This is a genomic window from Sphingomonas aquatilis (genome assembly GCF_014196115.1).
GTDB lineage: Bacteria > Pseudomonadota > Alphaproteobacteria > Sphingomonadales > Sphingomonadaceae > Sphingomonas > Sphingomonas aquatilis.
In genome coordinates, this window is the sequence record NZ_JACIDB010000001.1 from 1 (window position 1) to 56,228 (window position 56,228).

Sequence of the window (56,228 nt, forward strand, 5' to 3'; positions counted from 1 at the left end):
CTTTCGTGCGTTTGGGCCCGCTCCCAATCCACAGCAACCGCACGACAGAACCGCTCGACATGCGCGGTAATGTCCGCGGGGCGCGCCTGACTTGATAGAGGAAATGGTTACCCACTCGAGGCGCCCAAGAGCGCCACGCCACCGAATGACGGCCACCAGCCTCGCCGAACCTGACGGCTACCGCCCCACTGCCGGTTAGAACTCACAGGTCTGCTGATTTTCGACCGCGTATGGCTGGGCTGCAACGGCCTCGTCCAAGCGTCTCAACCCGTTGGCCGCGACCGAGTCATGCGCCTACCGACTGGCGCCAATCGCGTCGAACGAGGTCTCGGCCCTCATTCGTGCCATTCGGGGCTACGAGGGCGAAAAAGGCCATCACCCGCGCCGTTCTGATAGTTGCGTGCGCTGACCTAGACGAACGCACCGGGGCCGCCGCTGATGGGGGCAGGAGATCGATAGAGCAGAGTCGCTATGGCGCGGGCATGTTGTCCAGGTCAGAACGGAGCTGGAGCGTTTCGTGCCGGTGTTCCCGCCAAGCACCCTAGCGTCGCAGAGGGGGGCGAGTGGTAGGCGACGATAATCCCGCCGATCGAGCCGGGCGATGGAACGCAGCCACAAGCATCGGCGCTGTAGCATGCGCTGAGAGGCGGTACGGCGTCGACACATCCGCATGCACGATCGAAGCTCCCTGCGCGCTGGCGGCCGCCCTAGGTGCCGTTCAAGGCGGCACGCCGTTGTGTCCGAAGGTCTATCCCGAAGTCTGGCGTCACATCCTCGCAAGACCTTCAAACAAGTCCCGGTCGGCTGGCCTCGGGGCCGCCATCGTCTGGCTTCGCCATCGGCGCATCGCTCGATCGCCAGGCGACGCACGTGGTTGCGTGGGTTTGATGGCTGAACGGTCGAGCCGGCGCGCGCGTCGCGATGGAAAGGTCCTGCTGGGACTGGCGGGCTGTCATCCGAACCTGAGCGCGTCTTGATCAATCAATCGCCGTGATTTGGGAAAAGACGACCTCGGACCGTCCGCAGCCGATCGACTGCGGATCGCCGCCGGGTGACACCCGTGTCGGCGTGATAATGCTGTTGCACCTCAGGCGAGCGGATACGCTCAACATCGCTGCAGACCGCAGGAAGTTGAAAAGAACGCGGCCTCGCCAACCAATGTTCAAGGCGTAGTTTGCGCCACATGTGATGAAAACATGCGAGCAGCCCAGCGGCATGCTCTTGATCACATCTCGCTCTCAACTGCATACCGCAGGAGAAAATGGTGCCCAGAAGAGGACTCGAACCTCCACGACCTTGCGATCGCCAGCACCTGAAGCTGGTGCGTCTACCAATTCCGCCATCTGGGCACGGGGTAGGTGGCGGCCTTTAGGGGGCGGCCATGTGCCTTGTCAACACGCCTTTTGGGGGGCAAGGGGGCGATTGTCAGGACAGCGACGAAAAAAAGGCCCGAGGCGCATGCAGGACAAGCTGGTTACGATCTTCGGCGGCGGCGGTTTCGTCGGTCGCTATGTGGTGCAGGCGCTGTTGCGCGGCGGCGCCCGGGTGCGCATCGCCGAGCGGGATCCGCGTCATGCCTGGTTCCTGCGCCCGCTGGGCGGCCTGGGCCAGACGCAGTTCGTCGCGGCGGACGTGACCAAGCCGGAAACGGTCGCGCGCGCCGTCGCGGGCGCGGATGCGGTGATCAATATGGTCGGCATCCTGTCCGGCAATTTCGAAGCGCTGCACGTCGGTGGCGCGCGGAACGTCGCCGAGGCGGCGGCTGCGGCGGGTGTCGAGACGCTCGTCCATATGTCCGCGATCGGCGCCGACCCCGACGCGCCATCGGGCTATGGCAGCAGCAAGGGGCGCGGCGAGGCGGCGGTGCGCGCGGCCTTCCCGGGCGCGGCGATCATCCGCCCCTCGATCGTGTTCGGGCGTGAGGACCAGTTCATCAACCGTTTCGCCGGCATGGTCGCCAAGTCGCCGGTGGTGCCGGTGTTGCGCGCGCCGGTGAAGTTCCAGCCGGTCTTCGCCGCCGACGTCGGCGATGCGATGGCGAACGCGACCGGCGCGGCCTATGCGGGCCGCACGTTCGAACTCGGCGGGCCGGACGTGATGACGATGGGCGAGATCATCCGCTGGATCGCCGCGACGCTCGGCCGCAGCCCGTCCATCGTCGAGCTGCCGGATGCTGCCGGCGCCTTGCTCGCCGCGCTGCCGCTGGCACCGATTACCAAGGATCAGTGGCTCATGCTCCAGCACGACAACGTCGTCGCAACGGGGGCGGAGGGGCTGGCCGCGCTGGGCGTCGACCCGACGCCGCTGCAGGCGGTCGCGCCCGACTGGCTCGTCCGCTTCCGGCGCACCGGTCGCTTTGGTCGCCGCGCAGCCACCCTCGCCGCATAACGCGGACGGCCCGACCGCATCCCCGTTCGCCTCGAGCCGGTCGCCACCCCGCCCACAGGCGCGCGGGTGGCATCGACCGGCCCGGGCGACCGGACATCCCATTACCGCCCCCCGCCTTAAGGACCGTGCATGGACCTCCTCACCGTCATCCTCCTCGGCATCGTCGAGGGGGTCACCGAATTCCTGCCCGTCTCCTCCACCGGGCATCTGATCCTCGCCGGCACGCTGCTCGGCGTCCAGGACAAGGCGACCGCGACCTTTGACATCGTCATCCAGCTCGGCGCGATCCTGGCGGTCGTCGTCCTCTACTGGCGGCGGTTCTGGGATGTCGCGGTCGGCCTGTTCGCTAAAAAGCCCGGCGCCTTCGCCTTCGTGCGCAACATCGTGCTCGGCTTCCTGCCGGCGATGGTCATCGGCCTCGTCGTCTACAAGGCGGTGAAGGCGCTGCTGGAAAGCCCGACGGTCGTCGCGGTCGCGCTGATCGTCGGCGGCATCGCGATCCTCGTCATCGAGCGGCTGGTTAAGCAGGCGCGGATCGAATCGGTCGAGGCGATGCCCTGGTCCACCGCACTGGGCGTCGGGGTCGTCCAGTGTCTGGCGATGATCCCGGGCGTCAGCCGCTCGGGCGCGACGATCATGGGCGCGCTCAGTATGGGGGTCGATCGGCGCGCGGCGGCGGAATTTTCCTTCTTCCTCGCCATTCCGACGATGCTCGCCGCCTCCGCCTATGATCTGCTGAAATCGGGCGCGACGCTGGGGCAGGGCGAGTGGCTGAGCATTGCGATCGGCTTCGTCGTGTCGTTCGTCGTCGCGATCGTGGTGATCCGCTGGTTCGTCGGCATCGTCAGCCGGCACGGCTTCGCCCCCTTCGCTTGGTATCGCATCATCGTCGGCGCGGTGGCGCTCGTCGCGCTCCAGTTGCGTTAGGAGTTAAGTCGGACCTAATTTAACGCATTGGCACATTGATGCGAGTCAATCGCAAAGATAATTGCCGATATTAGGTCAGCAAATAAGCCATATCGGTCATTTTGCGCATGACATGGGCCCCTCCGCTTCCTATTGCGGTCGCGAGGAGGCCTTATGGCGCACGATTCCATGCTGAAGTTCGTAGGAAGGCCGCAGGCCTATCCCGCCAAGCGCGACGCTGCCGCGCGGGCGGAGGATTTCGCCGAAATCGCCGCACGCTACGCGCCTCCGGCGGCGGAGGATCAGGCCGGGCGCTGCTCGCAATGCGGTGTGCCCTATTGCTCGGTCCATTGCCCGCTGCACAACCATATCCCCGACTGGCTGCGCCTGACCGCCGAGGGGCGGCTGCGCGAAGCCTATGAGCTGAGCAACTCCACCTCGACCATGCCCGAAATCTGCGGCCGCATCTGCCCGCAGGATCGGTTGTGCGAGGGCAATTGCGTCGTCGAATTCACCGGCCATGGCGCGGTGACGATCGGATCGGTCGAGAAGTTCATCACCGATACCGCTTGGGAAGAAGGCTGGGTCGAGCCGCTGGTGCCGGGGCCCGCGCGCGGCCAGTCGGTCGCGGTCGTCGGCGCGGGGCCGGCGGGGCTGACGGCAGCCGAATATCTGCGCGGTCATGGTTATGAGGTCCACGTCTACGACCGGCACGACCGCGCCGGCGGGCTGCTGACCTATGGCATCCCCGGCTTCAAGCTCGAAAAGCCCGTCGTCATGCGTCGCGTCGAGCGGCTGAAGGCGGGCGGCATCGTCTTCCACGAAGGCTTCCGCGTCGGCGAGGATGCGAGCCTCGACACATTGCGCCAGCGTCACGACGCGGTGCTGATCGCGACGGGCGTGTACAAGGCGCGCGCGCTCGACGTCGCGGGCGGCGACGACAGCCGCGTCGTCGCGGCGCTCGACTATCTGATCGCATCGAACCGCAAGGGCTTCGGCGATGCGGTGCCGGCGTTCGATGGCGGCGCGCTGAATGCCGAGGGCAAGCATGTCGTCGTGATCGGCGGCGGTGATACCGCGATGGACTGCGTGCGCACCGCGATCCGCCAGGGCGCGGCCAGCGTGAAGTGCCTCTATCGCCGCGACCGCACCAATATGCCCGGCAGCCAGCGCGAGGTCGCCAATGCCGAGGAGGAGGGCGCCGAATTCGTCTGGCTCTCCGCCCCCGCCGCCTTCGACGCCGACGGCACGGTGCGCGCGCGGAAAATGCGGCTGGGCGCCGCCGACGCCAGCGGCCGCCGCGCGCCCGAACCCGATCCCAGCGGCGACTTCACGTTTCAGGCCGATCTGGTCGTGAAGGCGCTGGGCTTCGATGCCGAGGATCTGCCGACGCTGTTCGGCGCGCCCGAACTGGGCGTCAGCCGCTGGGGCACGGTGCTGGTCGACGGCAAGACGCTGATGACCAGCCTCGACGGCGTGTTCGCCGCCGGCGACATCGTCCGCGGTGCGAGCCTGGTCGTCTGGGCCATCCGCGACGGTCGCGACGTCGCCGCGACGATGCACAAGTGGCTGAAGGCCAAGGCGAAGGCCGGGAGGGTCGCGGCGTGAAGACCATGAGGATCGCGGCGGCGCTGTGCGCCCTGATGCCGGGCGTGGCACTGGCACAGACCGCGCCATCGGCGCCGGTCGTCGCCACCGAGACGGCCCCGCCTTCGCAAGAGGCGCTTGTCGAGGCGCGCAAGGTTGCCGCGCGATTGTTGCCACCGGGCGTCTACAAAACCGTCATGTCTGGGTCGATGCAGGCGATCACGGGCAGCATGGGCGACACGCTGAAAGCGATGCCGCTCCGCCAGATCGCGGAACTGGGTGGTCTGACACCGGCAGAGGCCAAGGCGCTCGACAAGGTCAACATCGAAGAGGTGATGGCGATCTACGATCCGTATTGGCAGCGGCGTCAGCAATTGACGATGCAGGCCATGTTCGGCGCGATGGGCGACTTCTTCACGACGATGGAGCCGACGCTGCGGGAGGCGATGGCACACGCCTACGCCGATCACTTCACCGTTGCCGAACTGACCGACCTCGACCGATACTTCTCGACCCCGACCGGCGCCAAATATGCCGCCCGCGCGACGACGATCATGACCGATCCAGCGGTGATGGCGTCGATGAAGGATCTCATGCCCAAGATGATGCAGCAGATGCCGCAGTTCATCGAAGCGGCGCAGAAAGCCACCGCCGGCCTGCCGCCGGTTCGTAAGCTCGACACCATGACCCCCGCCGAACGCGCCAAGCTTGCCAAGGCGCTGGGTGTCGATCCGAGCAAACTCCACGATCCCAAGGTGACGTCATGATGACCGACCCCATGAAGGCCGACCAGCGCGCCTATCTCGCCGAACACGGCATGTACCGCCCCGATAGCGAAGGCGATGCCTGCGGCGTCGGCCTGGTCGCCGCCACTGATGGCCGCGCGTCGCGGCGCGTCGTGCAGTCGGCGGTCGATGCGCTGAAGGCGGTGTGGCACCGCGGCGCCGTGGACGCCGACGGCAAGACCGGCGATGGCGCGGGCATCCATATCGACCTGCCGCATCGCTTCTTCGACGATGCGGTCGTCGCCAGTGGCCACAAGGTGCTGCCCAACCGCCTCGCGGTCGGCATGATCTTCCTGCCGCGCACCGACCTCGGCGCGCAGGAAACCTGTCGTACGATCGTCGAATCCGCGATCATCGAGGCGGGCTATACGATCTACGGCTGGCGCCAGGTGCCCGTCGACGTGTCGGTTATCGGCATGAAGGCGCAGGCGACGCGGCCCGAGATCGAACAGATCATGATCGCCGGCCCGATGCCGGACGACGTCGATGCCGCCGAATTCGAAAAGAACCTGTATCTGGTCCGCCGCCGGATCGAAAAGCGCGTCATCGCCGCGCAGATCCAGGGCTTCTACATCTGTTCGCTGTCGTGCCGCTCGATCGTCTACAAGGGCCTGTTCCTCGCCGAATCGCTGTCGGTCTTCTACCCCGATTTGCAGGACCAGCGGTTCGAATCGCGCGTCGCGATCTTTCACCAGCGCTATTCCACCAACACCTTCCCGCAATGGTGGCTGGCGCAGCCGTTCCGCTGCCTGGCGCACAATGGCGAGATCAACACGGTTCGCGGCAACAAGAACTGGATGCTCAGCCACGAAATCCGCATGGCGAGCCTGGCGTTCGGCGAGCATTCGGAAGACATCAAGCCGGTGATCCCGGCGGGCGCCAGCGACACTGCGGCGCTCGACGCGGTGTTCGAGACGATCTGCCGCTCCGGCCGTGACGCACCGACCGCGAAGATCATGCTGGTGCCCGAAGCGTGGCAGAAGGACACCGACGTCCCCGCCGACCACGCCGCCATGTACCAGTATCTCGCGTCCGTCATGGAGCCGTGGGACGGCCCCGCTGCCCTCGCGATGACCGATGGCCGCTGGGCGGTGGCGGGCGTCGACCGCAACGCGCTGCGCCCGCTGCGGTATACGCGCACGTCGGACGGTCTGCTGATCGTCGGATCGGAAACCGGCATGGTCGTCGTCCCCGAATCGACGATCGTCGCCAAGGGCCGGCTGGGGCCGGGCCAGATGATCGCGGTCGACCTGGACGAAGGCCGGGTGATGAACGACCGCGAGGTGAAGGACCGCATCGCCGGCGAGCATGACTATGCCGCGATGATCGGCGAATTCCACACGCTCGACGATCTGCCCGACGTGCCCGACGCGCTGGTCCGCTACGATCGCGCGGGCCTCACCCGCCGCCAGGTCGCCGCCGGCCAGACGCTGGAGGATATGGAGTTGATCCTGGCGCCGATGGTCGAAACGGGCAAGGAAGCCGTCGGCTCGATGGGCGACGACACGCCGCTTGCCGTCATCAGCGACAAGCCGCGGCTGATCAGCCAGTTCTTCCGCCAGAACTTCAGCCAGGTGACGAACCCGCCGATCGACTCCTTGCGCGAACGCTATGTCATGTCGCTCAAGACGCGCTTCGGCAATCTCGCCAACATCCTCGATACCGAGGATCAGCGCGACCGCGTGCTCGTGCTCGATTCGCCGGTGCTGACCGGCCAGCATTGGGCGCGGCTGCGCGCGCACTTTGCACGCACCGCGACCGAGATCGACTGCACCTTCGACGCCGATGGCGGCCCGGAAAAGCTGCGCGCCGCGATCCAGCGCATCCGCAACGAGGCCGAACAGGCGGTGCGCCAGGGCAAGAGCGAGCTGTTCCTGACCGACGAGCACGTCTCCGAAGACCGGATCGCGATCGCAGGCGTGCTGGCGGCGGCGGCGGTGCATACGCACCTCGTCCGTCGCGGCCTGCGCTCCTACGCCTCGATCAACGTGCGTTCGGCCGAATGCCTCGACACGCATTATTATGCGGTGCTGATCGGCGTCGGCGCGACGACGGTGAACGCCTATCTCGCCGAAGCCGCGATCGTCGACCGCCACACCCGCGGCCTGTTTGGCGACCTGTCCTTGGACGAATGCCTCAAGCGCCATCGCACCGCGATCGAGGAGGGCCTGCTCAAGATCATGAGCAAGATGGGGATCGCGGTGATCTCCTCGTACCGCGGCGGCTACAACTTCGAAGCGGTCGGCCTCAGCCGCAGCCTGGTCAACGACCTGTTCCCCGGCATGCCCGCGAAGATCAGTGGCGAGGGCTATAACTCGCTCCACTACAGCGCGATCGTCCGCCACGAACAGGCGTGGGACGAAGGCGTCGCCAAGCTGCCGATCGGCGGCTTCTACCGCCAGCGCCATACGGGCGAGACGCACGCCTATTCGGCGCAGCTGATGCACCTGTTGCAGACCGCGGTGTCGACCGACAGCTATACGCAATATCTGCAGTTCAGCCGCGGCGTCGCCGATCTGCCGCCGGTGTATCTGCGCGACCTGCTCCAGTTCAACTTCCCTGCCGAAGGCGTGCCGGTCGATCGGGTCGAGGCGATCACGGAAATCCGCAAGCGCTTCGTCACCCCCGGCATGTCGCTGGGCGCGCTGTCGCCGGAGGCGCACGAGACGCTGGCGATCGCGATGAACCGCATCGGCGCCAAGGCGGTGTCGGGCGAGGGCGGCGAGGACGTCAAGCGCTTCAGCCCGTACGAAAATGGCGACAACGCCAATTCGACGATCAAGCAGATCGCGTCGGGCCGCTTCGGCGTGACGGCGGAATATCTCAACGCCTGCGAAGAGATCGAGATCAAGGTCGCGCAGGGGGCCAAGCCCGGTGAGGGCGGGCAGCTGCCCGGCTTCAAGGTGACCGAATTCATCGCCAAGCTGCGCCATGCGACGCCGGGCGTGACACTGATCAGCCCGCCGCCGCACCACGACATCTATTCGATCGAAGACCTCGCGCAGCTCATCTACGACCTCAAGCAGATCAACCCGCGCGCGCGCGTCTGCGTGAAGCTGGTGAGTTCCTCAGGCATCGGCACCGTCGCGGCGGGCGTCGCCAAGGCGCATGCCGACGTCATCCTCGTCGCCGGCCATGTCGGCGGTACGGGCGCGAGCCCGCAGACCAGCGTCAAATACGCCGGCACGCCGTGGGAAATGGGCCTTTCCGAGGTCAACCAGGTCCTCACCCTCAACGGCCTGCGCGGCCGCGTGCGCCTGCGCACCGATGGCGGCCTCAAGACCGGCCGCGACATCGTCATCGCCGCGATCCTCGGCGCGGAGGAGTTCGGCATCGGTACGTTGTCACTGGTGGCGATGGGCTGCATCATGGTGCGCCAGTGCCATTCGAACACCTGCCCGGTCGGCGTCTGCACGCAGGACGAAGCGCTGCGCAGCAAGTTCGTCGGCACGCCCGAAAAGGTCATCAACCTGATGACCTTCATCGCCGAAGAGGTCCGCGACATCCTCGCCCGCCTGGGCGTGCGCAGCCTCGACGAGGTGATCGGCCGCACCGAATTGCTCCGCCAGGTCAGCCGCGGCGCCGAGCATCTCGACGACCTCGATTTGAACCCGATCCTCGCCAAGGTCGACGCGACCGACGCCGAGCGCCGTTTCAGCCTGTCGACCTTCCGCAACGACGTGCCCGACAGCCTGGATGCGCAGATCATCAAGGATGCCGCCGCCGTGTTCAGCCGCGGCGAGAAGATGCAGCTGACCTATTCGGTGCGCAACACGCACCGTGCGGTCGGTACGCGCCTGTCGAGCGAGATCACGCGCCGCTTCGGCATGAGCAAGCTCGCCGACGGCCACGTCACGATCCGGCTGCGCGGCTCCGCCGGCCAGTCGCTCGGCGCCTTCATGTGTAAGGGCATCACGCTGGAGGTGTTCGGCGACGCCAACGATTATGTCGGCAAGGGCCTGTCGGGCGGCACGATCATCCTGCGGCCGGCAGTGTCGTCCCCGCTCGCCAGCCAGGACAATACGATCGCCGGCAATACCTGCCTCTATGGCGCGACGAGCGGTACGTTGCTTGCGGCGGGGCAGGCAGGCGAGCGCTTCGCGGTGCGCAATTCGGGCGCGACCGTGGTGGTCGAGGGCTGCGGCGCCAATGGCTGCGAATATATGACCGGCGGCGTTGCGGTGCTGCTGGGCACGGTCGGCCAGAATTTCGGTGCGGGCATGACCGGCGGCATGGCCTTCGTCTACGATCCGCACGCGACCTTCGAACGCCGCGCCAACCCCGACAGCATCGTCTGGCAGCGTCTTGCCTCGGCGCATTGGGAAGGCGTGCTCAAGGACCTGGTCGAACGCCACGCCAAGGCGACCGACAGCAAATGGTCGAAGAGCCTGCTCGCCGACTGGGACCGGATCGCCGGCGACTTCTGGCAGGTGATCCCGAAGGAAATGCTCTCCCGCCAGACGCACCCGCTCGACGACACGGTCGAGGCGGTGGCGGCGGAATAGGGATAGACAACAGTTCGTCATCCCGGCGCACGCCGGGATCCATGGAAGGCAGTGCGGTCGCTGAAGCCCGCATCATCAGCCGCGCACATCCATGGATTCCGGCGTGCGCCGGAATGACGAATAGGCGGGGAGCGTCCTTATCCCACCACCATCGGCTGGCCCGGCATCTCGAGTCCCTGTTCGGCCAAGGCGTTGCGCAGCACGATCCCCAACGCCTCTTCAACGGTGACCTGCCAACGCGCGGCCAATGCGCGTAGCCCGGCTTCGATCTCCGCATGGTCGATGTGGATCACGCCATCGATGATGCGAACACCGTCATCTAAGGCCATCACTGCTTCCCTCCATCCGCCCATGCTTCTAACACCGCAGGCATGTGGCAGCTCTACCAATTCCCCCTGTGCCCGTTCAGCCGCAAGGTGCGGCTGCTGCTCGGTGAAAAGGGCATCGGCTATCAGCTGGTGCGCGAATCGCCGTGGGAGCGGCGCGACGAGTTCATGGACATGAACCCCGCGGGCGAAACGCCGGTGATGGTCGACGCCAGCCGTCCGGGCGCGCCGCTGATCGATTCGATGGCGATCTGCGAATATTTCGAGGAAACGGTCGACAAGGCGGCGACGATCAACGGCACCGCTGCCAACCGCGCCGAGATCCGCCGGCTGGTGACGTGGTTCGACACGCATTTCTATCGCGACGTCACCGGGCCGCTGTTGCACGAGCGCGTCGTCAAGCGCCTCGCCCACCGCGCCTCGCCCGATGCCAAAGGCCTGCGCGAGGCGATGAAGGCGGCGGTCAGCCACCTCGATTACACCGATTACCTGCTCGATCACCGCAACTGGCTGGGCGGCGCGACGATGAGTCTCGCCGACCTTGCCGCCGCCGCGCAGATTTCGGTGGCGGACTATTTGGGCGGCATCGACTGGAAGGGGCATGACCAGACCGCGCGCTGGTATCGCGGCTTCAAGAGCCGTCCGAGCTTCCGGCCGTTGCTGTCCGAACGGATGGAATTGATCGGCCCGCCGGCGCATTACGACAATGTCGACTTCTGATCCCCTGACGTTCGACGAGTTCGAGCGCGTCGACATCCGCGTCGGCACGATCGTCGCCGCCGAACCCTTTCCCGAAGCGCGCAAGCCGGCGATCAAGCTGCGCATCGATTTCGGCGAGGGCATCGGCGTCAAACGATCGTCGGCGCAGATCACGACGCACTACACGCCCGAAGAGTTGGTCGGGCGCCAGGTCGCCGCGGTGGTCAACTTCCCGCCGCGCCAGATCGGGCCGGTCATGTCCGAAGTGCTGACGCTCGGCTTCCCCGATGCGGACGGCAAGGTGGTACTGATCGCCCCCGACCATCCGGTGCCGAACGGCGGTCGCCTCTTCTAGCGGCGAGCCACCTCAAGTCCTCCCCCGCCAGGGGAAGGTGGCATGCCGCGAGGCATGACGGAGGGGGAGGTCAGCGAAGCGCTTCGTTACTGGGGGGCGTGAATGCCCGCCCCGCCGCCGCGTTAGGCAGCACCACCGTACCGCGTCGCTTCGGCCAAGCCCGCACGCATCCGCCCAAAACCAGCCGTCATGCCAGCGCAGGCCGGGGTCTCCCGGTGAAGGCGTCCGCCAGAAGCCGCCAAAGACCCCAGCCTGCGCCGGGGTGGCACCTACGGGCAGGCCGAGTCGCCCGCCCGTGTTGACAAAGGTGCCGCGGATCAGCTCCGCAGCACCGCACCCTGTTTGGCCGCCGCCGCGACGATCTTGTCGGCGATCGCCTTTAGCGCCTCATCGGTGAAGCTCTTGTCGGCGGGTTGCAGCACCGCCTCCACCGCGACCGACTTGAAGCCATCCTCGACGCCCGCGCCCGTGAACACGTCGAACACGCGCGCACCGGTGATCGCCGCCTTGTCCGCCGATCGCACCGCGCGCACCAGCGCGTCGGCGCTGACGCCCTGCGGCACCAGGAAGGCGAAGTCGCGGCGCACCGATTGCAGCGCCGGCGGCGCGAAGGCCGGGCGCATGAAGCCGCTCACACGCTTGGCGGGCAGCGCATCGAGATACACTTCCACCGCAGCGACCGCGCCATCGAGGTCGAACGCCTTGAGCAGGCTGGGGTGCAGCATGCCGAAGCGCGCCAGCACCGTCTTCGGCCCGAGCCGCAGCGTGCCCGACTGGCCGGGGTGCCACGCGTCGCCGGCCTCGCCCATCACCTGCAGATTGTCGACCGGCGCCCCCGCCGCGGCGAGCAGCGCCAGCGCCTCCGCCTTGGCGTCATAGGCATCGAAGTCCGCCGCCTTTCCGCCACGCCAGCCGCGCTCGCGCGCATGGCCGGCCAGCACGACACCGACGGTCGGATGCTCACCATCGGCCAGATAGCGGCGGCCAATCTCGAACAGCCGCACGGTCGCGATGCCACGCTTCAGGTTGCGCGCGCTCGCCGACAGCAGGCCGGGCAGCAGCGACGGCCGCATGACCTTCAGGTCTTCGCTGATCGGGTTGGCAAGGCTCCACGTGCCCCCGCCGAACGGCGCGGCCTGCGCGTCGGGCAGGAAGCTCCACGTCACCGCCTCATCCAGCCCGCGCGCGGCGGCGGCGCGGCGGACGCGGCGTTCCAGCTTCTGTTCGGGCGTGGCGGTCGGGCGTGCGACGCCGGGCATTCGCGGCAGCGCGACGGGCGCGACCTTGTCGATGCCTTCGATGCGGATCACTTCCTCGACCAGATCGGCAGGGCCGTCGATGTCGCGGCGCCACGTCGGCACGGTGACGGTCCAGTCGCCGTCGACCGTGAAGCCGAGCCGTTCGAGGATGTCGCGCTGCCGTTCCGGCGCCACGGCAAGGCCGCCCAGCGTTTCGGCGCGGGCCGGGTCGTAGCCAATCGTCCGCGGCGCCACCGGCGGTTCGCCCGCGCGCGTGACGCCGCTCGCCGTGCCGCCGCAATAGTGCTGGACGAGGAAGGTCGCGATGGCGAGGCCGTCGTCGAGGAACGCCGGGTCGACGCCGCGTTCGAAGCGCTGGCGCGCATCGCTGGTGAGCGTGAGCGCCTGGCCCGTGCGCGCGATCGCGTCGGGCGCGAAATAGGCGCATTCGATGACGACGTCGGTCGTCTCGGCTGTGACGCTGGAATGCTCGCCGCCCATGATGCCGCCGATGTCGTGGACGCCCGCCTCGTCGGCGATGACGGTCATGCCCTCACGCAACGTATAGGTCTTGCCATTCAGCGCCTCGATCGTCTCACCGTCGCGGGCGGACCGCGCGACGAGGCCGCCGGTCAGCTTCGCACGGTCGTAGACGTGCAGCGGGCGTCCCAGGTCGACGGTCATGTAGTTGGTGATGTCGACCAGGGTCGAGATCGGCTTCTGCCCGATCGCGGTCAGCCGCTGGCGCATCCAGTCCGGCGCCTCGCCATTGGTGAGGCCAGTGACCGCCTGTGCGTAAAAGGCCGGGCAACCGGCGGCGTCCTCGATCGCCACGTCCGGACCGGGGCCTTGCGCATCGATCGCGGGCACGGTCGGCGGCACCAACGTGCCGAGGCCGGCGGCGGCGAGATCGCGCGCGATGCCGTGGACGCCCATGCAATCCTGCCGGTTGGGCGTAATCGACACGTCGATGACCGGATCGTTCAGCCCGGCATAGTCGGGGTAGGGGGTGCCGACCGGCGCGTCCTCGGGCAGTTCGATGATGCCGTCATGGCCCTCGCCGATCTCCAGCTCGCGCGCCGAACACATCATGCCGTTCGATTCGACGCCGCGGATCGCCGCGACCTTCAGCGTTACGTCGAGGCCGGGGACATAGGCACCCGGCGCGCCGAACACGCCGACCAGGCCGGCGCGTGCGTTGGGCGCGCCGCAGACAACCTGCATCGGACCGTCACCGGCATCGACGCTCAGCACCTGCAGCTTGTCGGCCTGCGGGTGACGCTCGGCGGACAGGATGCGCGCGACGCGGAACGCCTGCAGCGCCTCGCCGGGGTTGTGGACGCCCTCCACCTCCAGCCCGATGCGCGTCAGGCCGTCGACGAGATCGTCGAGGCTCGCATCGGTGGTCAGGTGGTCCTTGAGCCAGGAGAGGGTGAATTTCATGTCGCTTTACCTTCGTCATCCCGGCGAAGGCCGGGATCCATGGACCCGAGCGGTGTGAGGCGCGCGGTCCGTGTCCCAATTGTCGTCCCGCTGTCCATGGATCCCGGCTTTCGCCGGGATGACGGACTAATGGGTGTCAGCCTACTGAGCCCCGACGCCGCCCGACAGCGTCGGCACGTCGAGGCTGGAAAAGCCGTAATGCTTCAGCCAGCGGATATCGCCGTCGAAGAAGGGCCTGAGGTCGTCCATGCCGTATTTTAGCATGGCGAGCCGGTCGATGCCGCAGCCGAAGGCGAAGCCCTGCCATTCGTTGGGGTCGAGCCCGCACGCCTCGATGACCTTGGGGTGGACCATGCCGCTGCCCAGCACCTCCATCCAGCCGCCACCCGACCCACCGATCACGCGCTTGCCCTTCTCGATCGTGTAACCGACGTCGACTTCGGCACTCGGTTCGGTGAACGGGAAATAGCTCGGGCGCAGGCGCAGCACGATGTCGTCGCGCTCGAAGAACGCCTTCAGGAACGTCTCCAGCGTCCACTTCAGGTGGCCGAGCGTGATGCCCTTGTCGATCACCAGCCCTTCGACCTGATGGAACATCGGCGTGTGGGTCGCATCCGAATCGGAGCGATAGGTGCGGCCCGGCGCGATGATGCGGATCGGCGGCTGCTGGTTCAGCATCGTGCGGATCTGCACCGGCGACGTATGCGTGCGCAGCAGCGAGAAGGTCGTGCGCTCGTCGAAGCTGCCGTCCGCCTTCGCGTCGATCCCCTGCTGCAGGTAGAAGGTGTCGTGCATCGCGCGCGCCGGATGCGTTTCGGGAATGTTGAGCGCGCTGAAATTGTGCCAGTCCGTCTCGATCTCCGGCCCCGTCGCGACCGCGAATCCCAGGTCGGCGAAGATCTCGGCCAGTTCGTCCATCACCTGGCTGACCGGGTGGACGGTGCCGGCGAGCGGCGCCTCGGCGGGCAGCGTCATGTCGAGCGTTTCGCTCGCCAGCCGCGCATCCAGCGCCGCGCGCTCGAGCGCCTCTTTGCGCGTGGCGATGCCGGTCGCGACCGCCTCGCGCAGGCCGTTGATCCGCGGGCCTTCGACCTGGCGCTCGTCGGGGCTCATCTTGCCCAGCGTCTTCAGCAGCGTGGTGACGCTGCCCTGCTTGCCGAGCGCCTCGACCCGCACCGCCTCGAGCGCATCGAGGCTTGCGGCGGATTCGATCGCGGCGATCAGTTGGCCGCGCAGGGTGTCGAGGTCTTGCGTCACGTCATGCTCTCTTTCGTCGGGACCGGCGGCAGGGGGGCAAGCCCCAATCCGACGCCGAGATCGCCCCAGTCTTCGTTCTGCGCTTCGATCAGCTCGATCTTCCACGCGCGCCGCCATTCTTTCAGCCGCTTCTCGCGCACGATGGCGGCTTCCATCGTGGCGTGTACCTCATACCAGACGAGGACGTGGACGCCGTATGCCTTGGTGAACCCGGGGATCAAGCCCTCGCGATGCTGGATGAGGCGTGCGAGCAGGTTTGAGGTGACGCCGATATAGAGCGTGCCATGTCGACGGCTGGCGAGAATGTAGACGCAAGGCTGGAAGACGTCGCGCATGAATGGGTTGCCCCTTCCCGCCCCCACCTTCGTCATCCCGACGAAAGTCGGGATCCATGGAGGGGGGTGTGGCCGATGGTAGCACGCAAACGCCACTGGCCCGAGTCCATGGATCCCGGCGTGCGCCGGGATGACGACGAAGAGGCCACCCCCAAACCAAGAAAAAGGGCGCCGGTGTTGCCACCGACGCCCCGTCGCATGCCGTCCGTCAGGCGCGTTACGCGGCCTGGGGCAGAGCCGCCTTCGCCTGCGCGACGATCGCGGCAAAGGCCGCCGTCTCGTGCATCGCGATGTCGGCCAGGACCTTCCGGTCCAGGTCGATGTTGGCGAGCTTCAGGCCGTGCATGAACTGCGAATAGGTCAGGCCTTCCGCGCGGACGCCGGCGTTGATGCGCTGGATCCACAGACCACGGAAGGTCCGCTTCTTCACCTTGCGGTCGCGATACGCATACTGACCGGCCTTTTCGACGGCCTGGCGAGCGATACGGATCGTGTTCTTGCGACGGCCATAATAGCCCTTCGCCTGGGACAGGATGTTCTTGTGCTTGGCGCGAGTGGTTACGCCCCGCTTGACGCGTGCCATGTCCTGATCTCCTTACTTGAGGCCGTACGGCGCCCAGGCCTTCACCGTCGCGGTGTCGGCCTTCGACAGCACCTTGGTGCCGCGGTTCTGGCGGATGTACTTGCTGTTGTGCGAAATCAGGCGGTGGCGCTTGCCGGCGACGCCGTGCTTCAGCAGGCCGCTGGCGGTCAGCTTGAAGCGCTTCTTGACGCCGCTCTTGGTCTTGAGCTTGGGCATTTTGGTCCTTTCGCTATGAGCAGGCATGGACAGCCGCGGCAGCCCTTGATGGCCGGGCAGTCCTGTAGCGCCTCGCTCGGGAAGCGGGCCCCTTACCGCCGCCGCGTGCAAAACGCAAGGACGGGCGACCGATGCGGAACCGGAACGAGGGCGCACGCGCTTGGCCACTCGATGGAGACGCCCGCTTCCGCCCCGTCCCAGACGATCCCGCCCGCGCGCCGCCGCCGGGCGTGGCGAATCGCGCGCAACATCGTGCTCGCGGTCATCGCGCCGATCGTCGCGATCTGGCTGGTGCTCTATATCACCAAGGGCCGCTTCCTGCGCGCGCCCTTCGAACGATTCGTCGGCGGCCAGACGCATCGCGCGGTGCGCATCGACGGCGACTTCCAGCTCTATTTCGCGCCGTTCAAGATCAAGTTCGTTGCCGAACGGATGACGATCGCCAACCCCGCCTGGGCCAGCCGCCCCTATCTGTTCGACGCGGCGCGGATCGACACGCGGATCGCGCCGCTGTCGCTCTTATGGGGCAAGCGCCGGCTCTATTGGCTCGATCTCGTCGACGGCAAGGTCGACCTCGAATGGAAGCCCGACCACAGCACCAACACCTGGACGTTCAGCGACAAGAAGGGCGGCAAGCCGCTCGATTTCCCCCGCATCGATGTCGCCAACGTGCGCGGCACGACCGTGCGCTACGTCGACCCGCGCATGCAGGTGACGGCCGACCTCGCCATCGCCGACATCCGATCGACCGATGCGCGCATCGGCAGGTCGGTCGGCGTCACCGGCACCGGCCGTATCCGCACCGCGCCCTTCACACTGACCGCGCGCCTGCTCACCCCCGATGCGACGGTGAACCGCGGCCAGAACCAGCTCGTCGCGCGGATGCGTGCGGCGGGGAACGTGATCGACGTCGCGGGCACCTTGCCATCGCTCGCCGAAATCGAGGGCGTGCCGCTGTCGGTCGCCGCGCGCGGGCGCAACATGGCGGACCTGCTCGGCATCATCGGCGTCGCCATCCCCAACACGCGCACCTATCGCGTTCGCGGCCAAATGGTGAAGGACGGCGCCGACTATCGCTTCACCCGTCTCACCGGTGTCGCGGGTGCGACCGACCTTGCCGGCACGCTCACCGTGACGACGGGCGAGCGGCTCCACCTCGACTCCACGCTAGCGACCAAACGCCTCGACATCATCGATGCCGCGCCCTTCATCGGCTACAATCCCGATATTGTCGCGACCAAGGGCGCGGAGGCCGCGGCGGCGGCGGCCGGGGCGGCGAGCGGCCGGCTGCTGCCCGATGCCGCGCTGCCGATCGCGACGATGCAGCGCTTCGATGCCGACCTGAAGTGGACGGTCGGCGTCGTGCGATCGCGCAACGTGCCGATCAGCAACGTCGACCTCACGCTGGCGCTGAAGGACGGCCGGCTGTCGCTGTCGCCGCTCACCTTCGCAATGGCGCGCGGCAATGTGGCGAGCGACGTGGTGTTCGACACGCGCGCCCGGCCGTCGGCGGTCCGCTACGACATCCGCCTGACGCCGACGCCGCTCGGCCGGCTGCTCAAGGGCTATGGCGTCGCAGAGGCGGGGACGACCGGCACGATCCACGGCCGCATTCGGCTCGACGGGCGCGGCGATACGATACACGATTCGCTCAGCACCGCGCGCGGGCGCATCGCCTTCATCATTCCGCAGGGCGATCTGACGACCGGCAATGCGCAATTGTCCGAACTCGACATCGGCACCTTCGTGCAGAAGATGTTCGAGGACAAATTGAAGGAGCCGGTGCGCATCAACTGCGGGCTGGTCGGCTTCACCGTACGCGGCGGCGTCGCGGCGGCGGACCCGATCCTGATCGATACGTCGAAGAACGTGATCCTCGGCCGCGGCGGCTTCAGCTTCCGCACCGAAGGCGTCGACCTCGCCATCCGGGCGGACGGGAAGAAGTTCAGCCTGTTCTCAGGACAGTCGCCCGTCGGCATCGGCGGCACCTTCGCGCATCCCAAACTCGACGTGATCAGCAACCAGCTGCTCGGCCGCGCCGGCGCCGGCCTGGGGCTGGCGGTGGTCGCGACGCCCGTGGCGGGCATCCTCGCCTTCGTCGACGTCGGCGACGCCAAGGCCGCCGCCTGCGGCCCGGTCCTCGCCGGCGCCACCGCCGCGGCCCAGCGCACCACCAAGGGCGCCCCCCGCGACGACGTCGGCCACGGCACGACCGCCAAAGAGGAAAACGGCAAGGCCTCCGGCGGCGAACGCAAGACCCAGCGCAAGAAGTTCCTGGGGATCTTCTGAGGGGGAGAGGGGGGCTTCTACCAATCCGTCATTCCCGCGAAGGCGGGAATCCAGACACGCTACCGTCACGCATCCAGCGGAAACGTCAGAGGGTATGGATTCCCGCCTGCGCGGGAATGACGGGCCGTGTGGGGCGGGCGTCCCGCACACCGACGGCCAAGGCGCGCTCTCCCACTTCCGTCATCCCGGAGAACGCCGGGATCCATGGACAGCGCGCCATAAGCGTCGGCGCGCAAACGCTGCCGCCACCGCCACCATGGATCCCGGCCTCCGCCGGGATGACGGGTGGGGAGGGCGCGCGCCTCCCCACCCGTCAAACCTCAGTGATCATGCCCATGCGCCGCGCGCAGCGCCTCGAGCACGTCGTCCGTCCGCGCCGGGTCGCCGATCGCCAGCACATGGCCCGCGCTCGTCGCGGTCAGCGGATCGCCGTTCCAGTCGCACATCCGCCCGCCCGCGCCCTCGACCACCGGCACCAGTGCGGCAAAGTCATACAGCTGCAGCCCGGATTCCGCGACCACGTCGAGATGCCCGCTCGCCAGCAGCCCGTAATTATAGCAGTCGCCGCCATAGACCGGCCCCTGCCGCGCATGCCCGCCAGAGGCGGCGGCGACGAGCGCCATGTAATGCGGCACGTCGCCATCCGCGAACAGGTGCGGGCTGGTGGTGGCGACGATCGCGCCCTCCAGCTGCGCGCAGGATCGCGTGCGGGCGGGCGTGCCGTTGAAGGTCGTCGGCCGGCCGGCGACACCCAGCCAGCGTTCGCGCTGCACCGGCTGGTCGATGATGCCGAGCAGCGGCCAGCCATCCTCGACCAGCGCGATCAGCGTCCCGAAGATCGCGCGCCCCACCGTGAAGCTGCGCGTGCCGTCGATGGGGTCGAGCACCCATTGCCGCCCGGTCACACCGTCCTTGGTGCCATATTCCTCGCCGACCACGCCGTCGCCCGGCGCCTCGGCATCCAGCAGCCGCCGCATCGCCGCCTCCGCCTCGCGATCGGCGCGGGTGACGGGGGAGCGGTCGTCCTTCAGCTCGACGCCGTGATCGGCGCGGAAATAGGGACGGATCGCCGCGCCGGCGGCGTCGGCGAGGCGCTGGGCGAGTTGGATATCGGCGGCGGTAATCGGCATGATCGGAGCCCTATCGCGGGGCAGGGCCAGGCGCTAGGGTCCGGTCACGTCTTTGCAAGAGGATCCCTTCCATGCGTCTGTTTTCCGCCGCTATTGCCACGATCGCGCTTGTTGCCACCCCCGCCGTCGCCGGCCTGCCGGTGGGCGCGAAGGCGCCGACCTTCGCCACGCGCGGCGCGGTCGCCGGCCAGGTCGTCGGCATCGATCTAGCCCAGCAGCTCAAGAAGGGCCCGGTCGTCCTCTATTTCTTCCCCGCGGCCTTCACCGGCGGCTGCAACGCCGAAGCGCATGCCTTTGCCGAGGCGATTCCCGAATTCCAGAAGGCCGGTGCGACCGTGATCGGCATGTCGGCCGACGACGTGCCGACGCTGCAGCGCTTCTCGGCGGAAAAGTGCGCGGGCAAGTTCGCGGTGGCGAGCGCGGGGCCCGCGGTGATCAAGAATTACGACGTCGCGCTCAACGCCGGCGGCCGCGCGCTGACCAAGCGGACCAGCTATGTCATCGGCCGCGACGGCAAAATCGCGTTCGTCCACGACGATATGAACCCTGCGCAGCATGTGGCGTTGACGCTCGCCGCGGTTCGTCGCCTCGCAGCGAAGTGAAGCCACGGAAACTTCCTGATAACATTTCGCGGGTACACATCGCGGAACACCGGAAAGGGCGTAGATGAACGGGCCGTTGGCAGCGCGAAAGGACGGCAAGGGTGATCTATTCACCCGAATCGGCGACTTTCTCGCGTCTCAGGGCCTCAGCCCCGAGCCGGCCCATTACACCTTCGCCTATGATGTCATCACCAATCCCGACGGCGCGATCGCCCAGGCGGTGATGCGGCTGACCGATGGCGGCTTTCGCCTCAGCCGCTCCGACATCGAAAAGCTCGGCGGGCGCGTGATGCTGGGGGCCGCGGTCCAGCCCGAAGCGGAGCCGCCGCGCCCCAGCTATCGCGACCACCAGTCGGAGGTCGAGGACGAGGCGGTTCGCCTGGTCGAAGCGACCCAGGCGCAGGTCGACGATTTCGCGACGATGATGCGCGCGATGCAGGACCAGACGCGCGATTTCGGCGCGGACCTCGCCGAAAGCGCGGCGGCGATCGATACGGCGGGGCCGGCCGGCCTCGACGCGATCGCGCGCATCGCCGGCACGATGCTGGCCCGCGTGCGCGATGCCGAGGTGCGGCTCGACCAGGCGACGCGCGAGGCGGAAACGCTCCGCGCCAAGCTCGCCGAAGCGAACGACACCGCGCGCCGCGACGCGCTCACCGGCCTGCCCAACCGCCGCGCGTTCGGCGAGGCGTTCGACCATCGCCGCGAACTCGAAGGGCCCTTCTGCCTCGCAGTCTGCGACATCGATCGGTTCAAGCGGATCAACGACGCGCACGGCCATCAGATCGGCGACCGCGTCCTGTCCGCCGTCGCGCGCACACTCAGCGAGGAATGCCAGAAATATCTCGTCGTCCGCCACGGCGGCGAGGAATTCGCGATCCTGATCCACGGCCTGACCCTCGCCGATGCCGCCGCGCACCTCGATGGGGCGCGCAGTGTCATCGCCGGCAAACGATTCCGCCTGCGCGAAACCGACAAGCCGCTGGGGCAGGTGACGCTGTCGATCGGCGTCACCGCCGTGCAGACCGGCGAGACGATCGATGCCGCGTTCGAACGCGCCGACCGCCTGCTCTATACTGCGAAGAGCGATGGCCGCGACCGGGTGTGTGCCGCCTGATATTGGCGTAAACTGCGCCACCGCCGTGGCGGAAATTCCCAGTTTAATCTGAGCTGCCAAAGAAAACCGCGCAAATCCGCGGTTTTTTGCATTTGGCACGATGGCTGCAAAGTCCCTGGCATGCGGCGACGAACGGTTCGCCCGCCGCACCAAAAGGGAAACAGACCATGTTCATCCGCTTCGATATCGCTCAGCGCGCCGCCGTCTCGGTCGTTGCCGCGCTCGCCTTCGCCGGCCTCGCGATCAGCGCCGCCGTCCCTGTCCTGCCGATCGCCTGATCCCCGCAAGCCCTGAGGAGACGCATCATGTATCGCAGCTTCGCACTCGCGCTGTCCGCCTTCTGCACCACCGTCCTGGTCCTCGCCAGCCAGAGCACCGGCACCATCGGCACGATCGGCTGACGACCTACCCGGCGGTTGCGACCGCCCCGATCGGCCCGACCGGCGCATCCTCGCCCCGGCTATAGGTGCCGATCAACACCCCGGCGGCGAGCACATGCCCCGCCATCGCCTCCAGCATCGCGGCACGGCCGGGCGTCTCGCCCGGATCGCCGACGCCTGCATCAAGCGCGAACAGCTGGAAGGCATAGCGATGGCTGCCATGACCGGTCGGCGGGTCAGGCGGCAGCCAGCCTTCGCGAAGATAGGAATTCCGGCCGACGTCGCGCTCGGGCGTTCCCGCGCCATCGCTCCGGATCGCGCCTTCCTCCAGCCGACCCGTGTCGGCGGGCATGCCCCAGACGACCGCATGGACCAACGGTTGCGGCGCCGGTGCGTCGGCATCCTCGACCAGCAAGGCGAGATGCGCCGTGCCGTCGGGCAGCGGCCCCCAGACCAGCGGCGGCGACACGCCATCGCCGTCCGCGGTGAAGCGTTCGGGCAGCCGCGCGCCATCGGCGAAGGCCGGGCTCATCAGCTCGATCCGCGGGATCGCGGTGCCCAGCGTACCGCGTGCGATCGCCAGCTTTTCGGCGCCCGCGCGCACGTCGGACAGCGCTTTGCCCAGCCAAGCGGGGATATGTTCCAGCATCAGCCTTGCTCCTGCGGGCAATCGCCGGCGCGCATCACCGGCGCTTTGTTTGCAGCGAACCAGCGGCTGCGGTCGCCCATCGTGTCGGCATCGTGGTAACATGCTTCCGCGCGCGATCCGTCGGCGCCCAGCACCAGCGTCCAGTCGTTGTCGCCGCAATCGTGCGGCATACAGCCGTGCGCGGCGATGCGGCCATCGGCGGTGCGGAAGATCGGCACGGTCACCGCATCGCGGTTCACGAATCGCCGGCGGATGCGTTCGTCGCCCACCGCATCGTTCAGCGCGCGCGCCACTTCGGTACGATCATAGAAGCCGACGCCATCGACCGCATCGGTCGGATATTTGCCGATATAGGCGGTCAGCGCATCGGCATGCGCCTGGCCGGGCAGGGGCTTGGGCATCTGCGTCGGCGGCGGGACGAAGCCGGCGGCGGCGGCATTGTCGGGGGCCTCCGCCTTGCGCGCGCCGCCACAGGCCGCGAGGCAGAGGATCGGGGCAAGGCCCATGGCGAGAAGGATCGGACGCATCGTCATGGAACGCAAGACAGGCCCCGGCGGTTGCCTGTCGTATGACCGGGTCCGACGCCACCGATCTCGATCGCTTCGTCCGCGCGCAGGAAGGCGTTTGGAATCAGGCGCTTGCTGAGCTGCACGCCGGCCGCAAGACCGGCCATTGGATGTGGTTCGTCTTCCCGCAGATCGCCGGTCTGGGCAGCAGCGCGATGGCGCAAACCTATGCAATCCGTGATGCCGACGAAGCGCGTGCGTATCTGGCGCACCAATTGCTCGGCGGGCGGCTGATCGCGATGACGCAGGCGGCGATCGCGGCGCCCGGCAGTGCAGAGGCGATGTTCGGCAGCATCGATGCGATGAAGCTGCGGTCGTCGATGACGCTGTTCGCCGCGGTCGCCGACGATCCGACACCCTTCGAAGCGGCGCTGGAGCGCTTCTACGACGGGCAGCGCGATCCCAAGACGCTGGCGCTGCTCAGCGAACGCTGACCAGCGTTACACCTTCGCCGAAAAGATCATCCGGCCCTGGCCCAGTTGCGCGAACACCTGCGACAGGTCGCTTTCGCCGACCGCGAAACAGCCCTGGCTGCGGCCGAGCATGCCGTGCGTGCGCAGCATGTCCTTGTTCGCATACCACGCCGAATGCACCACGATCGCGCGCGCCAGTGCATTGTCGTTGGTGGCGTCGAGGCCGATCAGTCGCTGCGAGCGGCCATGCTTGCCGACATAATAATCGTCGGTCACGAACGCGCCCTGCGAGGTCGCGTTGGAATTGGGCTCGTTCGAAAAGCGCTTCAGATAGCCGGTGTGCGCCGGGTCCGATCCGCTGCCGTGCGCGACCAGGAACGACTGGCTCTTGCCCGACACCAGGTCGACCAGGTGGAAGCGCGGCTCGGACGAAGACGCCGCCATGTCGGCGATCGCGATCCGGTCGCGGCGTGGGATGCGGCGGCCATGCTGGTTCAGCGCGGCCATCGCCTGGCGCATCAGATCGGGGCGCACGACGCGCGGCGAGGTGATGGCTTGCGCGAACACGCGCGGGCGCGGGGCCGGCAACGGCGGTTCGCTGACCGGCCGCAAATCGGCCTGGCTCAAACGGCGGGTCGCGGCGGAGACCGTTCCCGGCATCGCCAGCGTCGTCGCCAGCACCAATCCGTTCTTCAGCAGCGCACGACGATCGCGCGCGCCATCATTCTGATTTTGCATCGAATTTCCGTAATGCCCCGGTTCTTGCCCGCAGGACATCATATAGCAGCTTCGGACTTAATATTCTGCGGGTCCCAGCCCCAAGTCAGCGTTGCGGTTGCACGCTTCGGCGCGGGTTGGGCTCGATTGATCCGATTTGGCCATGGCACCAGCCGCGATATCGCGCGTTGAGACCCGCGAAAGGCAAACGAAAGTCAAGGGCGAATCGATATGGCACAGCGATCGACACGATGGTTTTCGGCGATGACCGCGGCGGCGCTGGTAATGGCGCTTCCGACCCCCGCATTCGCGGCGGCGGCCAGCGATGCCCTGGCCCCGGAAGTCACGTCGCTCGCCCCCAATCGCTTCCTGTGGAACGACAGTGGCAGCAGCGAACCGGTCAGCATCGTCGTCTCGATTCCCGATCAGAAGGCCTATGTCTATCGCGGCACGATGCTGATCGGCGCGTCCACCGTCTCGACGGGCAAGGACGGCAAGGAGACGCCGGTCGGCGTCTTCCCGATCTTGCAGAAGTCGGAAAAGCATAAGAGCAACCTGTACGACAGCGCGCCGATGCCGTTCATGCAGCGCCTGACCTGGGACGGCGTCGCGATCCACGCCGGCATGAACCCGGGCTTCCCCGCCTCGCACGGCTGCATCCGCGTGCCGACCGATTTCGCCAAGAAGCTGTTCGCGATCACCAGTCGCGGCACGCCGGTGCTGGTGACGGACGCGTCGGCCGCAGAGGGCTGGACGCTGCCCACCAACGCCGACGCCGCCGCGATGCAAAGCGAGACGGCGACCGCCAACGAGGCGTGGTTGCAAACCGCGTCGCGGTGAGCAGGAGGGGGCAGCCACCCCTATCCGTCATTGCGAGCGCAGCGAAGCAATCCAGAGCCGGACCAGGACGCCCCGGATTGCGTCGCTGCGCTCGCAATAACGAACGGCCACGCCCCTTGCCGCAGCCCCACACCTGACGCACAGCTGGAGCCCATGACCGACCTCGTCACCATCCGCTCCGGCGCATTGACCGCCGTGATCAACCCCGTCGGCGCCGAGCTGACGCACCTGCGCGACGCCGACGGCCGCGAGTTGATGACCAACGCGGACCCGGCCTTCTGGACCGGCCACGCGCCGATCCTGTTTCCGGTGATCGGCATGACGTACGAAAAGGCGATCCGGCTCGATGGCACATCCTATCCGATGGCCAAGCACGGCTTCGCCCGCCACAGCCTCTTCGACACGGTCGCGCAGTCCGACGCCAGCGTCACCTTCGCACTGACCGACAGTGCCGAGACGCGCGCCGCCTATCCCTTCGCCTTCCGGCTCGAAATCACGTTCACGCTCCGGGATGCGACGCTCCACGTCGAGGCACGCATCCACAACCCCGCGACCGAGCCCATGCCGGCAAGCTTCGGCTTCCACCCCGCCTTCGCCTGGCCGCTGCCATATGGGCAGGACCGCGCCGCCCATCGCATCGTCTTCGATGCCGACGAGCCCGACGCATTGCGCGTCATCGCCGCCGACGGCACGATCGCCGCGGGCACGCGCCCGTCGCCGCTCGACGGCCGCACGCTGACGTTGCGCGACGACCTGTTCACCGACGACGCGCTCGTGTGGGATCACGTCCGCTCCGACGCGGTGACCTATGGCGCTCCGCAAGGCCCGCAATTGCGCATCGCCTTCCCCGACACGCCGATGCTCGGCATCTGGACCAAGCCCGGCGCCGCCTATGTCTGCGTCGAGCCCTGGCACGGCATCGCCGATCCCGAAGGCTTCACCGGCGACTTCCGCGACAAGCCCGGCGTGTTCGACGTGCCGGCCGGCGGTGAGACGCGCATCGCGATGCAGGTGACGCTGCTCGCCTGAGGCGAGTGACGTCGCAGGTCATCGTCGCTCGCACTGACGGACGACGACGGTGTCGGAACGTCCTGCGCCCTTACACCGTCACCTGTTCGCCCAGCTCGAGCACCTTGCCCGGCGGAATCTTCAGGAAGTCGGTCGGGTCGCTCGCGTTGCGCTGCATGAACATGAAGATGCGATCCTGCCACAGCGGCATGCCGACGTCCGCTTCGGGCTTCAGCGTATTGCGGCCGATGAAGAAGCTGGTCTTCATCGCATCCAGGCTGCGCATCTCGGTCTTGCCGCCGACGCCCAGGTCGGCGGGCACGTTCGGCGATTCCATGAAGCCGTAATTGAGAACGACGATTTCGAAATTGTCGTCCAGCCGCTCGACGGTCGCGCGCATCTCCGGCTCCACGACCGGGCGGTCCGTCGTGCGGATGCTGACCACCAGGTTGCGCTCGTGCAGCACCTTGTTGTGCTTGAGATTGTGGAGCAGCGCGCCCGGCGCGGATCGCGGATTGGCAGTGAGGAACACCGCGGTGCCCGGCACGCGTTCGGGCGGGCGCTTGGCGAGCGCGGCGGCTAGGTCGGCGAGCGGGATGCTCTGCCGCGCCTCGAACGCGCGCACGATGCCCTTGCCGCGCACCCAGGTGTAGATCAGCAGGCCGATCGATGCGGCGATGACCAGCGGCACCCAGCCGCCCTCGATCACGCGCAGGATGTTCGCGCCGAAGAAGATGAGGTCCAGGCACAGGAACGGCAGCACCGCCGCCAAGGCCCACACCCGGTTCCAGTGCCACACGTGCCGCGCGACGAGGTAGCCGAGCAGCGTCGTCACCACCATCGTCCCCGTCACCGCGATGCCGTATGCTGCCGCCATCGCCGAGGATGTCTTGAACTGGATGATCAGCACCAGCACGCCGATCATCAGCAGCCAGTTGATCGCGGGGACGTAGATCTGCCCGACGAACGACGCCGACGTCTGCCGCAGCTTCATCCGCGGCAACAGCCCCAGCTGCACCGCCTGCTGCGTCAGCGAAAAGGCGCCGGTGATCACCGCCTGGCTCGCGATCACCGTGGCGAAGCCCGCCAGCACGATCAGCGGCCCGCGCATCGATTCGGGCGCCATCAGGAAGAACCAGTCCTGATTGGTGAACGGCTTGCCCGCAGCGGCGGCGGCCTCGAGGCGGGAAAGCGCAAAGGCGCCTTGCCCCAGATAGTTGAGCGTCAGCGCCGGGAACACGAGCAGCAGCCAGGCGATACGGATCGGCTTCTTGCCGAAATGCCCCATGTCCGCGGTCAGCGCCTCCGCGCCCGTCACCGTCAGGAACACCGCGCCCAGCACGAACAGCCCGACCGTGCCGTGGGTGCTCAGGAACTGGATGCCATAGGTTGGCAGCAGCACGCGAAAGATCGACAGCTCGTCGGCGATATGCCACGCGCCCAAGCCCCCGATCGTCAGGAACCAGACGATGCACACCGGCCCGAACAGCGACGCGACCCGCGCCGTGCCCTTGGATTGCAGGAAGAACAGCGCGATCAGGATCACGATCGTCAGCGCGCGGATCGTGCCTTCGTCGAAGAATGTGGCGGCGCTGGGAATAGTGCGCAGCCCCTCCATCGCCGACAGCACCGACAGCGACGGCGTGATGATCGCATCGCCATAGAACAGCGACGCGCCCGCCGCGCCCAGCACCAGCGCGATGCGGCTGCGCACGCCGATCGACTTGCGCGCCAGCGCCGCCAGCGCCAGCACGCCGCCTTCGCCGTGATTGTCGGCGCGCATCAGAAACAAGACGTATTTGACCGTGACGATCAGCGTCAGCGTCCACAGCGCGAGGCTGAGCACGCCGAGGATTTCGGACGGGTCGATCCCGTCGCCCGCCGATTGCTGTAGCGCCTCGCGAAAGGCGTAGAGCGGACTGGTGCCGATATCGCCGAACACGACGCCCAGCGCGCCGACGGTCAGGCCGATCAGCGCGGGATGGGCCGACGCGGAATGCGCGCCCGTGGATTCGGAAGCGGGTGCTTCGACGGCAGCCGACATGGCGCGCTTTTACCCCTGTTCAATCCCCCGGCGCGGGAGGACGGCGCGCTTTACGCCGATTTGCCTGCCGCGCAAGAGGCTTTGGGTAAGGGCAGGGTAACGGCTTGATCGGGTGGGGGTTTGCAGGCATGGGCGGGCCATGGTTCCCTTTTCGTTCGGCGGTCAGACCCTGTGCGCGTTGCCGGATGGCGCCTTGTGGTGGCCGGCACGTTCTGCGCTGCTGGTTGCGGACCTCCATTTCGAAAAGGCGAGCTGGTTCGCCGCGCGGGGCCAGATGCTGCCGCCCTATGATTCGCTCGCGACGCTGGCCGATCTCGCGCGGATCGTGACGGCGACGGGGGCGAAGGAACTGTGGTGCCTCGGTGACAGCTTCCACGACAGCGACGGCTGCGACCGGCTCCCCGCCGAGGCGCAGTTACGCCTGCGCGCGCTGACCGAGGGGCTGCGCTGGACGTGGATCACCGGCAATCACGATTCCGGACTGAAGGATCGCTGCGGCGGCACGGTGCTGGACGAAGCGACGGTCGACGGCCTGGTCCTGCGCCACGAAGCCGATCCGCACGACAGCCGCCCGGAACTGTCGGGCCATTTCCATCCCAAGCTGCGCCTCCACGTCCGCGGCAAGCAGGTCGCGCGCCGCTGCTTCGTCGCGACGCCGCGCAAGATCGTGCTCCCCGCCTTCGGCGCGCTGACCGGCGGCCTCGACGTCGATCACCCCGCGCTGGTCAAGGCCGTGGGGCAGGGCGCCGAAGCACTGGTGCCCGTCGAACAACGCCTCCTCCGCTTCCCCATCGCGGCCTGACACCTACCCTCGTCATCCCGGCGAACGCCGGGATCCATGGACACGATGCAGCCAGCGTGGCGCACATCACCAGCCGCGCCGAAACCATGGATCCCGGCCTCCGCCGGGATGACGAGTGTAGGGCATCCCAAACCACCCACCCCCCGTCATTCCCGCGAAGGCGGGAATCCAGACTGGCGAACCGTGCGGCTCGATCACCGGCGTTCGGAGGGTATGGATTCCCGCCTCCGCGGGAATGACGAAGGGGTGAGGGGCAGGCGGGAATGTCCCGGCGCTGGACGAAGCGACGGTCGAAAGCACAATCCTGCGCAACGAAGCCGAGTCGCACCACCGCCCCTCCCGTCATTCCCGCGAAGGCGGGAATCCAGGCTGGCGAACCGTGCGGCTCTATCGCTGGGGTTCAGAGGTTATGGATTCCCGCCTACGCGGGAATGACGGGGAAGGGGAGGCACGAACGCCCCAACCAACAAACACGCCCTCACCGCGCCAGAGCCGGAAACCCCGCCTTGAACGCCGCGACCTTGGGCTTGTCCCAGCGCACGATGTACGGATGCATCGGGTTCCGGTCGTAGAAGCGCTGGTGATAGTCCTCCGCCGGGAAGAACCCGCCCTGTTCGATCCGTGTCACGATCGGCTTGGGGAAGCTCTTCGCCGCCCCCAGCTGCGCGATATAGGCGCGCGCCACCGCGGCCTGCCGCGCGTCCTGGGGGAAGATGGCCGAGCGATAGCTCGGCCCCGTGTCCGGTCCCTGCCGGTTCAACTCGGTCGGATCGTGCGCGATGGAGAAATAGACGCGCAGCAGCGTCGCATAGCTGACGACGCGCGGATCGTAGGTCACGCGAATCGCCTCGGCATGGCCGGTGCGCTCGGTCGAGACCTGATCGTAGGTGGCGGTCGCGCGGCTGCCGCCCGCGTAGCCGGCGGTGACGGTCTTGACGCCCTTCACCCGCTCGAACACCGCCTCCATGCCCCAGAAACAGCCGCCCGCGAACACCGCGGTCTGCGTGGCTGTGGTGGCGGGGACGTCGATCTTGGCGACCGGCAGCGGCACCGCGCGTTCGGCGGCGGCAAAGCCGGTGGAGGCGAACAGGGCGCCCGCCAGAGCGGCGCCGGGCAGCAGAACTTTCAGCATGACACTGATATGGTGAGGAAACCGCGTCCGTCCAGAGCCAGTGGCCTGAGCGGTCCGGCGCATTCGTATCGCCCGGTGAGGCTTACTGCGCCTGGACGATCGGCGACGCGGCCGGGATCGGCTGCGCATGCTGCGCGCTCGCCGGCTGCAGCGTCACGACGCCGATCGCGCCGATCGCGAACCCGCCGAGGAACTTCCAGAAGAAGCGGCTGTTGAACATGTTGCGCATAACGCACCTTTGTCTTGTCGTTCGTTGGGGCGACGACGTGCGTCGTCTTGCCCGGTTTCAGCGGCCCAGATGGTCGTCCGGACCGCCACTCTCAAGCGCGTTTATAGAAACGCTGGATTAACGCGGCGTGGCCGCTCCGTTCATCACCCGTCAGGATTTGCGGCCGATACGGATGGATGGGCCACACTTGCCCCCAATCCCGTTCGTGCTGAGCCTGTCGAAGCACGGGGTTCCACACGCGATGCCGGTGCGGGCGGCAATCCGCCCTTCGACAAGCTCAGGGCGAACGGTAGGAGGCGGCTTCCCGGCTTACCGCAGATCCGCGCACGCCTGCTGGATGCGCGTGCAGGCCTCGCGCAGCAGATCGTCCGACGTCGCGTAGCTGATCCGCATCGCCGGCGACAGACCGAACGCCGCGCCCTGCACCGCTGCGACCTTGGCATCGTCGAGCAGATAGCCGACGAAATCCTCGTCCGTTTCGATCTTGCGGCCGTTCGGCGTCGTCTTGCCGATCAACGGCGCGAACGACGGATAGACGTAGAAGGCGCCTTCCGGCGTCGGGCAGGTCATGCCCTCGATCTGGTTGAGCATGCCGACCACCAGGTCGCGCCGCGTCTGGAACGCCGCCGCACGCTCCTTGAGGAAATCCTGCGGGCCGGTCAGTGCCGCCACCGCCGCCGCCTGCGCGATCGAACAGGGGTTGCTGGTCGACTGAGACTGCAGCTTCGCCATCGCCTTGATCAGCCACGGCGCGCCGGCCGCAAAGCCGATCCGCCAGCCGGTCATTGCATAGGCCTTCGAACAGCCGTTGACGGTCAGCGTCCGCTCGTACAGCTCCGGGCACACTTCGGCGATCGTCGCGAAGCGGAAGCCGTCATAGACGATATGCTCGTACATATCATCGGCGAAGATCCACACATGCGGGTGCCGCGCCAGCACCGCGCCCAGCGCCTTCAGCTCGGCGACGGTGTAGGCCGCGCCCGTCGGGTTGGACGGCGAATTGAGGATCACCCACTTGGTCCGGGGCGTGATCGCCGCTTCCAGCGCCTCCGGCGACAGCTTGTAATCCTGCTCCGGCCCGGCGACCGCGAACACCGGCGTGCCGCCCGCGAACTGCACGATATCGGGATAGCTCACCCAGTATGGCGCGGGAATCACCACCTCGTCGCCGGGATCGACGCTGGCGACGATCGCGTTGAACAGCGTGTGCTTGCCGCCGACGTTCACCGTCACCTGATCGGGCGTGTAGGTGAGGTTATTGTCGCGTGCGAACTTGGCGACGATCGCCTGCTTCAGCTCGATCGTGCCGTCGACGTTGGTGTATTTCGTCTTGCCGTCGCGGATCGCCTGGATCGCCGCATCCTTGACGAACTCCGGCGTGTCGAAATCCGGTTCGCCCGCGCCCAGGCCGATCACATCGACGCCCGCGCGCTTCAGCTCGAGCACGCGGCTGGTGATCGCGAGCGTGGGCGAGGGGCTGATGCGGCCGAGTGCGGCGGAGGGCTTCATGGAACGGGCCTTGAATGGCGGAAGGACTGCGCGCGCCTATAGACGCAAGGCCTCGCTTTTCGCAATCGCAACAACCGCCGGCATCAGCCCGCGCAGCGCGTTTCCGACGAAAAATTGCCCGCCGAGGTCCTCCGGCGACACATTCGCCTCCACCGCCCGCCCCGAATCGATCAATCCTGACCGCAGCACGCCGGGCAGCAGGCCGAGCGCCAGCGGCGGCGTGCGCAGCGTCTCACCGCTGCCGCCCACGAACAGTGACGTGAAGCTCCCTTCGGTCAGCAGCCCGTCGGGGCGCACGAACACGACCTCGTCCGTCCCCGCCGCCACCCGCGCCGCGTCGTAGAAGCCGCGATCGCTGGTCTTGTGCCGCAAGCGGAAATCGCTCGGGTCGACCGGCAGCGGCACTATCGCCACCCGCAGCGGCGCGGCGAAGGGCGCGGGCATCGCCGCCACCTCGATCGCAGTCGCCCCGCTCTGCGCCAGCAGCAGCCGCACCCGTGCGGGCCCCCGCAACCGAAAGGTCGCCGCCTGCAGATCGTTGCGCGTGCCATGCCGGTCGAAGCGGAAGCCCAGCGCCCTGGCGCTCGCGGTCAGCCGGGCGAGATGCGCCTCCAGCAGCGGCAACCCCTCGTCGGGATCGAACGCCATCGTTTCGATCAGGTCGAGCGGCGCCTGCCCGCGCGTCACGAACGCGCCCTTGGCGAGGCACTCCGCATATTCCTCGTCCACCCGGCTGTCGGCGACCACGCCCGATCCCAGCCCCAGCGTCGCCACCTCGGCCCCCGCCGGCACCGCCAGCGTACGGATCGCTACATTGAACGCCGCATCGCCCTGCGGATCGATCCGCCCGATCGCGCCGGTATAGATGCCGCGCGCCTCCGGCTCGACCGCGGCGATCACCTCCATGCTGCGCTGCTTGGGCGCGCCGGTGATCGACCCGCACGGGAACAGCGCCGTCAGCACGTCCACCGCATCCGCCCCCTCGGCCAACGTCGCGGTGACGGTCGACGTCATCTGATGCACCGTCGGATAGCGCTCCACCCGGAACAGCTCAGGCACCGCGACGCTGCCCGCCTGCGCCACGCGCGACAGGTCGTTGCGCATCAGATCGACGATCATCAGGTTCTCGGCGCGCTGCTTGGGATCGCCGGCGAGCGCATCCGCCAGCGCCGCATCCTCGGCCGGGGTATCCCCCCGCACCGCCGTCCCCTTCATCGGCCGGCAGGTAAGCGCATCGCCCTCCAGCGTGAAGAACAATTCGGGCGACAGCGACAGCAGGTGGCGCTCGCCGGTCGCCACCAGCGCTCCATGGCCCGCCGCCGCCTCGCGCCGCAGCCGGGCGTACAACGCCGCCGGATCGCCCGCGATCGCCACGTCGGTGCGGATCGTCAGGTTCGCCTGATAGATATCGCCCGCCCGGATCAATGCCGTCACCGCGGCAAAGGCGGCATCATAGGCCTCGCGGGTCTCGCGCGGCCGCGGCGCACTCGCCCAGGCGCCAGCCGGATCGGGCAACAGTTCCGCGACGGCCGCCGCGCCCAGCGTACGATATTCCTTGAACAGCCCGAACCACAGCAACGGCCCGTCGCCCTCGCGCACCGGCACCGCACGCGCCGCCAGCGCCGCCCCCGCTTCATAGGTCAGATAGCCCGCCGCATGCAGCCCCCGCCGCCGCGCGCCACGCAGCCGTGCCAGCGCCGGCAGCACCTCCGCCTGCGTCGCCGCGGCGACGATCTCGACCGGATCGGTATAGAGCCGCGCACCTGCCCCCCCGTCCCGGGCATCATCCAGCAGTACGAAGGGCGCAGATATCATCGCGGTCCAAATGCACAGGCGATGCCGCCGGGTGCAAGCGACGATTGCCGCCCCAGCCCCACGCGCCTATCTCTTTGGGCATGACCGATACGCCCCCCCTTCGCGCCGCGATCATTCAGGTGACGCCCTTCCAGCAGAATTGCACGCTGATCTGGTGTACCCAGACGATGAAGGCGGCGATCGTCGATCCGGGTGGCGACCTGCCCCGCATCAAGGCCGCGGTCGCGCAGGCGGGCGTCACGGTCGAAAAGATCCTGCTCACCCACGGCCATATCGACCACGCCGGCGAGGCCAAGCCGCTCGCCGACGAGTTGAACGTGCCGATCGAAGGCCCGCACGAGGCCGACCGCTTCTGGCTCGCCCGCCTCGACGATGACGGCAAGAATTACGGCATGGCCGGCGTCACCTTCGAACCCGACCGCTGGCTGGTCGAAGGCGACACGGTCAGCGTCGGCAACTTGCAGCTGGACGTCTACGAAACCCCCGGCCACACCCAGGGCCATGTGATCTTCCACCACGCGCCCTCGAAATTCGCGCAAGTGGGCGACGTCTTGTTCCAGGGTTCGGTCGGCCGCAGCGACATGCCCGGCGGCAACCACAAGCAGCTGATCGAAACGATCGTCACCAAGCTCTGGCCCCTGGGCGACGACACCACCTTCATTCCCGGCCACGGCAACCCGAGTACGTTCGCCCACGAACGGGCGAACAACATGTTCGTCAGCGACCGGGCACTGGCGGCGTAGGCGTTCAACGGCGAGCCGGCTCCCGGATGACGCTGAATTGCGTAACCAACTGAACGCGGAAGGTCGCAACGCCTTTGACTGCCGCCCCGGCGGGGTCGCGTGCCGGTGTGAACAACGTCTTGTTCAGCACCGGCCCGCATGCGGTCTTAACGACGGTTGACGCCGTCTTTTCCGTGACCGCCCGGCAGTCCGTAATCGATCCGTCGGGCGATACGGCCCCGCGGAATGTTGCGTCGATGTCGGCTTTTCCGGATGTTGCGGCGAGCGTGACGAGATCGCGGTTCGGAATCCATTCGTCCCGGCTTTTGACGGCGATCGGGGGCCGGCCGCCCGGAGCGAATTGCGCAGCGTCTGCGCCCCAGGCGATCAACTGATCCGCGCTGCAGGCACGAAGGGCCGCAATGGCCTTGGCGGCGTTCGGAATGGATACCGTCCCTGCCACCTTCGACCCGATCGTCAGCGCAATCGTGTCCGCACCTGCCATATCGTCGAGCACGGCCGGCGCCACGCCCTCCATGCGCGCCACGGTCCGCCCGTCCGGCAAGACAGAAGCGCGGGTAAGGCCCGTCAGCGTCGCCTGCGAAGGCGCGAATAGCAGCGAACCGGGCCCGAGCGGTGCCGCACCCTGCCGCTCGCCATTCAGGATGAAGACCCGATAGCTATCGCTGCCTGGTATGGTGTCCACGATCAAAGACGGCGCCGCCGGGTCGCCGCTTCGCTCCAACTGGCAATGGGCCGGATCGATCTTCACGGCCCAGCGGGGGGCAGACTGCGTCTGGGGTGCGCCCGTCTGTAAAGTGAGAAACGCGCCCACCAACACTGTTGCTATCATTCCACCGTCCTCCCCGAACTTGGTCGAGGATGGCATAGCGATCTTGCTACCGGCAAGCCGGACGAAGCCGAACGAACCGCCGGAGTTTGAGACTGATATCAACCCTTCACCAGCAATAGCTTCCCCGTCTCCGATCAGACGTTTCGGGAAAGCGCAATCGGGAACGGATTTCGGGAATGCAGACCCTGCAGGTCTCCGTCAGCGCGATGGGCGTAGTCTGCTTCCCATTGGAGGTTCGTTTTCGGGAACGCAGCAAGAGTGTCGATTAGTCTCTAAATCAGGCTGATGGCATAGGCTTGGAATTCCGTATCGCGGGTCCAGCCTGCATTTTCATACACTGATTGTGCAACAACATTAGCCACAGCAGTCGAAAGCGACAGCCGCGACGCTCCGACCGCTCGGCCATATTCGCAAGCTGCATTCAGCAGCGCTCGACCTGCCCCGGTGCGGCGAGCAGCGGGGGACACAAATAGATCATTAAGAATGAACGTCCGCGCCATTCTCGCCGACGAGAATGATGGGAATAGCTGAGTGAAGCCAACTGCTTGATCTACATCGCAAGCAACGAAGACTACCGATTGTTGGTGCTCAAAACGATCTGCTAGAAATGCTCGTGCGCCATCAGGATCGGAAGCTTGTTTATAGAATTGTCGGTAGGCGTCGAACAACGGAACCAATGCATCTAGATCATTGATAGTAGCCTGACGAACGATCAAAGACGCTGCCTCCTTCAACAACCTCATCGTCACCCTATGTCCCGAGCGCGTGGGCCATGGCAATCTTTAATCTGAGATACCTCAAGCACCAGCATTCCCAGAACACCATCGTTTTCAGAAAAGCAGGCGCCGCGCCTTGCGCGCTCAGGCCCAATCATCCCGCCATGAGGCGAACCGCAGCCTCCTGACCGCCAACGCTCTTGCGAACGGCGTCGCCTCGCAAGCGTCATGCCGGTGCTGTCCTACACGCCCCGGCTCGTATATACCCACGCCATGCGCAATCCCCGCCCGCTCGCCACCCGGACCTCCGGGCGGTTCGCGGGGGTGTGTTTCCGGCGATTACGTACCGTCCACTTCGTCCACTTCCGCGGCCCCGAATCGCCCCGGCGCCGTCGCGAATCAGACGGTCGGCGCACCGTCGACCGGCACGACCTCCATCACCGGTGCGGCTTCGTAGGTGTAGGCGATCGTCATGCCCCACAGCGCGAGGCCGACCAGGATTACCCAGGTCAGCAATGCGCCGCCCGCCCGCCAGGGGTTGGGGGCGGGGCGGTCCATGCCGAGGGCGTGGGCGATGCGGCCCGCGACGAACAGGCCGCCGGTGATCGCCAGCCAGCGCGGCGATCCGCCTGCCGCCTCGATCAACGCCATCAGGATCAGCACGAACGGCGTATATTCGACGAAATTGGCCTGGGCGCGGGTGCGGGCGAGCAGGCGCTCGTCGCCGCCATCGCCGATCAGCACTTTGCCCTTCAGCCGCAGCTGCACGATTCGCATCGCCAGCACGAAATTGCCGATTCCGGCGGCGGCGGCGACGGTGAGCGTGACGGGCAGCAGCATCGGCGTAAGTCTCCTCGGGCGGGCCGCGCCGTGATGCCTTGCGCCCGCCAAGCTTGCAACAGCGCGGAAATTCGCTATAGGCCCGCGCTTCGCGATGCGTCCGGTTCTCGGTGGCGTCCGGCGGTCGGCGCCTTGCCGATGGCTGGATCGTGCCGTACGGGGCATCTGATTTCGTACGTCGATTTTAGAACAAGGTGCCGAAATGGCCGTCCCCAAGCGAAAGACCTCTCCCTCGAAGCGCGGCATGCGCCGTGGCCACGACTCGCTCAGCGTCGCGGCGTTCCAGGAGTGCCCGAACTGCGGCGAACTGAAGCGTCCGCACAACCTGTGCACCGCCTGCGGCCATTATAACGGTCGCGAGATCGTCTCGGTCGAGGGCTAACGCCCTCTTTACCCACTGGATACACGCGCAACCATGCCCGACACTTCCTGGATCGCCGTCGATGCGATGGGCGGCGACGAGGGGCTGGCGGTCATGCTGGCTGGCGTCGCCGCGGCACGCCGCCGGTTCGAGGGCATGCGCTTCTTCCTGGTGGGTGATGAGGCGAAGGTGGCGGAGGGGCTGAAGGCCCATCCCAACCTCGCCCATGCCAGCGAGATCGTCCACGCCCCCGAAACCGTGGGGTCGAGCGACAAGCCGAGCCAGGCGATCCGCCGGTCCAAGACCACGTCGATGGGCATCGCCATCGATCTGGTGAAACAGGGTCGCGCCGGCGCCGCCGTGTCGTCGGGCAACACCGGCGCGCTGATGGCGATGGCGAAGCTTGCGCTGCGCACGCTGCCGGGCATCGATCGCCCCGCGCTCGCCGCGCCGCTGCCGACGCTGGGCGACAATGACGTCGTGATGCTCGATCTCGGTGCGAATACCGAGGTGGATGCGCGCAATCTCGTCCAGTTCGCGGTGATGGGTGCCGCCTATGCGCGCACCATCCTCGATCTCGACAGCCCCCGCGTCGCGCTGCTCAACATCGGCAGCGAAGACCAGAAGGGCACGGACGAGATTCGCGACGCCGCCGCCGTGCTGCGCGGCCAGACGCATTTGCCGCTGACCTTCACCGGCTTCGTCGAGGGCAACCAGCTTGCCCGTGGCAACCACGACGTCATCGTCTGCGACGGCTTCGCCGGCAATATCGCGCTCAAGACCGCCGAAGGGACGGCGCGCTTCGTCGCCGATCTGCTCAAGCGCGCCTTCCGTAGCTCGGTGCGCTCGAAGGTCGGCTTCCTGATCTCGCGTCCGGCGACCGAGCTGCTGCGCGACCACCTCGATCCCAATAATCACAATGGCGCGGTCTTCCTCGGGCTGAACGGCATCGTCGTGAAGAGCCACGGCAGCGCCAACGAACGCGGCGTCGCCACCGCGATCGGCAATGCCGCCAAGATGGTGCGCGCCGACCTGACGCGCCGCATCGCCGACGACCTCGGCAATTTCGAGAAAAAGGCAGTCCACGCATGATCCGCTCGGTCGTTCTCGGTACGGGTTCGGCCCTTCCGGAACAGCGTGTGTCGAACGCCGATCTGGCGGAGCGACTCGACACCAGCGACGAATGGATCGTCGAACGGACCGGCATCCGCTTCCGCCACATCGCCGGCCCGCACGAAACGACCTCGACACTCGCCGCAGCGGCCTGTCGCGCCGCGATTGAGGCGGCGGGCATCGCCGCCCAGGACATCGACCTGATCGTCCTCGCCACCGCGACCCCCGACCAGACCTTCCCGGCGACCGCGACCAAGGTGCAGGCGATGCTCGGCATCGACGATTGCGTCGCCTTCGACGTTGCGGCGGTGTGTTCGGGCTTCCTCTATGCGGTACAGGTCGCCGATTCGATGCTGCGCACCGGCGTCCATCGCCGCGCGCTGGTGATCGGGGCCGAAACGTTCAGCCGCATCCTCGATTGGGAAGATCGCACCACCGCCGTGCTGTTCGGCGACGGCGCCGGCGCGATCGTGCTGGAAGGGCAGGAGAGCGAGGCCGAGGGCGGTCGCGGCATCCTCGCCACGCGTCTGCACGCCGATGGGCGCCACAACGAATTGCTCTATGTCGATGGCGGTCCGTCGACCACCGGCACCGTCGGCAAGCTGCGCATGAAGGGCCGCGAGGTGTTCCGCCATGCCGTCGTCAACCTGGCGTCGGTGCTGCAAGAGTCGCTGGACATCGCCGGCCTGACGCCGTCGGCGGTCGACTGGGTCGTGCCGCATCAGGCCAATGCCCGCATTCTCGAGGCGACCAGCCGCAAGCTCGGCCTCCCGGCGGAGAAGGTCGTCGTGACCGTCGATCGCCACGCCAACACCTCCGCCGCGTCGGTGCCGCTCGCGCTCGACACGGCGACGCGCGATGGGCGCATCCAACCGGGCCAGATTGTGGTATTGGAGGCCATGGGCGGCGGCTTCACGTGGGGAGCTGCGGTCCTGCGGATGTAATCCGCCATTTTGAGTAGTTTTTCGTGCAAGCGTTTCCACGCCGTGTAACAAAGTCACTTTCGGACATGTCTGTGCTGGTGTAGCTCCCTCCAAGGGGCTGTTTTGACAGAGTGGAGTGGGAAACGTGTTGATGACACCGGTGGGCACGTTGACGCGAGCGGATCTGGCCGAAGCCCTGCATCGTCAGGTGGGACTGGCGCGATCGGACTCGGCGCGCTTGGTGGAACAGGTTCTCGGCGAGATGTGCGAGGCGCTGTCGCGCGGCGAGAACGTCAAGATTTCGGGGTTCGGCACCTTCGTGCTGCGTGACAAGGGCGAACGGATCGGCCGCAATCCCAAGACCGGGGTCGAGGTGCCGATCGCACCGCGGCGGGTCCTCACCTTCCGCGCCAGCCAGATGATGCGCGACCGCATCGTCGCGGCCAGCTGACCCGGATGGTCTCCCGCACCGACAAGGCGCGTGGAGCGTTTCGAACGATCGGCGAGGTTTCGGCGGAAACCGGCCTCGCCCACCATATCCTGCGCTATTGGGAAACGCGCTTTCCCCAGCTCAGGCCCGTCACGCGCGCGGGCAACCGGCGCTATTACCGGCCGGAGGATGTCGCGCTGGTCCGCCGCATCGATACGCTGCTCAACCGGCAGGGCTATACGATTCGCGGCGTCCAGCAACTCCTCGCCGATGCGGATCGCGCGCCGCCGCCAGCGCCCGCCGACGAACAGGCGGACCTGACCGCCATGCTGCTCGCGATCCGCAACCGCATCGCCGATGCGTTACGGCAGGACGATGTGCTCAAACCTCGGTGATGGCTGGGGGTTTGGGGAACAGGCCATCGCGCAGCAGCGATGCGGCCTGGTCCGCCACCGCGGCAATGTCGCGATCCTCGCTCCACACGCCGTACCGCAGGCCCAAAAACACGTTCATTCCCATGATCGCCCAGGCGTGAACATCATCCACATCCCCCCGCACCTCCCCCCGCGCCGCCGCGGCGCGTAACCGCGCTTCGATTCGTTCCGCCGTGGAGGCGTAGTGGGCGCGGAAACTATCCGAATCGACGAATTCGGCTTCGTCGATGATGCGATAGATTTCCTTGTGGTCGCGGACGAAGCCGATGAATTCGGCAAGACCTGCCCGTTCCGCCGCCAGTCCATCCGGCGCTGCCCGAACCGCAGGAGCGACATGATCGCGAACCTGCGCCGACATGTCGGTAACGAGCGCACGGAACACCGCGTCCTTGGAATCGAAATAGGTGTAGAAGCTGCCGAGTGCGATGCCGGCGCGACGCGTGATGCCGCTGATGGACGCATCGTGAAACCCGCGCCCGCCGAACTCCACCGCCGCCGCATCGAGCAGCGCGCGCAGCGTCCGCCTTCCCCGCGCCGTTCGCGGCGTCTTGGCCGTGACGGGTGAGTCGGCGCTGTCGGCTGCGTCTGCCGCTGCCTCGGTCATAATCGTTCCTCCCCCAAAGACCGAAGTTGAAACCCGGTTCAGGTTTCAGTATAGCGGGTGCAAGAGGGCGTACAAGCCGGGTCTACCGGGCTGACGCCGATCAGGAGGGGAAAGCTATGAACCGGCGTGCATCCACGATCCTCAAGCTCGGCGCGAGTGCCGCGGCGCTGTTGGCGACGCCCGCGATGGCGCAGACGGCACCGGCCGACGCCCCGCAAAGCGCGGCAGCGGAGACGGCGCCCGATACCAGTGCGACGCCTCCCCAAGACAATGGGGACATCGTCGTCACCGCGCGCCGCCGGTCCGAAACGCTGCAAAGCGTGCCGATCGCCGTCACCGCGTTCAGCGCGGACAAGCTCGACAAGATCGGCGCGGTCGACCTGACCGACATCCAGAACGTCACCCCCAACACCACGCTGAAGACCGCCCGTGGCTCCAACTCGACGCTTGCGGCCTTCATTCGCGGTGTCGGCCAGCAGGATCCGGTGCCGGGGTTCGAGGCGGGCATCGGCATCTATCTGGACGACGTCTATCTCAACCGGCCGCAGGCGGCGGTGCTCGATATCTACGACGTCGACCGGATCGAGGTACTGCGCGGGCCGCAGGGGACGCTTTATGGCCGCAACACGATCGGTGGCGCGGTGAAATATGTCACCAAGCGGCTGCCGAACGAGACCGAGCTGCGCGTGAAGGCCAATTACGGGTCGTTCGATCAGGCCGATGGCATCGTCGCGCTGTCGACGCCGATCGGCGACATGTTCAAGGTCGGCGTGGCCGGGGCCCGGCTGAGCCGGGGGGGCTTCGGGCGCAACACCAACCTGAATATCGACAATTACAACAAGGACATCTGGGCAGGTCGCGGTACGATCGAATTCGAAAGCCCGGATACGCGGCTGTTCGTGCGGATCACCGGCGACTACACGCACGACCTGAGCAATCCGCGCAACGGCCACCGCCTGATCCCGGGCCTGCTGTCGGGTGCGCCGGTGCTGGCCAACGTGTTCGATACGCGCGCCGGGCTGAACTTCCCCAAGCAGGACATTCAGGCGGGCGGCCTGTCGATGACCGCGAATGCGCAGCTGACCGATCACCTGACGCTGCGCAGCATCAGCGCGTGGCGCAAGGACACGAGCTTCACGCCAATCGACTTCGATTCGCTGCCCGCGACCGACGTCGATGTGCCTGCCGTCTATCGCAACGAGCAGACCAGCCAGGAATTCCAGCTGCTCTATGCGTCCGACAAGCTGAACGGCCTGGTCGGCTATTATTACCTCGGCGCGAAAGCGGCGACCGGGTTCGGGGTGCTGCTGTCGACGACGCTGCCGGGGTTCGACGCCTATACGGCGGGCGACGTGCGGACCGAGACGTCGTCGATCTATGGCGACTTCACCTATGATTTCACGCCGCAATTCAGCCTGTCGGTCGGCGGCCGCTACACGTGGGACCAGCGTAACGCCTTCGTCTTCAAGGCCAATTACATCGGCCTGACCAGCGAGTTCGGCGGCACGCCGACCGCGTTCGGCGCTCCGGCGACGAACTTCCGGGGCATCGCCAATTTCAAGCGCTTCACGCCACGCGTGTCGCTGAGCTTCAAGCCGGCGCCCGATCACCTGCTCTATGCCTCCTATTCGGAAGGCTTCAAGGGCGGCGGTTTCGATCCGCGCGGGTCGGGCACGTCGGCGCCGATCAGCAATCCGGCGGCGGGACGGACGTACCAGGATATCTACAATTACCTGCTGTTCCGCCCGGAGACCGTCACCAGCTATGAGGCGGGATACAAGGGATCGGCATTCGACCGGCGGCTGACCTGGGCGCTGGCGGGCTTCTACGCCGATTACACCGACGTGCAGGTGCCCGGTTCGGTCGGCTGTTTGCAGAACGGGGTGCAGAGCTTCTGCGGCATCACCACCAACGCGGCCAAGGCGCGGATCAAGGGCATCGAGCTGGAAAGCACCGCGGTGCTGGCGCGCGATTTCGCCGGGATCGGATCGTCGGTCGCGCTCAACGGGGCGGTGGGGTATATCCATGCCCGCTACCGCACCTTCATCGGCCCGACTGGGGTCGATGTCGCCAATGTCCGCGTGTTCCAGAACACGCCCGACTGGACGGCGAGCGGCACGCTGACTGGCAATGTGCCGCTGGGCGATGGCCTCGTCACCGCTAATTCGACCGTGTCGTATCGCAGCCTGACGCACCAGTTCGAGACGGCGAGCCCGTTCCTCGACCAGCCGGGCTATACGTTGCTGGATGCGGGCCTGACCTATGCGTTCGGCGAGGGGCGGCGGTACACGATCGGTGTGTACGGCAAGAACCTGACCGACGTGCGCTACAAGACCAGCGGATATCAGTATATCGCCAGCACCATCGCCGGCGTGCCGATCCGGAATGCGGCGGGCGGCTATACGCCGACGCTGGGCAAGGAGGGCGTTGCGACGGCCTTCTACGGCAATCCGCGGCAGGTGTTCGTGAGCGTCGGGGGGAAGTTCTAAGGTTTGCAATGTCCCTCCGTCACCCCGGACTTGTTCCGGGGTCCACCGGGCCGCATGGGGACGGCAAGAGGCTTCGGCCTCCCCCCTCGCCGCTGAGTGGACCCCGGAACGAGTCCGGGGTGACGGGTGGGCGGGGCTAGCGCGCGGGAATACCTATGCATGGCATGACACCCACCCCCCGCTACCGTGCGCTCGTGCTGGCGATGCTGCTGGTCGTCTACACGTTCAACTTCCTCGACCGGCAGATCCTCGGCATCCTGGCGGCGCCGATCAAGGCAGACCTGAAGCTGACCGACACGCAGCTGGGGCTGCTGGGCGGAGCGGCGTTCGCACTGCTCTATTCGACGCTCGCCATCCCGCTGGCGCTGATCGCCGACCGAACGAGCCGCAGCTGGGTGATCACGATCAGCCTGGCGGTGTGGAGCGGCTTTACCGCGCTGTGCGGATTCGCGACCGGTTTCTGGCAGTTCTTCGCGTTCCGCCTGGGCGTCGGCGTGGGGGAGGCGGGGGGCGTCGCGCCGTCCTATGCGATGATTTCGGACTACTTCCCGCCGCATCAGCGCGGGCGGGCGCTGTCGATCTATTCGCTGGGCATCCCGATCGGGTTGGCCGCGGGGGCGCTGCTGGGCGGGATATTGGCGGCGCATGTCGACTGGCGCTGGGCGTTCATCGTCGTCGGGCTGGCGGGCGTCGTCATCGCGCCGATCTTCCGCCTGGTGGTGCGCGAGCCTGCGCGCGGGGCGTTCGATCCGGCCGCGGCGACCGAGCTCACGTCGGTGTGGACGGTGTTCGGCATCCTGGCCGCCAAGCCGAGTTTCTGGCTGTTGAGCTTTGCTGCGGCGTTCAGTTCGCTGTGCGGCTATGGCCTCGCCTTCTGGGTGCCGTCCGTCCTGATCCGGTCGTTCGGGTTCAGCTTGCTGACCGCGTCGCAATATATCGGGTCGCTGCTGCTGATCGGCGGCACGATCGGCGTGTTCGCCGGCGGGTCGCTGGCCGACCGGATGGGCGGGCGCGATCGCGGGGTCTATGCGAAGCTGCCCGCGGTGGCTTGGGCGATCACCGTGCCGCTTTATGCCGCGGGGCTGATGAGCGGATCGCCGGCGCTGTCCTGGTTCCTGTTCCTGATCCCCAACGGACTCAACATCCTGTGGCTGGGGCCGGTTACGACCGCGGTCCAGCATCTGGTGCCGCCGCCGATGCGCGCGACCGCCTCGGCCAGCTTCCTGCTGATCAACAATCTGATCGGGCTGGGGCTGGGATCGACGATCATGGGCCGTGTGTCGGATGCGATGACCGCGGCGTACGGAGCGGACGCGCTACGCTATGCAACGGTGTATGCGCTGGGGTTTTATGTCGTCGCGGCGGGGCTGATGCTGAGCGCGGTGAAGCCGCTGCGGCGCGACTGGGTGGGGTGAGAAAAAGCCATGTCCGTCATTCCCGCGAGGGCGGGAATCCAGACGCGCTGACGGCGGCGATGGAGCCGCAACGTCAGAGGTTATGGATTCCCGCCTTCGCGGGAATGACTGGGTGGGGTGTGGCACCCTTGCTCGCCGTAGGACAGGCCCTTGCGAATCGTCCTGCTGTGCCGGTCGGTTAGTGCGACGGCGGTCCAACACCCCTTTCGTCATCCCGGCGTTGGGCCCCATCGAAGTATTACTTCGATGGGAACCCTTTCGCCGGGATGACGGAGAGAGGGTTAGCGTTCGCGGGTCGCGGCGAATTTCACTTTGTTGTAGCGATCGGCGATGTAGCCGACTTCCCACGCGCTTTTGGCGAGGAAGACGGGGTTGCCGTCGCGGTCCTTGGCCATCGCCGAGCGGTTGAGGTCGGTGAACGCCTTGAGGTCGGCGGGGTCCTGCGCCGAGACCCAGCGCGCGGTTTCGAAGGGGGCGGGTTCGAGGCCGGCGGCGACCTTATATTCGACCTCCAGGCGGCTGAGCAGCACTTCCAGCTGGAGCTGGCCGACGACACCGATGATCCAGTTGCTGCCGATTTCGGGGTAGAAGACCTGCGTCACACCCTCTTCGGCCATGTCGTCCAAGGCCTTGCGGAGCTGCTTGGTCCTGGTCGGGTCCTTCAGCTGGACGCGGCGCAGGATTTCGGGGGCGAAATTGGGCAGGCCGGTGAAGCGGACGTCGGCGCGCTCCGACAAGGTATCGCCCACGCGCAGCGTGCCGTGGTTGGGGATGCCGATGATGTCGCCGGGGAAGGCCTCGTCGGCGACTTCGCGATTCTGCGCGAAGAACAGGATCGGCGAATGGACCGCGATCGGCTTGCCGTGGCCGGTGGGGGTGAGCTTCATGCCGCGTTTGAAGGTGCCCGAACACAGCCGCATGAAGGCGATGCGGTCGCGGTGGTTGGGGTCCATGTTCGCCTGCACCTTGAAGACGAAGCCGGTGACTTCGTCGTTGTCCGGTGCGACGGGCGCGGGTTCGGCAGGCTGTGCGCGCGGCGGGGGCGCGTGTTCGGCAAGCGCGCCGATCAGTTCGGCGACGCCGAAGTCCTTGAGCGCGGAGCCGAAATAGACGGGCGTCAGGTCGCCGTTGCGATAGGCCTCGCCGTCGAATTCGGCGTAGCCCGCCTGGGCGAGTTCGATCTCCTCGGCCCAGCGGTCGGACAGCGTGGGGTCGGCTTCGGTCTTGCCGAGGAAGGCGCGGCTGTCGCCTTCGGGGCGGCTGATCGTGTTGGTGGTGAGGTCGAGCACGCCCTCGAACTCGCCGCCCATGCCGACCGGCCAGCTCATCGGGCACACGTCCAATGCCAGCATGTCGGCGATCTCGTCGAGCAGTTCGAAGACCGGGCGGCCTTCGCGATCGACCTTGTTGACGAAGGTGATGATCGGCACCGAGCGCAGGCGGCACACCTCGAACAACTTGCGCGTCTGCGGCTCGATGCCCTTGGCGGCGTCGATGACCATGACGGCGGAATCGACCGCGGTGAGCGTGCGATAGGTGTCTTCGCTGAAGTCTTCGTGGCCCGGCGTGTCGAGCAGGTTGAAGGTGATGCCGTCGCGTTCGAAGGTCATCACCGACGACGTGACCGAGATGCCGCGCTGCTGCTCGATCTTCATCCAGTCCGATCGGGCGCGGCGGTTCTGGCCCCGCGCCTTCACCTCGCCGGCGAGGTGGATCGCGCCGCCGAAATAGAGCAGTTTTTCGGTGAGCGTCGTCTTGCCCGCGTCGGGGTGGGAAATGATCGCGAAGGTGCGGCGGGGGGAGGTCACAGGCAGTCTCGGGCGGCTGCGCGGGCCGATTCGGCACCGCGGAAGTGGACGAAGTGGACGGTACGTAAGTGTCGAAAACGCCCTCCGCGACGGGCCCGCCGGGTGAGGGGCGGGGTGCGGCGGGCATGGGTCATGCGGGCCCTTTGCCAGATTTGTGGCGTGTAGGACAGAGGGGGAGTCGCCGCCGTCATTCCCGCGAAGGCGGGAATCCATAACCTCTATCGTCTCGATGGCGTCGATAGGCTTGCCAGTCTGGATTCCCGCCTTCGCGGGAATGACGGAGGGGGGGCACCGCGCTTGGCAAGACGTGGGCGGAAGTGGAATGTCCGCTTCTGGGCATTAGCGGACGTCCAAAAATTGCGGTATTCGGTCTGTGCCAGCGTAGCTCAATCGGTTGGAGCACCGGTCACAACCGGAGGTTGCGGGTTCAAATCCTCGCCGCTGGCGATGTCCGCTTCTGGGCGGAGAGACATTCCCGATATCTCCGCCCCCCTCAATCGATCCGCATCGCTTCTGCCGCCAGCGCTTCCGCCTCGATCAGCAGCGCGTCGTCGGCGGAGCCGGTCGAGACCTTTTCGCGGCCGATCAGGGTGAGGACGGGGACGGCGAGCGGGGTGATGCGGTCGAGGTCGACGTGGAGCATCGTGTCGGCGGCGCGGTCGAGCAGGTGCGCCAAGCGGCCGACGTCGGTCATGCGGGCGCGGGCGTCGTCCCAGGCGGCTTGCAGGAGCAGGTGCGTGGGTTCGTATTTGCGCAGCACGTCGTAGATGAGGTCGGTCGAGAACGTTACCTGGCGCCCGGTCTTGCGTTTGCCGGGGTGCTGGCGTTCGACGAGGCCGCCGATGACCGCGACTTCGCGGAAGGCGCGTTTGAGCAGGTGGCTCTGCTGCACCCAATCGACGAATTCATGTTCGAGGATGTCGGGGCTGAACAGCGCGGCGGGGTCGGTGATCTTTTCGAGGCCGTAGCAGGCGAGCGCATAGTCGTTGGCGACGAACCCCAAGGGTTTCAGCCCCTCCGCCTCCATGCGGCGGGTGACGAGCATGCCCAAGGACTGGTGCGCGTTCCAGCCTTCGAAGCTGTAGGCGACCATGTAATGCCGGCCTTCGCGCGGGAAGGTTTCGACCAGCAGCTGGCCGGGGCGGGGGAGGGCGGAGCGTTTCGCCTGGAATTCCAGCCAGTCGCGCACGTCGGGCGGGAAGCGGTGCCATTGCTCCGGTTCGGCGAGGAAGTGGCGGACGCGGGTGGCGAGGTTGGTCGACAGCGGCATGCGGCTGCCGCCGTAGGTTGGGATGCGCGCAGGCTTGCTGGACGCGCGGACGATCAGGTCTTCGGTGTCGATGCTCTGCACTTCGCATGACAGGCCGGCGAAGAAGAAGGTGTCGCCGGGGCTGAGCTGCGCGGCGAAGCCTTCCTCGACCTTGCCGAGGTGGCGGCCGTTCTTGAAGCGGACGTTAAGCATCGTCGCCTCGACGATGATGCCGGCGTTGAGGCGGTGCTGCGTCACGAACCTGGGGTGGCTGACGCGCCACAGGCCGTCAGGGTCCTGCGTCAGGCGCTTGAACCGGTCGTAGGCCTTCAGGCTGTAGCCGCCGTCGCTGATGAAATGGAGGACGCGGTCGAACGTTGCGTCGTCGAGCGCCGAATAGGGCAACGCGGAGCGGATTTCGTCGAGCAGCGCGGCCTGATCGAACGGCGCGGCGCAGGCGAGCGCCATGACATGCTGGGCGAGGACGTCGAGCGCGCCGGGGCGGAAGATGTCGGGGTCCAGCTCGCCCGCCTCCACCGCGTCCAGGGCGGCGCGGGCTTCCAGATATTCGAAGCGGTTACCGGGGACGAGGATGCCTTGCGAGGCTTCGTCGAGGCGGTGGTTGGAGCGGCCGAGGCGCTGGAGCAGGCGCGACGATCCCTTGGGGGCGCCCATCTGGATGACGCAATCGACATTCCCCCAGTCGACGCCGAGGTCGAGGCTGGCGGTGGCGACCAATGCGCGCAGCCGGCCCGATGCCATCGCGCCTTCAACCTTGCGGCGCGCTTCGAGTGCGAGGCTGCCGTGGTGGACGCCGATCGGCAGGCTGTCGGTGTTCACCTTCCACAGATCCTGGAAGATCAGTTCGGCGAGGCTGCGCGTGTTGCAGAAGATGATCGAGGTCTCATGCGCCTCGATCTCCGCCATAACCTGTTGCGCGGCATAGCGCCCTGAATGGCCGGACCAGGGCACGCGGTCTTCGGGGAGCAGGATGGTGATGTCGGGGTCGGCGCCGGCTTCGCCCTGCACCAGCGCGACCTCACCGATGTCGCCATCGGGGGCGAGCCAGGCGCGATAGCCGTCGGGGTCGGCGATCGTGGCGGAGAGCGCGACGCGGCGGAGGCCGGGGCTGATCCGCTGGAGGCGGGCCATGCAGAGCGACAGGAGGTCGCCGCGCTTGCCGGTGGCGAAGGCGTGGACTTCGTCGACGACGATCGTCTTCAGGCCGGCGAACATTGTCACGCTGTCGGGGTAGCTCAAGAGCAGCGACAGCGATTCGGGCGTGGTGAGCAGGATCTGCGGCGGCTTGACGCGCTGGCGCGCCTTGCGGTCGCTGGGGGTGTCGCCGGTGCGAGTTTCGACGCGGATGTCGACGCCCATTTCGTCGAGGGGCGTGACGAGGTTGCGCTGGATGTCGACCGCGAGCGCCTTCAGCGGCGAGACGTAGAGGGTGTGGAGGCCCTCTGTCGGCTGCTCGATCAGCTCGGCGAGCGTGGGGAGGAAGCCGGCGAGCGTCTTGCCCGCGCCGGTGGTGGCGACGAGCAGTGCGTGGCGGCCGGCGCGGGCCTCGCGCAGCATGTCGAGCTGATGGCGGCGGGGGTGCCAGCCGCGGGAGGCGAACCAGTCGGTCAGCGGCTGGGGGAGGTCCATCATGGTGTATGTAGGGTGGCGGGGGCGTGGCGCCATATCCTTCCCGTCACCCCGGACGTGTTCCGGGGGCCACTCCGCGGCGAGGGGGATGGCTAGAGCCTCTTGCCTTCCCCCCGTGGCCCGGTGGACCCCGGAACGAGTCCGGGGTGACGAAGAGGGGTTGGATGGGACACCGCGACCCATCTGGCGCGTAGTAGCGGGATGGCACGATTGGGCGACTGGCTGGAACCGCACCCGCACGGGATCTACGTGAAGCCCGCGGATGCGTGGATCGATCCGTCGGAGCCCGTGGCCAAGGCGCTGGTGACGCATGGCCATGCCGATCACGCACGCGGCGGGCATCAGGCGGTGTGGGCGACGCCGGAGACGCTCGCGATCATGGACGCGCGCTACGGGCCGCAGGCGGGGCATGCGGTCGCCTATGGCGAGAGCATCCGGATGGGGGAGGTCGACGTCGGCTATGTCCCCGCGGGCCATGTGCTGGGGTCGGCGCAGATCGTGCTCGATTATCGCGGCGAACGGGTGGTCGTGTCGGGGGACTATAAGCGGCGGCCCGACCCGACCTGCGCGGCGTTCGAGCCGGTGCAGTGCGACGTGTTCGTCACCGAGGCAACGTTCGCGCTGCCGGTGTTCCGCCATCCCGATACCGGCGACGAAATCGACAAGCTGATCGCGCGGCTGCACGCCAATTCCGATCGCTGCGTGCTGGTGGGGGCCTATGCGTTGGGCAAGGCGCAGCGGGTAATCGCCGAATTGCGCGAGCGTGGGCATGACGCGCCGATCTACATTCATGGCGCGTTGCAGCGTTTGTGCGACCTGTATGCCGAACATGGCGTGCGGCTGGGCGAACTGTTGCCGGTCGCCGACGCGAAGAAGGCGGACATGGCGGGGCATGTCGTGATGTGCCCGCCCGGCGCGCTCAACGACCGCTGGTCGCGGCGGCTGCCCGATCCGATCACCGCGATGGCGAGTGGCTGGATGCGGGTGCGCCAGCGCGCGCGGCAGAAGAACGTCGAATTGCCGCTGATCCTGTCCGATCATGCCGACTGGGACGAACTGACGACCACGCTGACCGAGATCGCCCCGCGCGAAGTGTGGGTGACGCATGGCCGCGAGGAGGCGCTGGTCCATTGGTGCGAACAGCGCCAGATTAAGGCGCGCGCGCTGGCGCTGGTGGGGTTCGAGGATGAGGACGATTGAGGGTGTCCGTCCCCGGCTCCGCATCAACCGGGGGTTAACGCCGCTGCGATAGCGCCGTCCATATCTGCGAAAAGGACGGTAACGATGCGGATATGGCCCTGTCTCCTGCTGCTGGCGATTGCGCAGCCCGCCTGGGCGGGAGGCGACGAGGCGCCGTATTACGGGCCGGCGAAACGGTGGCACGGCATCGGCTACAAGCTGGGCTGCGAAGACCGGATCGCAAAGGACGGGTCGTGGCAGATCGAGACCGCCGTGCGCGGTCGCGACGAGGCAATCGACATGGCGCTGTATCGGGCTGCGGAGCGGGCGCGCGACGAGGGTTATCGCTACGTGATGTTGCTTGGTGGCAGGAGCGTGACGTCATACGGCATAAGCAGCGCGACGCTGTACGCGCGTCCGAGCCATGAGGCGGTCGCGCCGGTCGGCTGCCGGTCGCGCAAGGCGACGACCTGTTACACGGCCGACGTGGCGGAGGTGCTGCGCATCCTGGGCGGGCCGGACGGCACGCAGCCCGGTGTCGCGATCGTCGATCACCGCGACGAATATGGCCGCGAGGTCTTCCTGTCGGGCTATGGCACCGGCGCAATCGCCGCGCTGGCGGCCGGTCGGCCCGGCGGATCGACGATGAAGACCATCGACGGGCGCCTGGTTATCATCGAGTCGGCGCCTGCCGTGCCGCGGGGGGTGATGCCCGCCGCGCCTGTCGCGCCGGTAGCCGCTGCACGCGTATCGCCCCCGCCCGCGCGGCCGATCGAGATCGTGGCGCTGTCGCAGGTGCCGGCTCCGCAGGGGAGCGATCGGTGGACCGCAGACGAGAATTTCCGCCGCGCGCGTGAGGCGAACCAGCCGGTGCGGGGTCGGGACGCCTGTCAGGGGTGGACGATCAGCGACTGACCGGGGACGGGCTGTCGCAGGTCTTCACGTCGTCACCCCAGCCTTGAGCCGGGGTCCCGCTTATTCCGCAGTCGAGGAAGGCTAGGTGGGATTAACCCCCCAACGCCCGCGCGCGGCGGCGTTGTACCGAGCTGCCGATGCCCATCGCTTCGCGGTATTTGGCGACGGTGCGGCGGGCGATGTCGAAGCCTTTGGCCTGGAGCAACTCGACCAAGGTGTCGTCGGACAGGATCTTGACGCCTTCGCCGGCGATGAGCGCGCGGATCGCGCTTTTGACCGCTTCGGCCGATACCGCGTCACCGCCGTCGGCGGCCTGGATCGCGCTGGTGAAAAAGTATTTGAGTTCGAAGACGCCGCGCGCGCAGCTTAAGTATTTGTTGCTCGTCACGCGGCTGACGGTCGATTCGTGCATCTCGATCGCCTCGGCGACCTTGGCCAGCGTCATCGGTTTGAGGTGCGAGACGCCTTGCAGGAAGAAGGCTTCCTGCTGCTTGACGATCTCGGTCGCGACCTTGATGATCGTGCGCTGGCGCTGGTCCAAAGCCTTGATCAGCCAGTTGGCGGAGGCGAGGGCGTCGGACAGCCAGGCCTTGGAACTCTTGTCCTGCGGGCCGTGGCTGAGTTCGTGATAATAGCGGCGGTTGACGAGGACGCGCGGCAGCGTCGCGGCGTTGAGTTCGATGCCCCAGCCCGCCTTGGTCTTCATCACGAACAGGTCGGGGGTGACGGCGGGCGCGGGTTCGCCGCCGTAGCGGCAGCCGGGCTTGGGATCGTAGCTGCGCAGCTCGCGGATCATGTCCGCCATGTCTTCGTCGTCGACACCGCACATGCGCTTGAGGCGGGCGAGTTCGCCACGCGCGAGCAGATCGAGATTGTCGATCAGCCGCGCCATGCAGGGATCGTAGCGGTCCGCCTCCTTCGCCTGGAGCGCGATGCATTCGGCGAGGTCGCGCGCGCCGACGCCGGTGGGGTCGAGCGTCTGGATTTGCGCGAGGACGCGTTCGACGCGGGCGATTGCGGTGCCGAGGCGATTGGCGATGTCGAGCAGGGGGACGGTGAGGTATCCCGCCTCGTCGATCTGATCGATCAGATGCTGGGCGATGAACCAGTCGGGGCCGTCGATGACCGCACCGGCCTGGGCGAGGAGATGGTCGGCGAGGCTCTTGTCGCCCTCCGCAAACGAATCGAAATCGATGCCGTCTTCGCCGCCGATGCCGCCGCCGCCCGATCCGCCGTTGAGGCCCAATGCCCCATCGAAGCCGCCGCCGCCGTCGGCGACGCTATCCTGCTGGTGGCTTTCGGTGGCATAGTCGACGTCGAGCGGATCGGCCTTGGCGGCACCGGTGACGAGGTCGTCGGCGCCGGCGGGCTCGTCCCGCTCGATGCGTTCGGGGCGGACGACCTCTTCGGTCTGCGCGGCTTCGAGCAGCGGGTTCTTCTCGATCTCTTCGGCGATGAAGCCTTCGATTTCGAGGTTGGACAGCGCGAGCAGCTTGATCGCCTGCTGCAGCTGCGGCGTCATTACCAGCGATTGCGACTGGCGGATGTCGAGGCGGGGGGCGAGGCTCATGACACGCCCCTATTCCTCCCCCGCCAGGGGGAGGTGGCGCGCGCAGCGCGACGGAGGGGGAGGATAGGCCGCATCCGTTTCGGGCCCTCCCCCTCCGTCAGCCTGACGGCTGCCACCTCCCCCTGGCGGGGGAGGACTGATGGGGAGGCCGTCTTCATATCCCTACAGCGAGAAGCCCTCGCCGAGGTACAGGCGGCGGACGTTGGCGTCGGCGACCAGTTCTTCCGGCGAGCCGGCGAACAGCACACGGCCGTCGTAGATGATGTAGGCGCGGTCGACGATGTCGAGCGTTTCGCGGACGTTGTGGTCGGTGATCAGCACGCCGATGTCGCGGCGCTTCAGGTCCTTCACCAGATCGCGGATGTCGGCGATCGAGATGGGGTCGATGCCGGCGAAGGGTTCGTCGAGCAGCATGATCGACGGATCGGCGGCGAGCGCGCGGGCGATTTCGGCGCGGCGGCGCTCGCCGCCCGACAGCGCCATGGCGGGACTGGTGCGCAGGCGGGTGAGGCCGAATTCGTCGAGCAGTTTGTCGAGCTTGGCGGGGCGCTTGGACTTGTCGGGTTCGGAGAGTTCGAGGACCGCGCCGATGTTCTTTTCGATCGACAGGCCGCGGAAGATGCTGGTTTCCTGCGGCAGATAGCCGAGGCCCAGGATCGCGCGGCGGTACATCGGCAGGCGGGTGATATCCTCGCCGTCGAGCATGATGCGGCCCGAATCGGGCTTCACCAGCCCCATCACCGAATAGAAGCAGGTCGTCTTGCCCGCGCCATTGGGGCCGAGCAGGCCGACCACCTCGCCGCGGTCGACCGAGACGGAGACGTCGGTGAGGACGACGCGCTTGTCGTAGGACTTGGCGATCGAGATCGCCTGCAGGCCGCGGTTGGCGGGCGCTTCGTGGATCGCTTCGGCGGTCTGAAGGTCGGTCACGGCGTCCATCGGCTGATGCCTCGCATCAAAGGGTTAGTAGAGCGTTGCGCGTTGGCAAGGTTCGTGCATGCGGGCCCGTCATGGCGCGGGGAGCGCGCGGAGGGAAGCCCCCTTGCGATGGGTGGGGGCGGGCGTGGCTCATTCCTCCCCCGCCAGGGGGAGGTGGCGCCGCCGAAGGCGGTGACGGAGGGGGAGGTGAGCGGCGTGCCTCGGTATGAAGGGGGCCGCTTACCTCCCCCTCCACCATTCGGCTGGCGCCGAACGGTCCCCCTCCCCCTGGCGGGGGAGGAATTTGGGAAAGTCAGTTGCGCTTCGGGACCGAGAAGGTGCCCGTCACGCGGCCGTTGGGGGCGGCGCTGGTCGTCGCGCCCGGAGCGCCGGCGGAGCCTCGGACCGAGGAGCCGTCGATCACCGCGCGGCCGGTGTCGAGGTTGATGGTCAGGCGACCGCCGTTGACGGTGTTGCCGCCCTGCGTCAGCGTGACCGCGCCGAGCATCGTGATGACGCGGCGGTTGAGATCGTAGATGGCATATTGCGCCTTGGCGGTCTGGTCCGGGCGCTTGACCGTGACGCCGCCGCTCGCGTCAAGACGCGAGACCTGCGGGTTTCCGCCGATCACCTGGCCCGTGTAGAACACCGTCATGCGCGCCGCGGTGAGCGTCATTTCCGCCTGGCGGACATTGACGTTGCCTGACAGGACCGCGCGATTCGCCTTGTCCTGCAATTCGATCGTGTCCGCGCCGAAATCGATCGGCGCGTTCGAATTGTGCGCGGTCTGCGCGGCCAGAGGGGCGGCCACAGCGAGGACGGCAGGGATGAGGAAAGGGAGCGCGCGCATGGGCGGCTATTTCGTCCTTCCCGGCACGATCCGCAAGCGGGCATTGCCGGTGAGCCGCACGGTGCGATCGTCGAGGTTCGCGTTCAGGCGATCGGCGCTGAAATTCCCCTGCGTGACGGTGCCGGTGACCTTGCCGTCGCTCTGCATCGTCTTGGATTTCAGATCGATCGTCGCGTCGCTGGTATCGAGGCGATAGTTGTTGGGCCCGCGCACCGCGATCGGCCCGTCGACCTTCATCTGTTCGGTCTTGAGGTCGTAGCGCCCCTGATCGGCGCGCAGCGTCGCCGGGCCGTCCTGCAATTGCAGGTCCGCGGCCATGCGGTTGATCTCGACGATCGGCACGCTGCTGCTCTGCTGCACCGCCGAACCGGCGTTGAGCGTGAATGCCTGCCCCTTGTCGTCCTGCCCGCGATAGGTCGCGGCCTGCAGCTTCATGCGTTCCTTGGCGACCTCGACCTTGTTCTTGTCGAGCACGAAGGAAACTTCGTTGCTGGCGGTGAGCGGCGCCATGACGAGAAAGGCGGCGAGCACGCCGATCGCGATCGGCAGCCCGCTGTTGAGCAGGGTGATCAGCCGGTCGTGGCGGCTGCCGGGCGCGGCCCAGCGCTGGCGTGCCGTCCGCACGCGCGCGAAGCCGTCGCCGGTCGCCGCCATCGACTCAGGCATGCGCGAAGATGTCGATTTCGGGCCAGCCGGCAAGGTCCAGCGCGGCGCGAGTCGGCAGGAAGTCGAAACACTGCTGCGCCAGCTCCATGCGGCCTTCGCGGATCAGGCGGCGGTCCAGCTCGGTCTTCAGGCGGTGGAGGAAGCGGACGTCGCTGGCCGCATAATCCTTCTGCGCGTCGCTGAGCTCGGGCGATCCCCAGTCGGACGATTGCTGCTGCTTGCTGAGTTCCTGCCCCAGCAGTTCGCGGACCAGTTCCTTCAGACCATGGCGATCGGTGTAGGTGCGGATCAGGCGCGAGGCGATCTTGGTATCGTACGCCGGCGCGGCGACCACGCCGAGATAATGCTGGACCGCGGCGATATCGAAGCGGCCGAAGTGATAGAGCTTCAGGCGGGCCGGATCGGCGAGCACCGCCTTCAGGTTCGGTGCGGCATAATCGCTATCGGGGCCGAAGCGCACCAGATGTTCGTCGGGGCCGCCATCGGACAGCTGCACGACGCACAGGCGATCGCGGGGCGTGATCAGGCCCATGGTTTCGGTGTCGACGGCGATCGATGCGCCGGGAGCGAAGACGTCGGCGGGGAGGTCTTCCTCGTGGAAGTGAACGGTCATGCCGCAGCCCTACGCGGCTCCGCGGCGCGGCTCAACGATTAACAT

The 56,228-nt window shown here is 67.3% G+C and carries 51 protein-coding genes and 2 tRNA genes; 25 read left to right on the forward strand and 28 right to left on the reverse strand.

All coding sequences use genetic code 11. The features are described from left to right. Positions 1 to 977: 977 nt before the first annotated feature. Entirely contained in the window at positions 978 to 1,229 is a 252-nt protein-coding gene (locus GGR47_RS00005; protein WP_147035075.1) for a hypothetical protein, read from the reverse strand. Positions 1,230 to 1,262: 33 nt separating this feature from the next. Then, positions 1,263 to 1,349 (reverse strand) — tRNA-Leu (locus GGR47_RS00010). 109 nt (positions 1,350 to 1,458) lie between these two features. Here GGR47_RS00010 and GGR47_RS00015 point away from each other — a divergent pair. The 5 genes from GGR47_RS00015 to gltB all read left to right on the forward strand — a co-directional run bounded on the left by GGR47_RS00015 (position 1,459) and on the right by gltB (position 10,171). Beyond that, entirely contained in the window at positions 1,459 to 2,388 is a 930-nt protein-coding gene (locus tag GGR47_RS00015) for a complex I NDUFA9 subunit family protein (protein WP_147035076.1), read from the forward strand. A 129-nt stretch (positions 2,389 to 2,517) separates the two neighbouring features. After that, positions 2,518 to 3,315: an undecaprenyl-diphosphate phosphatase gene (locus GGR47_RS00020; protein WP_017977248.1), complete on the forward strand. Its 798-nt coding sequence runs from the start codon at positions 2,518 to 2,520 to the stop codon at positions 3,313 to 3,315. 153 nt (positions 3,316 to 3,468) lie between these two features. Next, positions 3,469 to 4,902: an NAD(P)-dependent oxidoreductase gene (locus GGR47_RS00025; protein ID WP_147035077.1), complete on the forward strand. Its 1,434-nt coding sequence runs from the start codon at positions 3,469 to 3,471 to the stop codon at positions 4,900 to 4,902. A gap of 5 nt (positions 4,903 to 4,907) precedes the next feature. Then, positions 4,908 to 5,648 carry a DUF2059 domain-containing protein gene (locus GGR47_RS00030; protein WP_221204591.1) on the forward strand — a complete coding sequence of 247 codons (741 nt, stop codon included), beginning with the start codon at positions 4,908 to 4,910 and terminating at the stop codon, positions 5,646 to 5,648. After that, the gene (gltB, locus tag GGR47_RS00035; RefSeq protein ID WP_147035115.1) at positions 5,648 to 10,171 is read left to right on the forward strand and encodes a glutamate synthase large subunit; all 4,524 of its coding nucleotides are present in this window, start codon (positions 5,648 to 5,650) and stop codon (positions 10,169 to 10,171) included. Before GGR47_RS00030 ends, gltB begins: the two co-directional genes overlap by 1 nt. A gap of 137 nt (positions 10,172 to 10,308) precedes the next feature. On the opposite strand, the gene GGR47_RS00040 is transcribed toward gltB, so the two are convergent. Continuing rightward, on the reverse strand, positions 10,309 to 10,500 hold the full coding sequence (locus tag GGR47_RS00040) for a hypothetical protein (RefSeq protein WP_147035079.1): 192 nt from the start codon (positions 10,498 to 10,500) through the stop codon (positions 10,309 to 10,311). Between the two features lie 42 nt (positions 10,501 to 10,542). Between GGR47_RS00040 and GGR47_RS00045 the strand changes: the two genes are divergently transcribed. Beyond that, the gene (locus GGR47_RS00045; RefSeq protein ID WP_017977253.1) at positions 10,543 to 11,217 is read left to right on the forward strand and encodes a glutathione S-transferase family protein; all 675 of its coding nucleotides are present in this window, start codon (positions 10,543 to 10,545) and stop codon (positions 11,215 to 11,217) included. Continuing rightward, the gene (locus tag GGR47_RS00050) at positions 11,204 to 11,551 is read left to right on the forward strand and encodes a tRNA-binding protein (protein WP_147035080.1); all 348 of its coding nucleotides are present in this window, start codon (positions 11,204 to 11,206) and stop codon (positions 11,549 to 11,551) included. The genes GGR47_RS00045 and GGR47_RS00050 overlap by 14 nt, the downstream gene beginning before the upstream one ends. Before the next feature lie 317 nt (positions 11,552 to 11,868). On the opposite strand, the gene pheT is transcribed toward GGR47_RS00050, so the two are convergent. The 5 genes from pheT to rpmI all read right to left on the reverse strand — a co-directional run bounded on the left by pheT (position 11,869) and on the right by rpmI (position 16,623). Beyond that, positions 11,869 to 14,232: a phenylalanine--tRNA ligase subunit beta gene (gene pheT, locus GGR47_RS00055; RefSeq protein WP_147035081.1), complete on the reverse strand. Its 2,364-nt coding sequence runs from the start codon at positions 14,230 to 14,232 to the stop codon at positions 11,869 to 11,871. Positions 14,233 to 14,373: 141 nt separating this feature from the next. Further along, complete coding sequence (pheS, locus tag GGR47_RS00060) at positions 14,374 to 15,489, reverse strand: phenylalanine--tRNA ligase subunit alpha (RefSeq protein ID WP_147035082.1); 1,116 nt, start codon at positions 15,487 to 15,489, stop codon at positions 14,374 to 14,376. Further along, on the reverse strand, positions 15,486 to 15,824 hold the full coding sequence (locus GGR47_RS00065; RefSeq protein ID WP_147035083.1) for a GIY-YIG nuclease family protein: 339 nt from the start codon (positions 15,822 to 15,824) through the stop codon (positions 15,486 to 15,488). Before GGR47_RS00065 ends, pheS begins: the two co-directional genes overlap by 4 nt. A gap of 217 nt (positions 15,825 to 16,041) precedes the next feature. After that, positions 16,042 to 16,407 carry a 50S ribosomal protein L20 gene (rplT, locus tag GGR47_RS00070; RefSeq protein ID WP_017977258.1) on the reverse strand — a complete coding sequence of 122 codons (366 nt, stop codon included), beginning with the start codon at positions 16,405 to 16,407 and terminating at the stop codon, positions 16,042 to 16,044. Between the two features lie 12 nt (positions 16,408 to 16,419). Further along, entirely contained in the window at positions 16,420 to 16,623 is a 204-nt protein-coding gene (gene rpmI / locus GGR47_RS00075; RefSeq protein WP_017977259.1) for a 50S ribosomal protein L35, read from the reverse strand. Between the two features lie 171 nt (positions 16,624 to 16,794). Between rpmI and GGR47_RS00080 the strand changes: the two genes are divergently transcribed. Beyond that, the gene (locus GGR47_RS00080) at positions 16,795 to 18,912 is read left to right on the forward strand and encodes an AsmA family protein (protein WP_147035084.1); all 2,118 of its coding nucleotides are present in this window, start codon (positions 16,795 to 16,797) and stop codon (positions 18,910 to 18,912) included. A 320-nt stretch (positions 18,913 to 19,232) separates the two neighbouring features. On the opposite strand, the gene GGR47_RS00085 is transcribed toward GGR47_RS00080, so the two are convergent. Then, entirely contained in the window at positions 19,233 to 20,042 is an 810-nt protein-coding gene (locus GGR47_RS00085) for an inositol monophosphatase family protein (protein WP_147035085.1), read from the reverse strand. A 71-nt stretch (positions 20,043 to 20,113) separates the two neighbouring features. Here GGR47_RS00085 and GGR47_RS00090 point away from each other — a divergent pair, with 71 nt between their 5' ends. Both GGR47_RS00090 and GGR47_RS00095 read left to right on the forward strand, forming a co-directional pair. Next, positions 20,114 to 20,644 (forward strand): peroxiredoxin, encoded by a 531-nt coding sequence (locus tag GGR47_RS00090; RefSeq protein WP_043061300.1) that lies wholly within the window; start codon positions 20,114 to 20,116, stop codon positions 20,642 to 20,644. Positions 20,645 to 20,708: 64 nt separating this feature from the next. After that, on the forward strand, positions 20,709 to 21,761 hold the full coding sequence (locus GGR47_RS00095; protein ID WP_017977263.1) for a GGDEF domain-containing protein: 1,053 nt from the start codon (positions 20,709 to 20,711) through the stop codon (positions 21,759 to 21,761). A 405-nt stretch (positions 21,762 to 22,166) separates the two neighbouring features. Here GGR47_RS00095 and GGR47_RS00100 read toward each other — a convergent pair whose 3' ends face one another. Together GGR47_RS00100 and GGR47_RS00105 are read right to left on the reverse strand one after the other, a co-directional pair. Further along, positions 22,167 to 22,790: a YbhB/YbcL family Raf kinase inhibitor-like protein gene (locus GGR47_RS00100; protein WP_017977265.1), complete on the reverse strand. Its 624-nt coding sequence runs from the start codon at positions 22,788 to 22,790 to the stop codon at positions 22,167 to 22,169. Continuing rightward, positions 22,790 to 23,317: a hypothetical protein gene (locus tag GGR47_RS00105; RefSeq protein WP_244304959.1), complete on the reverse strand. Its 528-nt coding sequence runs from the start codon at positions 23,315 to 23,317 to the stop codon at positions 22,790 to 22,792. Before GGR47_RS00105 ends, GGR47_RS00100 begins: the two co-directional genes overlap by 1 nt. Positions 23,318 to 23,358: 41 nt before the next feature. On the opposite strand from GGR47_RS00105, the gene GGR47_RS00110 reads away from it, so the two are divergent. After that, positions 23,359 to 23,790: a DUF1810 domain-containing protein gene (locus tag GGR47_RS00110; RefSeq protein ID WP_147035087.1), complete on the forward strand. Its 432-nt coding sequence runs from the start codon at positions 23,359 to 23,361 to the stop codon at positions 23,788 to 23,790. A 6-nt stretch (positions 23,791 to 23,796) separates the two neighbouring features. Here the strand turns inward: GGR47_RS00110 and GGR47_RS00115 are convergent, their stop codons facing one another. Beyond that, a complete protein-coding gene (locus GGR47_RS00115) occupies positions 23,797 to 24,507 on the reverse strand; it encodes a murein L,D-transpeptidase catalytic domain family protein (RefSeq protein WP_043061297.1) in 711 nt (236 codons plus the stop codon). A gap of 210 nt (positions 24,508 to 24,717) precedes the next feature. Here GGR47_RS00115 and GGR47_RS00120 point away from each other — a divergent pair, with 210 nt between their 5' ends. Together GGR47_RS00120 and GGR47_RS00125 are read left to right on the forward strand one after the other, a co-directional pair. Further along, on the forward strand, positions 24,718 to 25,326 hold the full coding sequence (locus tag GGR47_RS00120) for a L,D-transpeptidase family protein (protein WP_063687154.1): 609 nt from the start codon (positions 24,718 to 24,720) through the stop codon (positions 25,324 to 25,326). A 153-nt stretch (positions 25,327 to 25,479) separates the two neighbouring features. After that, the gene (locus GGR47_RS00125) at positions 25,480 to 26,355 is read left to right on the forward strand and encodes an aldose 1-epimerase family protein (protein ID WP_147035088.1); all 876 of its coding nucleotides are present in this window, start codon (positions 25,480 to 25,482) and stop codon (positions 26,353 to 26,355) included. Positions 26,356 to 26,425: 70 nt separating this feature from the next. On the opposite strand, the gene GGR47_RS00130 is transcribed toward GGR47_RS00125, so the two are convergent. Then, positions 26,426 to 28,378, reverse strand: coding sequence for a potassium transporter Kup (locus GGR47_RS00130; RefSeq protein WP_043061294.1), 1,953 nt, complete (start codon positions 28,376 to 28,378; stop codon positions 26,426 to 26,428). Positions 28,379 to 28,517: 139 nt separating this feature from the next. On the opposite strand from GGR47_RS00130, the gene pdeM reads away from it, so the two are divergent. Next, positions 28,518 to 29,180, forward strand: coding sequence for a ligase-associated DNA damage response endonuclease PdeM (pdeM, locus tag GGR47_RS00135; RefSeq protein ID WP_147035089.1), 663 nt, complete (start codon positions 28,518 to 28,520; stop codon positions 29,178 to 29,180). 478 nt (positions 29,181 to 29,658) lie between these two features. Here pdeM and msrA read toward each other — a convergent pair whose 3' ends face one another. The 4 genes from msrA to pabB form a co-directional block, all read right to left on the reverse strand. After that, complete coding sequence (gene msrA / locus GGR47_RS00140; protein ID WP_147035095.1) at positions 29,659 to 30,312, reverse strand: peptide-methionine (S)-S-oxide reductase MsrA; 654 nt, start codon at positions 30,310 to 30,312, stop codon at positions 29,659 to 29,661. 82 nt (positions 30,313 to 30,394) lie between these two features. Further along, complete coding sequence (locus tag GGR47_RS00145; RefSeq protein ID WP_017977274.1) at positions 30,395 to 30,541, reverse strand: hypothetical protein; 147 nt, start codon at positions 30,539 to 30,541, stop codon at positions 30,395 to 30,397. Between the two features lie 309 nt (positions 30,542 to 30,850). Then, the gene (locus GGR47_RS00150; RefSeq protein WP_147035096.1) at positions 30,851 to 32,050 is read right to left on the reverse strand and encodes a pyridoxal phosphate-dependent aminotransferase; all 1,200 of its coding nucleotides are present in this window, start codon (positions 32,048 to 32,050) and stop codon (positions 30,851 to 30,853) included. A gap of 36 nt (positions 32,051 to 32,086) precedes the next feature. Further along, the gene (gene pabB, locus GGR47_RS00155; protein WP_183949401.1) at positions 32,087 to 33,865 is read right to left on the reverse strand and encodes an aminodeoxychorismate synthase component I; all 1,779 of its coding nucleotides are present in this window, start codon (positions 33,863 to 33,865) and stop codon (positions 32,087 to 32,089) included. A gap of 80 nt (positions 33,866 to 33,945) precedes the next feature. On the opposite strand from pabB, the gene GGR47_RS00160 reads away from it, so the two are divergent. Continuing rightward, complete coding sequence (locus GGR47_RS00160) at positions 33,946 to 34,608, forward strand: MBL fold metallo-hydrolase (protein WP_017977277.1); 663 nt, start codon at positions 33,946 to 33,948, stop codon at positions 34,606 to 34,608. 4 nt (positions 34,609 to 34,612) lie between these two features. Here the strand turns inward: GGR47_RS00160 and GGR47_RS00165 are convergent, their stop codons facing one another. The 3 genes from GGR47_RS00165 to GGR47_RS00175 all read right to left on the reverse strand — a co-directional run bounded on the left by GGR47_RS00165 (position 34,613) and on the right by GGR47_RS00175 (position 36,996). Next, complete coding sequence (locus GGR47_RS00165) at positions 34,613 to 35,359, reverse strand: hypothetical protein (protein WP_244304961.1); 747 nt, start codon at positions 35,357 to 35,359, stop codon at positions 34,613 to 34,615. A 353-nt stretch (positions 35,360 to 35,712) separates the two neighbouring features. After that, complete coding sequence (locus tag GGR47_RS00170; RefSeq protein WP_147035100.1) at positions 35,713 to 36,183, reverse strand: GNAT family N-acetyltransferase; 471 nt, start codon at positions 36,181 to 36,183, stop codon at positions 35,713 to 35,715. Between the two features lie 372 nt (positions 36,184 to 36,555). Further along, positions 36,556 to 36,996, reverse strand: coding sequence for an MAPEG family protein (locus GGR47_RS00175; protein ID WP_043061290.1), 441 nt, complete (start codon positions 36,994 to 36,996; stop codon positions 36,556 to 36,558). Positions 36,997 to 37,198: 202 nt separating this feature from the next. Here GGR47_RS00175 and rpmF point away from each other — a divergent pair, with 202 nt between their 5' ends. The 5 genes from rpmF (at position 37,199) to GGR47_RS00200 (ending at position 40,218) form a co-directional block, all read left to right on the forward strand. Beyond that, positions 37,199 to 37,378: a 50S ribosomal protein L32 gene (rpmF, locus tag GGR47_RS00180; RefSeq protein WP_017977281.1), complete on the forward strand. Its 180-nt coding sequence runs from the start codon at positions 37,199 to 37,201 to the stop codon at positions 37,376 to 37,378. Between the two features lie 33 nt (positions 37,379 to 37,411). Next, positions 37,412 to 38,449, forward strand: a complete 1,038-nt coding sequence (gene plsX, locus GGR47_RS00185) for a phosphate acyltransferase PlsX (protein ID WP_017977282.1) — start codon at positions 37,412 to 37,414, stop codon at positions 38,447 to 38,449. Then, positions 38,446 to 39,414: a beta-ketoacyl-ACP synthase III gene (locus GGR47_RS00190; RefSeq protein ID WP_147035101.1), complete on the forward strand. Its 969-nt coding sequence runs from the start codon at positions 38,446 to 38,448 to the stop codon at positions 39,412 to 39,414. The genes plsX and GGR47_RS00190 overlap by 4 nt, the downstream gene beginning before the upstream one ends. A gap of 130 nt (positions 39,415 to 39,544) precedes the next feature. Further along, positions 39,545 to 39,844, forward strand: coding sequence for an integration host factor subunit alpha (locus tag GGR47_RS00195; RefSeq protein ID WP_017977284.1), 300 nt, complete (start codon positions 39,545 to 39,547; stop codon positions 39,842 to 39,844). Positions 39,845 to 39,849: 5 nt separating this feature from the next. After that, positions 39,850 to 40,218: a MerR family transcriptional regulator gene (locus GGR47_RS00200; protein ID WP_063687170.1), complete on the forward strand. Its 369-nt coding sequence runs from the start codon at positions 39,850 to 39,852 to the stop codon at positions 40,216 to 40,218. Here the strand turns inward: GGR47_RS00200 and GGR47_RS00205 are convergent. Next, positions 40,205 to 40,861 (reverse strand): TetR/AcrR family transcriptional regulator, encoded by a 657-nt coding sequence (locus GGR47_RS00205; protein WP_147035102.1) that lies wholly within the window; start codon positions 40,859 to 40,861, stop codon positions 40,205 to 40,207. The two genes, GGR47_RS00200 and GGR47_RS00205, sit on opposite strands and share 14 nt — an antisense overlap. 116 nt (positions 40,862 to 40,977) lie before the next feature. Between GGR47_RS00205 and GGR47_RS00210 the strand changes: the two genes are divergently transcribed. Continuing rightward, entirely contained in the window at positions 40,978 to 43,350 is a 2,373-nt protein-coding gene (locus tag GGR47_RS00210) for a TonB-dependent receptor (protein ID WP_147035104.1), read from the forward strand. Between the two features lie 155 nt (positions 43,351 to 43,505). Further along, a complete protein-coding gene (locus GGR47_RS00215) occupies positions 43,506 to 44,765 on the forward strand; it encodes a spinster family MFS transporter (RefSeq protein WP_147035106.1) in 1,260 nt (419 codons plus the stop codon). A 281-nt stretch (positions 44,766 to 45,046) separates the two neighbouring features. On the opposite strand, the gene GGR47_RS00220 is transcribed toward GGR47_RS00215, so the two are convergent. Beyond that, positions 45,047 to 46,573: a peptide chain release factor 3 gene (locus GGR47_RS00220; RefSeq protein WP_147035107.1), complete on the reverse strand. Its 1,527-nt coding sequence runs from the start codon at positions 46,571 to 46,573 to the stop codon at positions 45,047 to 45,049. A gap of 375 nt (positions 46,574 to 46,948) precedes the next feature. Between GGR47_RS00220 and GGR47_RS00225 the strand changes: the two genes are divergently transcribed. After that, positions 46,949 to 47,020, forward strand: a tRNA-OTHER gene (locus tag GGR47_RS00225). A gap of 46 nt (positions 47,021 to 47,066) precedes the next feature. On the opposite strand, the gene GGR47_RS00230 is transcribed toward GGR47_RS00225, so the two are convergent. Beyond that, positions 47,067 to 49,475 carry a ligase-associated DNA damage response DEXH box helicase gene (locus GGR47_RS00230; protein ID WP_167509690.1) on the reverse strand — a complete coding sequence of 803 codons (2,409 nt, stop codon included), beginning with the start codon at positions 49,473 to 49,475 and terminating at the stop codon, positions 47,067 to 47,069. 198 nt (positions 49,476 to 49,673) lie between these two features. Here GGR47_RS00230 and GGR47_RS00235 point away from each other — a divergent pair, with 198 nt between their 5' ends. Next, positions 49,674 to 50,672, forward strand: coding sequence for a ligase-associated DNA damage response exonuclease (locus GGR47_RS00235; RefSeq protein ID WP_147035109.1), 999 nt, complete (start codon positions 49,674 to 49,676; stop codon positions 50,670 to 50,672). An 84-nt stretch (positions 50,673 to 50,756) separates the two neighbouring features. Beyond that, a complete protein-coding gene (locus tag GGR47_RS00240) occupies positions 50,757 to 51,566 on the forward strand; it encodes a hypothetical protein (RefSeq protein WP_147035111.1) in 810 nt (269 codons plus the stop codon). Between the two features lie 91 nt (positions 51,567 to 51,657). Here GGR47_RS00240 and rpoN read toward each other — a convergent pair whose 3' ends face one another. The 5 genes from rpoN to GGR47_RS00265 all read right to left on the reverse strand — a co-directional run bounded on the left by rpoN (position 51,658) and on the right by GGR47_RS00265 (position 56,183). Further along, positions 51,658 to 53,136, reverse strand: a complete 1,479-nt coding sequence (rpoN, locus tag GGR47_RS00245; protein WP_147035113.1) for an RNA polymerase factor sigma-54 — start codon at positions 53,134 to 53,136, stop codon at positions 51,658 to 51,660. Positions 53,137 to 53,298: 162 nt separating this feature from the next. Next, positions 53,299 to 54,075 (reverse strand): LPS export ABC transporter ATP-binding protein, encoded by a 777-nt coding sequence (lptB, locus tag GGR47_RS00250; protein WP_043061280.1) that lies wholly within the window; start codon positions 54,073 to 54,075, stop codon positions 53,299 to 53,301. 292 nt (positions 54,076 to 54,367) lie between these two features. Beyond that, on the reverse strand, positions 54,368 to 54,904 hold the full coding sequence (locus GGR47_RS00255; protein WP_017977296.1) for an LptA/OstA family protein: 537 nt from the start codon (positions 54,902 to 54,904) through the stop codon (positions 54,368 to 54,370). 6 nt (positions 54,905 to 54,910) lie between these two features. Next, positions 54,911 to 55,570, reverse strand: coding sequence for an LPS export ABC transporter periplasmic protein LptC (lptC, locus tag GGR47_RS00260; RefSeq protein WP_082049345.1), 660 nt, complete (start codon positions 55,568 to 55,570; stop codon positions 54,911 to 54,913). Continuing rightward, on the reverse strand, positions 55,563 to 56,183 hold the full coding sequence (locus tag GGR47_RS00265; RefSeq protein WP_043061250.1) for a ribonuclease D: 621 nt from the start codon (positions 56,181 to 56,183) through the stop codon (positions 55,563 to 55,565). Before GGR47_RS00265 ends, lptC begins: the two co-directional genes overlap by 8 nt. Positions 56,184 to 56,228 lie beyond the last annotated feature (45 nt).

Coding starts and splice junctions, on each gene's coding strand:
- GGR47_RS00015 (WP_147035076.1), top strand. CDS start 1,459: ATGCAGGACAAGCTGGTTACGATCTTCGGCGGCGGCGGTTTCGTCGGT.
- GGR47_RS00020 (WP_017977248.1), top strand. CDS start 2,518: ATGGACCTCCTCACCGTCATCCTCCTCGGCATCGTCGAGGGGGTCACC.
- GGR47_RS00025 (WP_147035077.1), top strand. CDS start 3,469: ATGGCGCACGATTCCATGCTGAAGTTCGTAGGAAGGCCGCAGGCCTAT.
- GGR47_RS00030 (WP_221204591.1), top strand. CDS start 4,908: ATGAGGATCGCGGCGGCGCTGTGCGCCCTGATGCCGGGCGTGGCACTG.
- gltB (WP_147035115.1), top strand. CDS start 5,648: ATGACCGACCCCATGAAGGCCGACCAGCGCGCCTATCTCGCCGAACAC.
- GGR47_RS00040 (WP_147035079.1), bottom strand. CDS start 10,500: ATGGCCTTAGATGACGGTGTTCGCATCATCGATGGCGTGATCCACATC.
- GGR47_RS00045 (WP_017977253.1), top strand. CDS start 10,543: ATGTGGCAGCTCTACCAATTCCCCCTGTGCCCGTTCAGCCGCAAGGTG.
- GGR47_RS00050 (WP_147035080.1), top strand. CDS start 11,204: ATGTCGACTTCTGATCCCCTGACGTTCGACGAGTTCGAGCGCGTCGAC.
- pheT (WP_147035081.1), bottom strand. CDS start 14,232: ATGAAATTCACCCTCTCCTGGCTCAAGGACCACCTGACCACCGATGCG.
- GGR47_RS00065 (WP_147035083.1), bottom strand. CDS start 15,824: ATGCGCGACGTCTTCCAGCCTTGCGTCTACATTCTCGCCAGCCGTCGA.
- rplT (WP_017977258.1), bottom strand. CDS start 16,407: ATGGCACGCGTCAAGCGGGGCGTAACCACTCGCGCCAAGCACAAGAAC.
- rpmI (WP_017977259.1), bottom strand. CDS start 16,623: ATGCCCAAGCTCAAGACCAAGAGCGGCGTCAAGAAGCGCTTCAAGCTG.
- GGR47_RS00080 (WP_147035084.1), top strand. CDS start 16,795: ATGGAGACGCCCGCTTCCGCCCCGTCCCAGACGATCCCGCCCGCGCGC.
- GGR47_RS00085 (WP_147035085.1), bottom strand. CDS start 20,042: ATGCCGATTACCGCCGCCGATATCCAACTCGCCCAGCGCCTCGCCGAC.
- GGR47_RS00090 (WP_043061300.1), top strand. CDS start 20,114: ATGCGTCTGTTTTCCGCCGCTATTGCCACGATCGCGCTTGTTGCCACC.
- GGR47_RS00095 (WP_017977263.1), top strand. CDS start 20,709: ATGAACGGGCCGTTGGCAGCGCGAAAGGACGGCAAGGGTGATCTATTC.
- GGR47_RS00100 (WP_017977265.1), bottom strand. CDS start 22,790: ATGCTGGAACATATCCCCGCTTGGCTGGGCAAAGCGCTGTCCGACGTG.
- GGR47_RS00105 (WP_244304959.1), bottom strand. CDS start 23,317: ATGCGTCCGATCCTTCTCGCCATGGGCCTTGCCCCGATCCTCTGCCTC.
- GGR47_RS00110 (WP_147035087.1), top strand. CDS start 23,359: ATGACCGGGTCCGACGCCACCGATCTCGATCGCTTCGTCCGCGCGCAG.
- GGR47_RS00115 (WP_043061297.1), bottom strand. CDS start 24,507: ATGCAAAATCAGAATGATGGCGCGCGCGATCGTCGTGCGCTGCTGAAG.
- GGR47_RS00120 (WP_063687154.1), top strand. CDS start 24,718: ATGGCACAGCGATCGACACGATGGTTTTCGGCGATGACCGCGGCGGCG.
- GGR47_RS00125 (WP_147035088.1), top strand. CDS start 25,480: ATGACCGACCTCGTCACCATCCGCTCCGGCGCATTGACCGCCGTGATC.
- GGR47_RS00130 (WP_043061294.1), bottom strand. CDS start 28,378: ATGTCGGCTGCCGTCGAAGCACCCGCTTCCGAATCCACGGGCGCGCAT.
- pdeM (WP_147035089.1), top strand. CDS start 28,518: ATGGTTCCCTTTTCGTTCGGCGGTCAGACCCTGTGCGCGTTGCCGGAT.
- msrA (WP_147035095.1), bottom strand. CDS start 30,312: ATGCTGAAAGTTCTGCTGCCCGGCGCCGCTCTGGCGGGCGCCCTGTTC.
- GGR47_RS00145 (WP_017977274.1), bottom strand. CDS start 30,541: ATGCGCAACATGTTCAACAGCCGCTTCTTCTGGAAGTTCCTCGGCGGG.
- GGR47_RS00150 (WP_147035096.1), bottom strand. CDS start 32,050: ATGAAGCCCTCCGCCGCACTCGGCCGCATCAGCCCCTCGCCCACGCTC.
- pabB (WP_183949401.1), bottom strand. CDS start 33,865: ATGATATCTGCGCCCTTCGTACTGCTGGATGATGCCCGGGACGGGGGG.
- GGR47_RS00160 (WP_017977277.1), top strand. CDS start 33,946: ATGACCGATACGCCCCCCCTTCGCGCCGCGATCATTCAGGTGACGCCC.
- GGR47_RS00170 (WP_147035100.1), bottom strand. CDS start 36,183: ATGAGGTTGTTGAAGGAGGCAGCGTCTTTGATCGTTCGTCAGGCTACT.
- GGR47_RS00175 (WP_043061290.1), bottom strand. CDS start 36,996: ATGCTGCTGCCCGTCACGCTCACCGTCGCCGCCGCCGCCGGAATCGGC.
- rpmF (WP_017977281.1), top strand. CDS start 37,199: ATGGCCGTCCCCAAGCGAAAGACCTCTCCCTCGAAGCGCGGCATGCGC.
- plsX (WP_017977282.1), top strand. CDS start 37,412: ATGCCCGACACTTCCTGGATCGCCGTCGATGCGATGGGCGGCGACGAG.
- GGR47_RS00190 (WP_147035101.1), top strand. CDS start 38,446: ATGATCCGCTCGGTCGTTCTCGGTACGGGTTCGGCCCTTCCGGAACAG.
- GGR47_RS00195 (WP_017977284.1), top strand. CDS start 39,545: ATGACACCGGTGGGCACGTTGACGCGAGCGGATCTGGCCGAAGCCCTG.
- GGR47_RS00200 (WP_063687170.1), top strand. CDS start 39,850: ATGGTCTCCCGCACCGACAAGGCGCGTGGAGCGTTTCGAACGATCGGC.
- GGR47_RS00205 (WP_147035102.1), bottom strand. CDS start 40,861: ATGACCGAGGCAGCGGCAGACGCAGCCGACAGCGCCGACTCACCCGTC.
- GGR47_RS00210 (WP_147035104.1), top strand. CDS start 40,978: ATGAACCGGCGTGCATCCACGATCCTCAAGCTCGGCGCGAGTGCCGCG.
- GGR47_RS00215 (WP_147035106.1), top strand. CDS start 43,506: ATGCATGGCATGACACCCACCCCCCGCTACCGTGCGCTCGTGCTGGCG.
- GGR47_RS00230 (WP_167509690.1), bottom strand. CDS start 49,475: ATGATGGACCTCCCCCAGCCGCTGACCGACTGGTTCGCCTCCCGCGGC.
- GGR47_RS00235 (WP_147035109.1), top strand. CDS start 49,674: ATGGCACGATTGGGCGACTGGCTGGAACCGCACCCGCACGGGATCTAC.
- GGR47_RS00240 (WP_147035111.1), top strand. CDS start 50,757: ATGCGGATATGGCCCTGTCTCCTGCTGCTGGCGATTGCGCAGCCCGCC.
- rpoN (WP_147035113.1), bottom strand. CDS start 53,136: ATGAGCCTCGCCCCCCGCCTCGACATCCGCCAGTCGCAATCGCTGGTA.
- lptB (WP_043061280.1), bottom strand. CDS start 54,075: ATGGACGCCGTGACCGACCTTCAGACCGCCGAAGCGATCCACGAAGCG.
- GGR47_RS00255 (WP_017977296.1), bottom strand. CDS start 54,904: ATGCGCGCGCTCCCTTTCCTCATCCCTGCCGTCCTCGCTGTGGCCGCC.
- lptC (WP_082049345.1), bottom strand. CDS start 55,570: ATGCCTGAGTCGATGGCGGCGACCGGCGACGGCTTCGCGCGCGTGCGG.
- GGR47_RS00265 (WP_043061250.1), bottom strand. CDS start 56,183: ATGACCGTTCACTTCCACGAGGAAGACCTCCCCGCCGACGTCTTCGCT.